We start from the raw sequence: 56,054 nt of genomic DNA on the forward strand, positions 1-56,054 counted from the left end.
TCTCGATGCAGTTCTTCCGCCTCCCTGAAAGAGCCGGTATCGCGGAGAAGGGCTGCCAGATTGTTGCAGCCCCTTGCCAGCGCAGGTAGATAAACATCGGGATTTTTCTCGGCGAGTTCTCTGCGGCTTTTCAAAGCCTCCCGATACAGTTCTTCCGCCTCCTTGGAAGAACCGGTATCACTGAGAAGGTATGCCAGATTGTTGCAGCTGATTGCCAGATCAGGCAGATAGGCATCGGGAGATTTCTCGGCGAGTTCTCTGCGAATTTTCAAAGCCTCCCGATACAATTCTTCTGCCTCCTTAAAAGAGTTGGTATTATAAAGAAGGCATGCCAGATTGCTGCAGCCCCTTGCCAGAGCAGGTAGATAAGCATCGGGATTCTTCTCGGAAAGGTCTCGATAAATCTTCAAAGCCTCCCGATACAGCTTTTCAGCCTCCTTGAAAGAGTTGGTATCACAGAGAAGGACTGCTAGATTGCTGCAACTGTTTGCTAGGACTAGGAGATAAGCATCGGGATTCTTCTCGGCGAGTTCTCTGCGAATCCTCAATGCTTCCCGATGCAGTTCTTCTGCCTCCTTGAAAGAGCCAGTATTGCGGAGAAGGATTGCCAGACCGCTGCAGCTGATTGCCAGATCAGGCAGATAGGCATCGGGACTTTTTTCAGCCAGCTCTCGGCGAATCTTTAAAGCCTCTCGATATAGTTTTTTCGCCTCCTTGAAAGAGCCAGTATTGCGGAGAAGGATTGCCAGACCGCTGCAGCTGATTGCCAGATCAGGCAGATAGGCATCGGGACTTTTTTCAGCCAGCTCTCGGCGAATCTTTAAAGCCTCTCGATATAGTTTTTTCGCCTCCTTGAAAGAGCCGGTATCGCGGAGAATGGCTGCCAGATTGTTGCAGCTCGCTGCCAGACTGGGCAGATAGGCATCGGGATTTTTCTCGGCAAGTTCTCTGCGAATCTTCAAAGACTCCCGGTGTAGCTCTTCCGCCTCCTTGAAAGAGCCGGTATCATAGAGAAGGCCTGCCAGATCATTGCAGCTGCCTGCCAGACTGGGCAGATAGGTATCGGGATTTTCCTCGGTTAGCTCTCGGCGGCTTTTCAAAGCCTCCCGATACAGTTCTTCTGCCTCCTTAAAAGAGCCAGTATTACAGTAAAGAACTGCCAGATTGTTACAGTTTGTTGCCAGAACAGGCAGATAGGCATCGGGATCTTCCTCGGAGAGGTTACGGTAAATCTTTAAAGCCTCCCGATATAGTTTTTCAGCATCCTTGAAAGCGTTGGTACTACCGAGAAGGATTGCCAGATTATTGCAGATTAGTGCTAGATCAGGCAGATAGTCATCCGGATTCATTTGGGCTAATTTTCGGCGAATCTCTAGGGCTTTCCGATACTGATTCTCTGCTGCCGTAAAATCGTTCTGCGCGGAATAATCCAACCCCATCAGGTTACTCAGTGTTGCCCGCTGTACTGCGCTGGTATCCGGCTCCAGCGCATACCAGTGCTCCAGCCGCTGCGCGATCTCAAGAGATTTCTGATATTGGCACTGGCCCCTCAGAAAGGAAGCGTACTCATACAGCACGTCTGGCTCTATCTGGTGTTTCGTTGCCAATGCGGTGATGTCCTCATAGACTGCGATGACCTTTCGAGCATTCTCCGCCGTGTTGCCCTCGGCCTTATAGGTGTCGATCAGCGTTTTCTGACCGGAGATATATTCTAGGATCGCATCTTTTTTGATTTCAATGATTTCCTCCGCCTGGCGTATCTCCTTTTTCCACGTCTGATCTTCCAGCAGAGTTCTGGCAGCCTCGTAGTTGCCCATGTCGATCATCTGCAGGGCGTCCCGCTCGCGCCAGTTCAAGGACTGACCCAGCTGGCGTTTTTCCGTGGACTGACGGAACAGCTGCAGGACATCCATTTCCAGCGTGTGGAGCTGCTCTGCAATTTTGTTCCGCTGCTCACTGTTTGCCAGCAGGCGCTGCATGGCATCTCCCGCTGGGTTCTTTGCATACTCCAGTGCCAGTTTGCCCATCTCGTCTTCCAGCTGGGCCTTCTGTGCCAGAAGCTTCTGGACCGTCTCATTTTTACTGTAAAGCGGGATGTCTGCCACGGAGAACATCTTGTGGCCGTCCAGGGATGCCATGCCGTCCTCGACCTTCACTGTGCCGCCTACGGTCTGATCGCGGGTCAGTTCCAGCAGCATATTCAGTTTGAGCGTGTCCACATTGCCGAAGGTGGAATAATAATGCCCGATCTCCTGATCCAGACGGTTCATGAAATCACGGATGTTCTTGCTGGCAGATTCCCCCTCTGGCAGCTGCCGGAAGTAGGTGTAAATCTTAGGAGCACCGGCTTTTCGGAACTGATCCAGTGCCGTATCAAATTCCTCGATCGTGTAGATGGCATCGTCTGCCCGGTCAGAGCCTCTGCCGAAGAGGATATAGAAATACTGTGCTTCCCGGATGGTCTGGTTGTACTCTGCCTGCTTCCGGTCCTTTGCCACCGCATTGGAAAGGTCCTCGCAGATGGTGAGTTGAAAATAGATGCCGCGTGGGACGTAAATATCGTTCAGCGAGCGGATGAAATCGCTCAGGCTTGCCCGCTCCTGCGCGAATTCGATGATGGAAGACGCGATAAACAGCTTGATGTACTTCATCTGATCTCCTCCTGCATTCCCTGCAATGCACCGGCAGAACCGTCGGCACGTTCGCACTCATAAAATCAGCCGGGATACATTTATAATACCACGGACTTCTGAAAATGTGAATGCGCCGTCTGAAAAATCCTGCAGGGTCGTTCTATTATAAAAATATGAAGTGTCCACTCATTTGCCTGAGAATGAGCGGACGCTTTTTTCGTTATGCCAGTTTCATGCTTTCTTTCAGGAACCTTCACAAAAACACAGAATAAGAAGCGGCTGAAAGAAGCGGATACGGTATGATGATGCCAGAAACAAACCCGAAAGGAGAACAGAACAATGACCGCAGAATTACAGGCAAAGCTGGCTGCGCGGATCAGCCGGGAATATTTTCTGAGCGAGGACGCCGCAAAAAAGCAGGCACAGGAGGCGGTGCAGCACTGCCCGGATCTACTGCAGAAGAATCTGGAGCAGTGGGCAGCCGGAGAACCGTTGACAGAGATCAGCATCGACGGATACTCCGTTCCCATGCTCCTGGCACTCTGGCACAGCCCGGATTTTCTCGGAGCAATGGAGGTGCTTGCGGAGTATCTGACCGGTGACCGCGACAAGGCAGAACGCCGGATCTGGCGGACGCGGAGGTGATCCAGGTGAGCGACTATGGAGCGCATCCGACCCAGTACGGGAACCTGAGCGATGGGAACCTTTATGCGATGTACCGCGAGAGCGTATACCGCAGCCTCAGCGAAAGCCAGAAGCTGGATCTGCTGCAAGAAACCGTAAACCGGGACGCCGCAGCGAGAGGCGAGGCGGGAAGTCCGAGGGTTCAGTTTGAAAATATGCCGTCCAGGACCGACGGCTATGCTGAAAAAGGCGTCATTTCCGTGAACCGTGATCTGGCGGTGAACGGAACCCAGACGGCGACGTATCAGGGCAAAACGCTGCAGCATACGATCAATGACTACAATATCCAGAGCCTGGTCACAGTGCTCCACGAGAATGTGCACTGCTATCAGGACCAGATCATTGACGGCACGATCCGGAATGCGGATCCACAGCTTGCGGCAGAATATCGCGCCAACGACTTCACGATAAGTATGGTCCAGCAGGGAAACAATCTGGACTTTGGAAGCCAGTACCTTACAGGCGAAACATCCAACGGCTACTACATCTATTACTTTCAGGCCACAGAACGGGATGCTTTCCGGTGGTCAGAAGAGGAAGCAAGCCGCATCGTGCAGGAACTCACAGCAAAGTACGGCATGGAACCATCGTTTGAGGCCTACGAAAAAACGCTGCAGGCGAATGGCTATTCCGTGATGGAGGCGGAAGCGATCCAGCGTTTTCAGAATCCGGACTTTGTAAAAGACCTAAACCAGGTGCTGATGAACCAGTATTATGACACCCACAAGTCTGTGGATGCCAGAACAGAACGGGCTGTCAAGAACGAAATGGTACAGAGTCGGCAAGCTCTGCAGCCTGTCACGACAAGGTCGTTATCCACGGGAAAGGAGCAACAGAATATGAGTTTCCAATATACACCGATGACAGTCGAAGAATATGACCAGTTTCTTCGCAATGCGGTCAACGAGTACTATGTGCACGCCATGAACGACCCGAACATAAGCAAGGAAGAAGCGCTGCGGACATCCGGTGAAGCGGCTGAACGCTATCTGACGGCGATGGAGGAGTACAAAGCAGCCATGGAAAACAATGCAGAAAACAAGATCGGTGCTGTGAACGACAACTTGAATACCGGCGGACCGGTAGAACAGGCCTCTGCAGGTGCCGTGAATGAACAGACAGAGCAGACCTCGGTGAACACAGGCGTGGATGCCGGCACAGATGTCGGCGTGAGCAACAGCGAAGGCTGTGACGAAGATGTAGGTCTGGGTGGAGATCTGGACCTGTGAGAAAGGAGCATCATAATGGCATACGAATTTGGAAACCGCCTCGCGGAAAGCACTGCGGCAAATCAGAACCGGAATGCGGGAGTTTATACGAGAACGCTGATCGGACAGACGATCCGGGAAACACCTGTCCCGGTATGGACCGCCGAAGCGGCACAGCATCCGTTTGTGACGTTTGAAGATCCCTCCACCAGAAAACGGATTGGGATCAGCAAAGACATGCTGTCCTACGGGTTCCTCACCCTTGCGGAGCCGGGCGGCGGCAAAACCAATCTGCTGAACATGATCACCAGGCAGCTCCTTGTCAGCCAGGAAAAAGGCGACAAGATCATCATCTTTGATACCAAGGGCGATTATTACCGGGAGTTCGGCGACCGCATCCCGAAGAAGGATTGCATTGTGGTCGGTGCGGGCAGCGAGTATGCTGGCCTGACCGGCTGCCACAATCTTTTTGCGGAGATCATGCCCCGCGCCAGCAATGACCGGTTGGTGTATACGCCGGATTCGGATTCCGATGCGCTGGAAAAAGCAAAGCAGCTTTTTTCCGGGATGCAGAGCGAGTCGCAGCCCATCTTCCCTGCCATGGCTGAGCAGATCGTGGCCGGATTGCTGATCTATTTCATGCGCCGGTACTGGATGTCGGAACCGGAGAAGCTGAACAATGAGGCGTTCATCCGGTTTGTCACGGCAAGTACGAATGCGGAACTGAAGGCCGTCTTTGAACTGGACTATATGAAGGACTACCGGAACTGCATCAGTTATATTGCCGGTACCAATAACCAGACGCAGGGTGTCAGCAGCTACATCGGCACAGTCCTCCGGGAATTGTTCATTGGCCCCTTTGCAAAGCATGATCCGGGCAGGGAGTTTTCCATGCGGGAAGTCGTGGATGCTGCAGACCGGAAGGTTGTATTCGTTGAGTATGACCTCCGCCGCGGCAAGACCCTTGCGCCCATGTATGGCCTGCTGATGGACAGTGCGCTCGCCAATGCGCTGGGAGGCCGGAATACAGCCAGAAACAACGTCTATTTCATCTGGGACGAAATGCTGTTACTGCCTAAATTGACGCATTTCTCTGATGGGTTGAATTTTGGACGTTCGCAGGGCGTGAAGATCCTGTGCGGACTTCAGAATTTTTCCAGCTTGGCAGATATCTATGAAGAGATCGGAGCCAAGCGTGTCCTGTCGTCGTTCCAGAACATCGTCGCTTTCCACAATTCGGACTATGACACGCGCTGCTTTTTGATGAACCGGTTCGGTGCGAACTACCAGAACCTGTCTTTTTCAAGCCAGCAAAGCAATATCCACACGCAGCGGGAAGGCCACACAGTTGAGGATAACGATATCCTGTCGCTGGGATTGGGCGAAGCAATCGTCAGCCTGAAAAATGAGGCACCGTTCTTTTTCCGGATGCCGCGGTATCACTGATAAACAAAGGAGACGAGCAGTATGTTTGAGAGCAACAAAGGAATGGTCCTGCGCGAGTGCGACCGACTGAATGAAACCAGAGGCGTTATGACCGGCAGCGTGAGCCATACGACCTTTTTCCACCGGATCCAGGGAGATTTGCTGATTTCCGGATATCTTGCTTCGAACCTGTCACTCATCACCGACCTGGTTCTGGAATATCTATGCCGGAAGGATATGCCGACGATCCTTCTGTCGTGCCACCCGGAACTGTTTGGCCGGATCCGCGGGATGTGCGCAGGAGCGGAGGAACAGATCGCCATTTCGGATTCGCTTGAACGGAAGTACCAGCCCTTCTATGGATTGGGAAAAGAGAAATTCCTTCACTTTATCCATCGTGCAGCGGAGCTGCTGGGATATCACACCATGATCGATCGGATCCTGCAATATGCCTCTGCAGCGTTGAATATTGTTGCCATGAAGTATCCGGTGTCTCTGCCGGCACTGTCCGCACTGCTTCTGGAAGACGATGATCGAATCGCCGGATATGCGCTTACACTGGGGCTGAACAACATGGTCACTGACGTGATCCTGGCAAACCACGAGGCAGGCATCTGTCTGCGGCGCATCTGTGAGAAGCTCAGTTCTGTATTTGACGCTGTGGCAGATCCTGACGCCGATACCAAATACGATCTTCAGAGCGGAACACAGAAGGGCATCCCACTGCAGGCGCTCTATACGACATCCGCAGAACAGGCCCTGATGAACGAATACCTGAAAGAAGAACTGGCGGCCGCCCTGAAAAAGGTCAACCGGATCCGTGTGATCGTGGATGAACTGGAGTTCGTACCGGAAGATGTGCTTCTCCGTTATTTGTTCAGTATGAAACGGCAGGGACGGATCGAACTGATCTATATCTCCCGGAATGCAAAAGAATCCACGGAAGGCGCGGCCCTGAGTTTTTCCAATGTTGTGCTGTCGGGGCATGATCAGCCGGCAGTCACAGAAGAACTGTCCCAGGCTTTATGGGGGACCTATCTCTACAGCTACCCGGTGCCGAATGTCGGCAAGCCGCCGGCTCTGATCTTCACTCCCCGCAAAACAGTCAACTGGGCGATCGCAACGCAGGAGCGGCTGAGAGTCCGTGCTGCCGACCTTTTTCCGCGACAGGGGTTTCTGGGGCAGATTCCGGATCAGTTTGCGGTAAAGACTGCTGCGAATGAGTACATCTATCTGGTTCCTTCTGCACGGTTCCTGTCATCAAAGGGAGCATCCCCGACAAGAGCTGCACTTCACGCCTGATACCGGTTCACTGTCCGGCCTGAAGAAAATCCTGCTTTTACTTTCAGAATCAGTGCAAAAAGAGCAGCTCTGAAAATAAGGGCATGCTATAATGGAACCAGAGCAGAGAAAAAGGAGGAATTGCAAATGAAAAATGAAAATGATATCTTTGGTTCCGAACGCGGCTTTGGCGCGGACACCGGTATTTCCGCAGTTACAATAACCACCCTGATCCTGTCAGCGATCTCCATTGCTGCGGCAATCTTTGTGATCATCAACTTCAATATCATCACCGCTGTGATCGCGATGTGGGTGTCGGAATTGCTGGCATCGGCGATCATCATCCTGGCCGTTGTAGCGGAGATCCTATGTCTGATCCTGAGCCTATCCAGGAGCTTCAGAAGATGGTAAATGCAAGAAGGAGGAATTTGTCATGTATTATCAGGATGTTACCGTCTGGACTGTCATCAAGCGGTTTCTTCTCGGTTGGCTGGCTGCAGGAGCGGTGCTGGTGCTTATAAGCTGCGTGCGCTACAGGCAGTGCATCGCCGCAGCTATTGCCAACAACACCTGGGCATGGATCAACGCGGTCATGCCGATCGGCATCGTGATCATCATGTTGTGGGTGCTGATCAGATCTTTTTTGCGATAACAAAGGGGAAAAAGGAAAATGCCTGCATATAAAAAAATCACCGATCTGAAGGTCTATGTCCAAGAGCTGCTGAATAGCGGCGCACCGGTCTGCACAGCGGAAAAGACTGCGCGCATCCTTGCCTGTCCGGGCGTGCCGGGGAAACAGGTCATTTCGTGGTCTGTGGATGCCGGCGGTGCGGCTGTGAAAGAGAAAGAGGTTGTGGTTTCAACCGACGCATCCGGCCATCCGGACTGGATCGCCACCAAGGCGGATGCGTCAGGCAGCCCTGTGGCCGACTGTCATGCCCACCTTAATCAGTGGATCATCGGCGACAGTACGTTCCGGAGAAAATACACGGCTATACCGGGTCAGCCTGATCTGTACAAGCCCATGGGCGGTCCGCAGCGCTTTGTGTTTCTTTCGGAGGCCATCCACATCGTGCAGTGGGGAGAAGAATGGAATGTGGACGCAGGCGGGTATATCAACATCACGGATCCGGAGGATCTCTATGTCATTTCCGGCCGGGATTTTTCGGACACCTATCGGGTCGTCTGACGGATCCGGCCATCCGGAGAGCGGTATTTCGGGCCCGGCCAGAAACCCGCAGATTTCCCGCACTGCCGCACGAACAGAGAAAAGCAGGCCACCACTGTGCATAAGCGGGGCCTGCTTTTGCTTTTCCAAAGGAGAGGGTGGAGCCTTCCGGCTGTCAGATGCCGTTCAGCGCCTCCTGCACAGGGGCCGGAGGTTCATGCTCGATCCAGCGTGCTTCGATAAGTTCCGCGCTTGCGAGAACATGAGAGCGGTCGAACTCGGCAAAGTCCTTCGGCGTATAGATCCAGCCAATCGTGGTGGCACGGTCGGTATTGTTCAGCTTGACGGTGTCTTTTTCCCGGGATGCAGCAAAGCGCTTCCAGTCGTTCTTGTGGGGCTGTTTTCCGTCATCTGGCGTCAGCGCCTGTTTCATCTGCTCTGCCAGCACGGCCAGTTCCTGCGATGCGCACAGGCAGCCGTGGAGCCGCGCAATGTACAGCTGCTGCTTGGGATTTCCTTCTTCCATATAGAAGAGCACCTGCTCCGGCGGTGCGGCTCTCCAGCCGCGAGAATAAGCCCACCGGATCCAGCGTGCATGTTCGATGCAGACAAGCTCCGGGATAAGGACTTTGCCGTTTTCCCTGATGGCTTCACGGAACTGATCTCCCATGTCATGGGCAAGCTTTGCGTTTGCGTCCTCTGAGCCGACGGTGCCGAGCGGTGCATCAGACACAATGTGTTCTGCACTGGCCGTTCTGATCTGGAACATCTGGTAGGGCAGATACAAGGCGGCAGCCATGGAGGAATCCCGGTTGTACATTCTGGCATAGTAGTCCACCAGATTTTCATTCTTTACGTCATCCGCTGCATTCCAGGCAATCCCGCAATACTGCAGATGCACGGATTCTGCCACTCGTTCCCAGTAGCCGCCATCCATGGCATCCCAGGAGTAGCTGTCTGTGAGAAGGCCGAAAGAAATCAGGTTGTAATTGTTATACCAACTGCTACCATGATCTACGGTCTGGACGACCATATTCTCCGCGAGATATGCGATGTCCGGATCTTTGCAGTAGAAGGCAATGCGCGGTTGGCTGCCGTTCTGAAGAGGTGTACGCCCTGCGACACAACTCCGCACATTCCACTCCCGCAGCCGGATTGCAAGGTTGAGGCTTGAGATGTCATCGCCTGCGTCGATTACATAATAATTGAACGAGTTCGGCATCGCTTCGATCTTGTCAACATATCCTGCGAGCCGATAATCTGAAAGCGCCGGAAGCGTGAGATCCTCTGCCAGAAACGTCACATGGGAAGTCATGTCGGCATCCGGAAGTGCTTCAAACATGGCGGGAAACTCCAGCCGCATTGTATTTTTGATCTCCTGCGCCACGGGCGACAGCAGATGGAACTTTACCGTAAGTCCGGGGTAAGAAAAAGTACTGAGCCAGTATGCTTCGCGCAGCAGGCGGCTGGCAAGCGCGGCATTCCTGTCACAGATCACCGTGAAATTGATGACAAACGGGCCGCGCTTCAGTTCCTTGCCGGACACGCACTGGATCAGCTCGTAGATCGGATGCCGGGTGAGGAGGGCCTGTGCTGCCCATTTTTCATCGTCGATGAGGAATACCTTGACAACGAACTGACCAAGACGCTTCATAGCTGTATCGACCAGCGCGGCATAACGATCCTCCGAGGCTCGCAGATAGATCGCAGTTCCGCTCCAGTGCCGGGTAGACTGCTCCGGGCTGACCGGATTGCTGCGCTCCACAGCGGCGATCCGGTCCAGAAGACATAACAGATCATGGAAATTCTTTTCCTGGTCATCATCAAACAACAGGTAGCGGGTCTCCTGTCTGAAGTCCACAGAATCCTGAAGGGCTTTTTTTTCGGGTGCACAGTACACCCACTTTTCTGCAGCTTCTTTCTTTTTCAATGCATCATCTGCTTCTTTCCGCAGTGTATCCGGTGCAGACTGCAAGACGGTTTTTGTGTACTGGTTGATGCAGTTGGAGACCACTCTTGCTGTTCCGTGCAGTGCTTTGGCACGCGGACGCAGAAGAAGCGGCGCTGCATCGAACCCGTATTTGTTCAGCAGGACCTCCCGCGCCCTGGCATAACCGAATTTGTAAGCGCGGAGCATCAGCTCCTTCGGACTCAGCAGAGTGCCGGATCTCTTGTACCCGTGTCCTGCGTAGCAGACAGACAGCATGTAATATGCTTCGCCCCGGACAAGGTCCGGCGCGAACCGCAACGCAAGAATGCCTTCTGCTGCTTTGCCGCAGGTGAAGAAATCCTTCTGTCTGAACGCGTCTCTGCACTGCTCCAGCAGCTTGGCAGAGCGGTCGTTGTCTTCTGCCAGCCGCTTTTCTTTCCATGCCTCAACGGCCTGGATCTCTGTGCCTTCCTTTTTGGGGGTAAGAAGAAGGAAGGCGAGGTCTTTCGTCAGGGCGTCGTTATTCCAACTCCAGCAGGACCAGGTGAGCGCGATCACGGTCAGGTAAGCCAGCTGCTCCTCCAGTGTGCCCAGTTTTTTCAGGCCCTCGGCGTGGCTGGCCAGGTCGGGGTATTTTTTTGATTTATTCTTGAGCCGTTCCAGCAGCATCATCGCGTCTGCCGAAAAATCTCTTCGCTCGTTTTCTGTCAGCTCTGCCAGCATGATCTGCAGCTGCCCACGGATGTGAGGAAGCAAGGTGAACTCACCGGTCCTGAACCCCGCTTTCCGGGCAAGATCGATCAGGTTGTTTCCCACGGCCTCATACTGCCGTTCGGAGTAGAGCTTTCCTGTGTTGGGATTCTCTGCGCAGATAAAAAACGGCTGATGGAAGCTTCCTTCAGGTTGGCGAGATCCGTTCCGTCGGGCATCAGGCGATACTCCGCCGGCAGTAATGCGCACAGGATGCGGTGCTGGTTGTTCTTTTTATCGGGATTTCTCTCTTCAGGCCGTCCCGCCTGCTTTGCAAGAGCTGTGGTCATCCTGTCCCGCGTCTTTCGTGCATACAGGCCGCCCAGCGAGATCCGGAATGGGCCAGATAAGCATTTTTCATCCATTACCTTCAGGCGGCATTCTTCTTTCAGAGAGGGCTTTGTCATCATAACTGTTCCTCCATGTTCCAAACCAGAACCTCTGCGAATGAATGACTTCCGGTGCATTTTGCACCGTTTTGACCAGTATAGCATCCGCAAAGCATGACCGCAAGGCTTCTTTCACGAAAAATGCAGGTTACTTTCAGGAAAGACCTCTCTGTGAAATGTCTGAAATATGGAAACATGGTATAACTGTCTCAGCCGAAGGGCCAACGGATAAAACAAAAGAAAAGGAGCTGAGACTATGCTGATCTATTCGAACAATCGAAAAAGCAAGTATCATGAGGTGCCCATCTGGAAGGCGGATCGGTGCATGCGTTTGCGCGGTCTTGCTGATTCGCTGACGCACAAAACCGATTTCCGGACGAAGGGTGAAAAGAACACCCTGAGCGGCGGTTACTATGAGCACGTCCGCCGTGAACTCCAGACGCTGGAAGCTGCGCAGGTGGCATGGCTGAACAAGAGCCTTGGCCCAAAGATCGCTGAATTCAAGGCAATGCCCCGTGCCTCTGACTACGGCGACAGCACACCGCGTTCCACTACCGGTGCGAGACGCGCGGCTCGCGAAGCAGGCGCGCGCCGGGCTGCCGCGCAGGGAAAGCGGCGTGAGCTGATCGCCTCCATCCGCAGTGAACTGCTGACGGCAGAAGGCGAGATCAACACCGCCTATTGCACGGCCAACGCCGCGCTTACCCGCTATGGCAAGGCCAGCAAGTTCAAGGTGCTGGATGAAGAAATCCCGCACTTTACTGCAGTTTTTTCGGCAGCGGATTATGCCAAACGTCTCGGAATTGAGGAGGTGGTATCATGAGCCTTTTTAAGAAGAAGCCGCAGATGCCCGCCCAGGGGCGCGAACAGGTGGAGACAGATTTTGAGCATCACACGATAATCCATCACCTTCTCTTTGCCTATCCTGACGATTATACATCTTGTGGAGCGTATCCTGATTATTCCTCTCCAGAATATTTTTCAGATGTGCTTGCAAAGGCAGAGGAAGCTATCAAGTCTCTGGATCTGGACGAGACAACGACGGAAGGTTTCACGGAAATGGTGAAATTGAAAGCGTACCAGAGTATGCTCTCCTCGCTGGTCGAAACACGGCAGAGTCACCACCGTACCGCCTTGAATCTCCGGTCCGATCTGCTCCTTCAAATCGACAATCTGAAGTCGAGTGAAGCTATGATCCAGCATGAACTCGACGCCGTCGAAGCTGCGATTGTTCGTCTGAAAGCCTAAAATAAGAATGGAGGAAACGCATATGTATACTGGAAATGAAAAGAACCCGGTCCAGCAGATCGAAATCATCAAGAAAAATAGCCGTCAGAAGAGCAGCTTGCTGGACACTCTGATCCATCATGCACTTTTGCCGATGACCATCCTCTTCATGGCGATTGATGCCCTGACGATTGCGTACTACGCGCAGAACATTTTTGACGAACGTGTGGAGCTCGCCTGGGCGGTCAGCGGGGTTCTTGCACTTGTCCTCGACGTCAGCCCTGCGCTTGCCGGTTCACTCCTTGCGAATCACAGCGACCTGTTGAAGAGCGATAAACGCCCCAATAAACGGCGGATCTGTCTCCTCATGGCTGCGGCAGCGGGTGCATACCTCGTGTTCCTGGTCTTTTGCTTCGTCACGGCCAAGATGAACATCGCAGATGTGGACGGTGACGCGACGCTGTACTTCATCGGTCAGATTGCACGAGCACTGGTCCCGCTGGTCACAAGCGCCGCCGCCTTTGGCCTTGGCTGGGAATGCAACCATCACGACCGTCTGGCTGTGCTGGAGGCGGAACGTCTGGAACTCCTTGATCTGCAGGCAGAGACTGCCAATGCGATCCGTCATAAGGAATTTGCGATGGCGAATTTCAACGCGGACGAAGCGGACTACCGCCTGGCCTGCGTGAAGCTCCAATCCCTGGCCTGCGCAGCCAAAAGCGCTCAGCTGGCTGTCAAAATTATCCTGACCAACGAACTCGGAAGCGCCGAAGCGGCCAAGGCCCTACTGACCCGTGCAGGACTGGAAGATCCCTTTGCATGTGATGAAGCGAAGATCCGAGAGATGCTGATCCCTCCCCAGGCAGATGCCGTACCAGCACAGCCGGCGCTGCATCTGGAGGAAACAGCCGAGGAAGTACCCCAGGAAGAAGCACTGGCATCCTGATATCCGATTTTGCAACATGATAAGAAGAAAGGAAAATCCTTATGAAAAAGATGTTTCGACTGACCGCAGTTCTTGCAGCTGCCGCTTTGGCCGCAGGCCTGATGGTGGGCTGCAGCACCGTGCCTTCCTACGGAGACAGTACCACTGTCGCCCCAACGGACACTGTGTTACTGTTGGAACAGGGCGATGGCGTCCCCGCTTTGACAAATCCTGAAGATTTCACTGAAAACATAAACACGGCTTTCGGCGGCAGTGCAGCACTGATCATCACGGACGGACAGCCGCAGGTGTATGGGCCGGTCAAGTTCAATGTTAAAAAGAACAACGAGATACAGCAAAATAAGGCAAACAACAAGCTGAAAGCCTCTTTTGTGGAGATCGTGAAGGAGGCCCGGGCGCAGGTGCCGGAGACCGATGTCTTGACATCTGTCAGTCTCGCTGCGAGAGTCTTGAATGCCGGGACAGCTGAGAATAAACAGCTCATTATACTTCACAGCGGTGTCTCGACCGCAGCCACGTTACCGATGGAGGATATTAATATTGTCAACGAGGATCCTGTGGCTCTCGTTGATCGACTGGAAGAGGCTGCCATGATCCCGGATCTGGAAGGGGTTTCTGTGGAATGGTTCGGAGCCGGTGACACGGCAGGCAGCCAGCCCACCCTGAGTGCGAAGCAGACGGAAGCAATCAAAGCTTTCTGGTCTGAATATTTTAACCGTGCCAAAGCTTCCCTGACCTTCCACAGCGACGTGATCAGCGGCCCGGCGCTCACAGAGTTCGGACACACTGTTTCTCCCATGGCCGCTGACGGTGGCATCGAATTTGTGAAGATCACAAATGAGCAGATTGCGTTTCTCCCTGATAGTGTCGAGTTCGCAGATGAGGCTGCAGCCAGCACAGTGATCAACGAACTTGCCGAGCAAATCCGGACTTCGTCATCGTCTTATGTGATCGCAGGGAGTGTGGCCAAGGTGGATGGCTCCACCACCGAAGGGGCCAAACGCCTTTCTCTGGCAAGGGCCAAGGCTGTGCGGGATTGCGTTGTTGCAGCGGGTGTGGACTCTGGCAAACTGACCTGCTACGGCCTGGGATTCGAAGCCACCGATTGCCGCAGCAGCGTGGAAGAAGAAAATCGTTGCGTGTTTCTCGTCCAAGCCAACACAGCTCAGGCTGCTCAATTTGAAGCGGTCGGCCAGCCGGAGAGCTGAACGGCAGCTGCATAAGGGCAGACACTTACGCGGTCATCTCCGGAAGTATGATATCCGGCCGGCAGGCCTTCTTACGATGGCGTACTGGCCGGATTTTTGTTTGGCACTGCACCGGACACAGTTTTCCCCCTCGTCTGCGTGAAATCGGTGATGATACCATTTTATCAGAGACAGAAAACACGATGCGAAAAAAGAGGAGGTACTTTTTATGTGGGATTCCAATGACAACTATGACGTGCGTGATGGAGCTCGTGGCGTGGTTCGGGATACTTGCTGGAAAGGGTTGATCCTTGCACTTGAAAACGGGCAGGAGGCCTTTGCTTTCTTTAGCGGGCTGCGTCCCGGCACCGAAGTGTTCTGTACGGTGCTGAAGCCGTCCAACGAGAATTTGCGGATGCTTGTTTCCGTTGACGCCGTTCTGGAAGAAGAGCTGGCAGCTTAAAGAGGGTGCTCCTTATGATTTTGCGCGTTGGTCAAAGAAACGGGGTGCGCGGTACCCCTCTCTGGACTGCGGCCGATCCATAAGGGGTGATCGGCTTGCCTTGCGCCAAGATCTCCCCCCTTGCCTGTTGCAAGTGATTTTGCACCATGTTATACTTGCAAAGTAGGAAAGCTTCTTTTTCTCTCACTGCGCGAAAAAGGTTGGATCTCCGGTGAAAGCACCGGGAAGAAGAGCACACCGTTTCGCATCCTCTGCGGCGGATCGTCAGAGAAAAGGATGCCAAAATACAAAATGGAGGTGTGAAGAATGATGGAAAATATACCATCCGGACACGCCGATGTGTTCCTGTCCTATTCACATGATGACCGTGAACTTGTGGAAAAAATCGCGGGTCTGATCTCTGCAGCGGACTTTTCCTGCTGGATCGATAAAGAGAGACTGCGCGCGGCAGAAAAATTCAACTCTTCGATTGACATTGCCATTGATGACTCGATCGTCTTTGTTGCCTTTCTTTCCAAGACCTATGTCAACAAGCCGTATTGTATTCACGAATTCGACCTGGCGATCCAAAGGGAGAAAAGCATCGTAGTGGTCTGTCTGGACGATGTGAGTGAAAGCGCGAACCGGCAAAGCGCCTATATGTTCTCATTTTGTGCCGGCCATGATGTTCTCGGTTTTGGGTCAGGGATCGATGAAAGTCCTGATGGCATCGCGTCCTTTGCGCGTGAGATCACAGAGAGCGTCCCCCTGACGCAGTTGAAGAGATTCCTTTGCAGCGGGGACGAAAAGGATCTGCCGCCGATCGATACGCCGGAGTATCTGATGACCAGCCTGCGGCTCTACCATGAACATCAGTATGAGCAGAGCGGAAACTACGCATTGAACGAGATCCGGAGCGAACTGTTCCCCGCCATCAAGAACCCTGAGATCAATATCCTGTACAAGGATGATCAGAAGAAGGATGTCTCTCTGGTAAAGTTCTTCTCCGAAACCGACGGACAGGATAATCTTCATAAACACCTGTTGATCACCGGCGAAGGCGGCATGGGAAAAACCGTTTCCCTGCTGAAGACCTGTGATTACCTGTTGAGCAAACGAATCAACGCCATCTATGTCCCGCTCAGCAAGATTGATGCCGGTATGACCCTGGACCAATATCTGGCTCGCATTGTCTGCGGAGGAAATCAGTCCATGTGGGGTGTTCTAAGAAATCTGATGAGCGTGCCCTATACCGCTGTACCCAATGTTGTTCTCCTGCTGGATGGCATCAACGAAATTTCACTGGACTATGTAAAGACCTTCGTAAACAAGCTCAACACCGATTATATCAATGCCTACAGTGGTATCCGGATCATCATGACCTCAAGATGGTTTGACTCCTCCCTGCTGCATTGCCTGATGGGAAATGTTGTTTTGCTTGAGATGCAGGCGTTGGACAGGGAATCCATTGAGTTATACCTGCACAACATGGGCCTTCCGCCTGTTACGGACGAGAAGGTGTTTGCGGTCATCCGGACGCCGTTGATGCTGACCTTGTTCTCGGATGTTGAAAAGCACCGTTCCAAATACCAATACATCAAGGGCATTGTTCTGGAAGAGCATCCGGACACCGCCGGAAAGATCCTGAGCAACTTCTTTCAGACACAGTTGTACCGTGCTGCGGAAGAAGATAATTTTGATCAGGCCGCCCACCTTGTGCTGTTGGAATATCTGCTTCCTGCTCTTGCATTCAAAATGTTGGAAAAACAGAGACTGTATTTGAGCGAGGACGAGATCTGGCGCAGTATCGGCGAGATAGATAAGAACTGTGATCGATACACCTGGTACAAAAAAGATACGCTCTGCAGGCTGCTCCGTGGGAGAAGCCGTTTTGATACAGAGATCCTTGTTGGTCTTGCGACGGATTCTCTGCATTTTCTGCATGAATCAGATGCAGGATACGAATTTTTGCATCAGAGCTTCCGCGACTACTTTGCAGCATTCCATATTGCAAATGAGATGAAGGCATTTGCATACGATCCTGACCGCCTGGATGACGTGGAGCCTGTTCTGCAGCAGACTATCTATCCGAATGATATTCTCGGTTTCGTTTCAGATATCCTGCGGGAGGAAAATGCCCGACCGGTGCGGACAGAAGACGGCTGGAACTTTCCGGGAAAGACAACGATCTCAGCACCGGAAAAAAGTGTTGCCGAACAATTGCTCTCCCTGTGGAGAACAAAAAACGGCGACCTTGCCCAGAACGCTGTTGCGAACTTTATAAACATTATGAAAATCGGCCGGAAGGGCCTTCTGGCCTGGTGCGATTTCTCGGATCTTGATCTCCGGAAATGCTGGTTGAATAAATGCGTGTTCACGGTCTGGTACAGGGATGCCTATTATCCCAGCCTCTTTGACCGGGCATGGATCGACCGGGCCAATTTTCTGACAGACGGTCATGAAGCACCGATCAGCGCTGTTGCGGCCGACAGCCACGCGCATGTGTTCAGCGGTGATGAGGCGGGCGTTGTGAAAATCTACAGCCTTGCAGAGCAATCCTATCTCGACACGATCCAATTGCAGTCCAGTCCGGTCGTTGACCTTGCGCTGGATCACAGCGGAGAACTGTTGGCCATCCTGTACGAAAATATCGTTTTCTGCTATTCGATCGCAACAAAGAGCGTGGTGAAAAGTTACGGCAATGACAGCCGGAGCAAAAGCTTTCGCTACGTTCAGTTCTCAAAAGAAAACGAGTTGAATGTTTCGTTCGATCTGGAGCCTTTGATCTGGTGCGATGTTCATGGGCAGAAACTTCCTTCCGGTTTGTCCTATGATGTTCCGGCAAGATGCGCCAGATGGAATCCGCAGCGACAAGAATTCGCCCGGAGCAATCTGCTACAGCTGCTTTCCGTGACACGGTTTGACGAGGACACACATTCATGGAAACTTCAAACCTTTTTTAAAAATTCCTCTGAGGATACCATCCCCCACAAAGGCGGCGATCGGGAATTCGACCCTTCGCGGTTCCAAAGTTTGCGGGATGTCGGTGCTTTGGGGGCCGGGGGGATCTACTGCATCCAATATCGTGCAGATGGTACACGCGTCTTAGTCGCGATTGAGAACTTACTGGTCGAGTATGATACTGAATCCTTCGATGTGCTAAATCGGAAGACATTCTCATCTAATGTCCGATGCGCCTGTTATCGGGAAAATGGAATTGCCGTCGGAGTTGGTTCTCATCTGGTCTTACTGGATCCCGATTTCTCAGAGGAAAAAGTCCTGCGGGGTTCGCAGATCAACTTAATCCGTCGTGTCCTTGAAGATTATAAGAGTGATGGGTATTATGTCCTTTCTTCCACCGGCGAAATAAAAAGGCTGAACCATGAACTGGTCGTTCAGGATATGCGATATACAGGAATCACGGGCAGGTTTGTCTGGGTGCGTGACAGGCTGACCGATGATATCCAGATGGCCTTCCTACCGCTGAGACGTTTTCCCTACGGGGCGCGGTATACTTATGAGACCGATCAGTTTGAACCGTTGGGTTGGAGATATGAGTTTCTGGATATTCCTACGGATAATGACGAAGATGCGCAGCGCTTTTACACGATGGATTCCTCACTGATGGCGATCGAACGTATTCCTTCTTACCGAAAAATTGAATATACCAACTATACAGGGATCTGGATTTTTAGGTGCTCCTTTAATGAAATCCAAGGAAATATGACGGACCACAAGAACATTAGTTTTCTCATCCAGAACGGAGGTATCATTCATGACGTCAACGAATAAACTCAGCATTTCGTTTCACGATTTCGATGCGCAGGGAGGCTGCTGTGCAGACATCACACTCTCCGTCTCCGGCACGGTGATTTCCGGGTTCAAGGTCAGGCCTGGCATGGGCGGCGGCATCCAGGTGCATATGCCTGCTGTTATGGGGACCACATGGCCCTACCCGGCGGAGATCGAATGGGCCGAGGCGAGAAAACTGATCACCGCAGCATACCGAAAGGAAAGTTTTGATCCGCCGGTTTCGGTGACGCTGCACGATTTTGACCGGGAGAACAGCTGTCTGGCGGATGTGACCCTCCGGGAGACCGGGGTCGTCGTCAGTGATCTGAAGGTCAAGATCGGCCCTGGCGGCGGCATCATGGTTCATATGCCGGCATGGATGCACACCCGTTGGTCGTATACTGAGGTTCAATGGAGCGACGTCCGCCAGGCAGTTACGCAGAAGTACCTGCTCGTTGCCCCTAAAAAACAGCAACCGGACGTAGCAGCAGGCATCGCTGCTGCTCCGGACAAAAAGCCACTCTGCACGTTCTATTCCTCCGTGAACAAGACAGAGGCTGAGGTCACGGCTGTGATAAGAGCCACCGGGGAACAGATTCCCGGCATTCATCTGGTGCATATTAAAGAACGGAAAAGTCTCCATATCTATATGCCCAAAGAAATGCACGATCAATGGGTCGGCACCGGCATGGGCTGGAACACGCTGTCCGGGATCATTGCTGAGGAATACAAGCGACAGGTTTTGCACGAAGACAGTATCCTCCCGTCGGATGCAGCAGAGATCCTGTTCCCCCGTGTGAGGAATGTGACCGCCTGCTTTGCGGATGTGAGTCTGCCGTACAAGAAAAGCGTCATAAAAGGCTTCCGGATCAGGAAACTGGAAGGGGAAGAAAAGCCCATCATCTGGACACCTCAGTGGATGGGGCGCTGGAACGACGACCGATTGTCTTGGTACGATCTGTGCGCGCTGATCGCGCGAGAATACAGTCAGTATTCCGGAGGCGGTACCCTTCCTGCGGAGTCCCCCTCTACAGAAGCTTCCTCTGTGCCGGCTGCTGCACCGCCCCTGCCGGAGAACTGTACACAATTGAGCGTTCCGGCAGATGAAAACACTCCCATCCTGCACGCGCCCAAACAGCCGGTCCGAGAAGCAAACGAGTTCGGACGCGTAAAAAATGCCGAGAAATCTTCCTTTATTTTCTATCCAAGAACGGTACTGCGCGCTGCGGATGCTTCAGACGGCAGCCCAAGTTCTCCAAAGCCACTCATTGCTCTGGTCGCTGCAATGAACAAGGGCTCTCTGGGTGGCATTGGCCCGTTCGAGATCAGCCTTCTTGAATGGATCGCAAAGCTTCGCTATGTTACAAGCACGATGCTGGTCGATCTGATAAAGGCGGGTTATGTATCGTTCGGTTGGCGAAGTGGTGTCACACGGGCTAAACTGACTACAATTACAAACAGAATGGCGGAGTATGGGCTGATCAGCCTGACCCGCTTTGTGACGCTGAATGAGGACGGCAGTACGGATGGCAGCAGCTGCTCCGTCATGCGAATCATTACGTTGGGAAAGAACGGCAGCACCCTGCTGCGTGAACTGGGCAAAAAAGGCGGCCGCTATAATGCGTTTGACATTTTCCAGGACGGCAACACGGTCAAACGCATCCTGGCGACGAACCAATGGCTGATCTATTGGCTGCGTACCTACAAGGACGAAGTTGGTGAGAATTTCGAAACAAGCTGCGTCATTCAACTGAAGGGTACGGAGTATACCGGTGCCCGGTTCTATGCGACCGTAACCATAAACGATTGCCCGATGGTGGCAGAGCCTGTCCGGCGCACCGAAGACTTTGAAGCCGAAAGCATAAAACAATGGTTGCGTGAAAAAATCGAACGTTTTGCTCTCATGTTTGACAATTTGGATCAGCTTTACCACGAAAAGGACGAGATCAGTTTCCCGCAGAGGCCCATTATCGTTTTGATCTGCGAAGATGATGATCATATCCGCGAAATCTGGGAATCAATCCAGCCTGTTCTGCCAAAGATCAATGGCCAGGAAATCTGGTTCTCCAGTGATTTGCGAATCTTCAATTATAACAAGCGTGGTGAGCGTTTCCTGTACTTTGTCGACGGTGTTCCTCAGCTGGTGAACCTGAAACAAGTCCTGGGCGTAGACGATGAGGCAGGTTCGGCGGCTCCCACGGCAGACGATGGGGAACAGGCCAAAACGTTACAAACTGTCTGCCCTCAGGCTCCTGCCGATGATGCAGATTGAGCAGTAAACTACATAAGGCATAGTGATTGAAAAGTCCACTGAACCTTCAGGTCGTTACGATTACGACTGAGAACACCCCTGAGGCGTGCGAGAGCATCGCTTCGGGGACGTTTTGCTGAAAAGATGCTGCCAGAAGCCCCTTGGCTCCTGTAACAGGAAGCCAAGGGGCTTTTTGTGGCTGAAAATCGTAAAAAATGATTGACGCATCGGCTGTTTTCAGACATGATAAGAAAGTCATTCTATGAACAAAACGTGAATCGCCAAGAAAGAAGGAACATCATGAACTATGGCCTCCTGAGTCTTCTGCCGCCCGTTGTGGCAGTCATTCTCGCCATCTGGAGCAAAAACGTTATATCATGCTACTGCTTTCTTTTCAAAGAGGAAAGGACTTTATTTTACGGAATATGTTTGTTTTCTTTGGATGTTCTGCTTTTCCGTAGCAGCTTTTGATTACAACTGCACTTTGGCTGGTCCGGTTCAAAATGAACCAGACCATTTTTACGCATCAGGAAAAATGATGCCCACCGACTTATGGCAGAAGCCATAGGCCAGTGGGCATCGTGTTCTTTATCGGGGCTTAATCTTCCAGTCTGCCATGGTCGCAGCCAAGGGAGAGGTAGTGTTCGATTTCTCCGACCAATACGAGCTGTGCGTATTCTAGCGGTTTATTGTACAGCAGCCAGTCCAGCTCTGCCCGCTGTGCCGGGGTGTTGCCGTACTCGTCCTCAATGGCTATGCAGTCGATGGCAACGGTGGTGCCGCCCTCGAACCGGGCTTCCACCCGGTTGGTGTCCATGTTGTAGCGGCAGGAAAGCAATTTGTTCATAAGAAAGCCTCCATGTTTTTCACATTTACTTCTTCTGCGGTGGAAAGTTCCGGCTGTCCGTTTGCAGATTCATGAACCCACTTTTTGATGTAGCCCTTTGCAGGTCTACACCCGCCTACTACACAGCCGTTTCTACTGCCAAACTGGAACAACGCTCTTTTTGCTCTGCACAAAATCATACATCGTTTGGCGTAAAATTGGCGTATGGTGTAGTTTTTACTGGAAATTCATCAAAAGAAAAAACCCGAAACCTCTCGTACCATCAAGAAGTTTCGGGCTTTGTTTCGCTTAAATTGGAAATTTACTGGTCAATCGGCTTCATCGTGGGGATACTTTCCGAAATCTGCTTACAACGCTTCGTGATGCTTCACAATCGCGTTTTCACTTGCGTTCCCGGTATTCATAATCCTTCGTGATTCGCCGTCATTCTCGTAGTTTTGCTGTCAATTTGCTGTCCTTGGAAGAATTTTGCTGTCAGACAGAACGCTCAGTAAGAGCCCTTCTTTGCTATCAAAAAATATCCAGTGTAGCAGCCAAACGCTCAAATGATTCCTGTTTTTTCTCCTCAGTCGCTTCGGCATAAATGTCCATCGTGGTCTGAATATCCTTATGCCCCATGACCGATTGGATGACCTTCAGGTTGGTCTCTTTCTCGCAAAGCCTTGTGCAGAACGTGTGCCGCAGATGATGTGCCGAAAAGTCCGGCAACAGAACCGCCTCCCGGTGCCGCTTCTTTGCTTCCACTTCTTCACCTGCATTATAGTCTGCAACGATGCGCTTGATAGCGCGGTTCACAGACTGCGGATTCGGAACATTACCAAAGCGGTTGCAGAAGATGAAGCCCGACATACCATCAATCTCCACATCGTTCCAGCCGGATTCTTTTTGTTCTTCATGCAGCATTTCAAAGGCATCCTTCACGGTATCAAACATAGGGATCGTCCGAACGCCTGCTTCCGTTTTAGGCTTTGAGATGTGCAGAACCGAATTGCGGCTTTCGCCCACCGGGTAATAGACCAGACTGTGATTGATACTGATAGTGCGCCGCTCATAGTCCAGATCATCCCAGCGCAAGCCCAACGCTTCACCAATGCGGCAGCCTGTTCCCAGCAGTACCGTGAACAACGGCCACCAGTGGCAGAAGACCGGGTGATTGGCGATATGTTCCATGAACGCCCGCTGCTGCGGAATCGTCAGGGCATGACGCACACCAGTGGTCTGCTCGGAACTTTTCTTGATTTCTGCCATCACACCATCTGTGGGATTCTTGCGGACGATCTCATCCCGAACCGCCAGCTGAAAGGTGGGATGTAGCAGCGTATGAACGCTTTCGAGCGTGTTCGTCTGCAAGCCCTGCTTATCCAACAGGTAATTGTAGAACTGCAGCACATCCGAATACCGAATCTCTGCAATTTTCTTCTTGCCGAAGGTATCGCGGATAAAGCGGTCATACATATAAAGATAGTTGCTCCGGGTGGTCTGGCGTAGATTCGTTTTTAGGCTCATGTAGCGGTCAAACACAAAGTTGACCGTTGCTTTGCCTGCAACGTAAATATCCAGACCGTCCATCTGGTCTTTGGTGAGCCGTGCTTCCTTCTCCCGAAGGGTCACAAGGTCATTTGCGTAGATGTATTTGCGCCGCCCCAACGGGTCCGTGTAAGAATACGCATATCGCTTATCGGAGCTGCGCTGCATCTCACCTTTTCGCAGGGTACGCCCCCGCAGGTCTTTTCGTGTCGTTGCCATATCAATTCTCCTTCCCGAAAGAAGAAGGGCTTGATACTATTCAAGGTCGGACAAAACTTTGTCCAGCCCCTGCAAGACAACTTCTGTTACAGTCAGTTGATGTTGTTCGGCATAAGTGCAGATACGTTCATACAGAGCATCCTCCACCCGAATGCTCAAGGTTTTCTTTTTTGCATTTTCGGATTTTGGTCGTCCCATCTTTGCCATAGCTGCTCTCATACCTCCACAGTACCAGTATACTTTCCGTGTGACAGGAAGTCAATCTGTAAAAAGCCCTTCTTGAAAATTTTTACGAAAAATCGAAAGTTCACACTCTGCTCATTGACATTTCGTCCTTGATTTGCTATTATAATGGTAACAACTCCCCCAGGCCTCTGCGCATAGCGTATGCACACTTGGGGGCGTTTTGCTTATAAAGGAGATTTTTCATGGCAGACAAGGACTTCAAAACGATAGATGAACAAATCGAGATTCTTCGTTCACGCGGCCTTACCATCGAGGATGAAGCCGAAGCAAAGGATTTTCTGCTGCGGAACAATTATTACCGTGTCAGCGGCTATTCTCTGACGCTCCGCAAGAACGATGTTTTTGCGAAGTCTGCCACGTTCCAAAATATCGAAGACATTTACAATTTCGACCATGAGTTCCGTCATATCATCCTGCACCATATCGAAACCATTGAGGTACAGATAAAGTCCATCTATGCCTATGAATTTACAAAAGTGTATGGGCCGCTGGGTTATCTGGATGTCGCAAATTTCTCCAATCAAGCAAAACATAAGGAAATCGTCGACAAAGCCAACCAGCAGAAGCGGCAGCGGCTGGCCCACGAAGCCTACTTAAAGCACTTCATCAACGACCTGCACCAAGAGATTCCGCTCTGGGCCTACGTTGATTTGCTGACGATCTCCGACATTTCTTTCCTGTATTCCATTTCCGAACGTCCGCTCAAAGAAACAATTGCCCATCGGTTCGGGCTTACTATGAATCGCGGCCCAGAAATTCTGGGGCAGTATATGCACAGCATGACGATCATCCGCAATCTTTGCGCACACGGGAGCCGCATTTACAATCGTCTCTTTGAGCAAAAGCCTTCCCTCAACAGGAAAGAACAGGCGTTGCTGATCCGCCGGGAAGATGGCACAATAGATAATGCCCATTTCTTCGGATTCTTCCTCGTCATGAGAAGGCTTCTGCCTGCTGAGAACTTTGCGGAAATGAAGGAAGCCGTCATTGCTCTGACGGAAAAATATCCGTTTGTGCGAATGGATTATTACGGCTTCCGGGATGACTGGAAAGAAAAGCTCTGATTTTGCATAGAATAAAGGTGACTTCTCCCACGAGCTGCTCTGCAGCGCAACACTGTGGGCTGTCTGGGGCCGGGGGATTTTCCTCCGGCCTATTTTTATGCAATGCGGAAAGTTTCCAGATACCGCTCGAAAATCTCGCAGTTGACCAACGCCACCTTGTCGATTTTATAAACGGCTTTAGCTTCCTTCGCTAACTCCTGAAATTTTGTCAGACCAAGACTGTATTTTTCAGCCCCTTCCTGATAGCGGACAAACTTTTTCGCGTTCATTTTTGTTCTTTCAACGTCCTTTCGGGCGTAACCCATAAGCAAAACCTCCATGTTTTATTTTTGATATAAATTCAAAATCACCTGCTCACTCTGCTCATCCTGCACCTATTGCACACTGTGAGCAGGCCGAGCAGGGCTTTTTCAAGTTGATTCTATTTTTTAATCCCACGGACTTGGAACATCAACGGGTAAAAACAGGTCAACGTCTACATTGTGAAAGCCCCGATTTGTGCCAATGCACTTATCATCGTAGACGATGCCCAGACTTTTCTGGTTGTCTTTCAGATGGTGGATAAAGGTGGATGCGGCCAGTGGCTTTTCCAGATTATCCAGACACCAGCGTTCATAGACTTTATAGAAATCCGTGGATTTGCACTTGGCCCCCTGCCGAATTTCAAAGTAGCCCTCAGATTTGAGGAAGCCCAGAATGTTGTTGCCCTGCTCCATCGCTTCTTTCAGATTCGCGGCGGTGCGTTCGCTGATGGTAAACCGATAGTTGTTCCGAATCAGCCGATGCAGCCCCTCCAATGCCCAAAGTAGGATGCCCTCTTTTTCGTTCCGCATCTTATCAATGAGAAAAGGATCATCCACCCGGCCAACGGGCTTTTCCTTAGTGGTGAGCAACAGCTGGCGGCGATAGAAACCGTTGGACTTGTCATAGAGTGCGTGTAAGCTGCCATTTCCGAAGCAGGCAAACCGAACATACAATGTTCCCTGTACACTCTGCTGACCCTTGCGTTCAATGTCGATTTTATCTTCCAGCGTGACAAGGGTTTTAATATTGTTCGTCTGCGGCAGGGCCTCGGTTTTCATGTCATCGTCTACCAGAAGCAGTTTGTATTCCAAGTCTGCACGGGCGAAGCGGTTGGTTTCCACTTTTTGCAGACTGCCTGTATACATACTGCTGCCGAACAATTCTCGAAGAATCAGCCCGATTCTGGATTTTCCCTCACCGCCCTTGCCGACCATCAGCAGCATTTTCTGCGCTTTGGTAACAGGCAGCAGGCAATAGCCAATGTATTCTTGTAAGGCCGGAACATCTTCTTCGTATAGCAGTTCGTTCAAGAATTGCAGCCAGCGTGTCGGTGCTGGTGCTTCTGGCACATAGGCGATGGGCAGTCGGTTCATGCAGTATTCTTTTTCAGGGGTAAAGTGACCGTCCACAAAGTATGTGCCGTTTCGGACATGGATGCGGTCTGTCTGAATCTCCGATGGTTCGGATGCACAGGCCAACTTGATGGCCTGCATGATATGTTCAATGCGCCGCGCTACGCTGGTGGTGGCATAATAGCGAATCTGCTCATAGATTTCCTTTTTCAATGGGGCTTCATCCTCGATCATGCCATCCACCGTAAATAGCCTGCCTTGAAAGCAGCGCATGGGGTGCAGGCTCAAAAAATAATCGGCAAATAATGGCTCAATAATTTTCCCGTTGTCGCCCACCCAGTTTCGGGCGGGTGCGCTATGCTGCTTCTTCGGCTTCCTTGCATCGTTCGATTGCTTCTCCAAGGGCGGTCACTTCCTTTCCGTTGAGTAGTTGTTGTTTTTCATGCGAGCTTCCCTGCAAAAGAATGTCCAGCAGATACTGCACACGGTCTGCGTAGTGTATGCTTGCGATGAAGCAAGGATGCAGGGGATCTTCTGGATTCTGCGGCGCGTAAGTTATGCGCCAATCTGCCAGCAGAGAACGATAGCCACACAGGATTTTGTAGAATTGCTCTTTCTGGTTCAATGGCTTTTCCACGAGCTTATAGCGTATCAGTGGAAAAGTGCCTGTTGCAGAAAGCCCAAAATCTGAGGCCAGCTTTTCCGCCGCTTGCCGCAAGGACAGCTGAAACAGTTTTGCGGCAAAGTCGATCACATCGCCATCCGCTCCACAGCCAAAACAGTGAAACCGGGAATCTACTTTCATGCTGGGATTGCGGTCTGCATGGAATGGACAGCAAATCATGCTGCGACGGTTTGGCTGAAAGCCATAGGCTGCTGCGGCCTGCCGGGTGGTGATGGTCTGTTTTATCGTTTGAAATAGATTATTGTTCTTGAAGATTTTCCTCCTTTACAGTTCCATGCCATGACTGCGCTTTTTCGGTTTGGTGCGTGTCTGCTCACGCTGCTTGATTTCTTCCTGTCGCTGCTGTAACTTTTGCAGAACAGACAGACGAGCATTTTCTTTGATTTTCTCGACAGCAGGCTTTTTGATTTCTGGCTTTATAAGGGCAGCTGTCAATCTTGCGGTAAGCCTGCTTACCGCTGCAACAATATTTTTTCGTAGCGTTATGATTTGGTATGTGGTGTAGTCCACTGTTTCCTTGCTTGCCGTTCGTCCCGGCTCTTTCAGCCAGTCCAAATATATATCGACCTGTTCTGTGCTTGCTTTCAAAGCATCGTTCACAGCGTTTCCTGAAACAACAGCCACAGCTTTGTCGTAGGCAACCGTAGAAATCTCATCCAACAAGTTCTCGATATCTTCAATCTTCTGAGAAAGTTCACTTAACTGTTTTTCCTGCTTTTGAATTTTTTTATCGTTGCTCAGAAGTGTTAGGGACTGATAGGTTGTACGGCGAACCTGCTGATGATGTGCTTTCTCATTCTCTTGTTTCAAATTTTCAAGCTGAGCGGTCTGTTCCTGTACGGCTTTTTCCTGTTGAGCAAGTTGTTCTTTTTGCTTTGCCATGATATAGTCCTGCTTTTCCAGATAAGCCCGTCCGCCGTATTCCGGCACTTCGTCCAGTTCCAGACCGTGTCGTTTGGCAATCTCGAATAGCATCGTGCGGCAGGCTGCATCGAATGTGATCTTGCGGTTGTTATAACGGCCAAGGGGCTTGTCCGGCTTTGGTAGTTCAAAGCCAAGTGCTTCCAACGCCTTTTCTTGCTGGGGTGCGGTTTCGCCGTATTTGTTCTCGCAATCGAACACATGCCGTTCGTGGATGTGCGGCGTTCCCTCATCCAGATGTAACGCCCAATCCAGAATGTGAACGTGCTTGCCAAAGCGCTCGTGGAACTCATCCATAAATTCTGTGGCGATTTGAAAAAGTTCTTTCGGGGAAACGTGGCTTTCCAATGTTCCAAGCTGATAGATGCTTTCTTCGGGGCAGGTTTTCTTGCTGGCAAGCAAATCTTCGGTGGAGCGGTTTCGTTCTGTGTGCCGGATTTTGGCGTTGCGCTCGTTCTGCTTTTCGGTGAAGTTCGTGTAGTGGAGTTTGTAATAGAGCTTTTCGACTTCTTCAAAGGTGTCAGCCAGACTATCCACATCTTTGGGCTGCAAAGCAGAACGGATACCGTTGTAGCAATCCCAATAGATATTTTGCTGGACACGTTCCGGGTCGATATGTTCGCTGTTGGTGATTTCAAAACTGCGGTCATTGTGCTTTGGATTGTAAGTGCCGTGCTTTCCGGCGCGGCCATTGTGTCGGGTCAGTTTCAGCGACCATCTCTCCTTTCTGGGGGTACGCAGAGGACGCCGTGCGCGGGATAGGGGCAACGCGGTGCAGCGAAGCTGCAAATCTGCCGCCTGCTGTGCGCCAGATAATACCCAGTAGGATATGACGCACAGCATCACATCCACTGGGCAAGGCTGCCGCCCTTGACCCGCGCAAAGATCTGCGATCTCTGCACTCTTGCGCCGAACAACCTGACAGACAAGACTTGTGAAGTCCTCTCTGCCAGCTTGCCCGGTTCTTCTTCGGTGTCGGTCTGCCCGCAAGCTGTTCCTGCCCGATTTCCTCCAGCGTATGGCTTCTTCTTGGTGCGTTCATGTCATGACAGCACTTCTCCGAAAAAGCATAGTGGCTTGCAGCCGATCATGTTGTTTTCAAGGTACGATGTCGTTTTCTAAGAAGTCGAGGTCTTTCAATAGTGTGAACAGGTCTATTTCTAAAAGTAATCCCTACACCCTATACAAACTTAAAGGGGCGTTTTTAAACCGGGTCTTGCGAAAGTTCAAAGAAAATTCACTATTCTAACGTGTCCCTATACCTATAGCATTCTAAAATTGGTGTTTGGCAACCTAATTTTCAAATTTCGCTTGGAAAACTTCTTACACCAATATGAATCTATAGGGCTATTTTGAAATACAGTTTTGAAAATTTTGTTGAATTGACTAATTTTAGAATATAGATTTTATTCATTTTCCACTTATAGAACTAGAGAAAAGCCGTTTTACAAAAGATTTTGAAAGCCCCTACACTAATAGGAATCCGCAGAACCGTTTTGGAATACAGTTTTGAAAATTTCACAATTTCGGACAAAAAGAAAAACGGCAAAGTTCGCAATGAAACTTTGCCGCTCTTGGGTGAGACTGTATTATTGTATTAACTGATACTGAAAAAAATCGAAGAGTTCTTTATTACTGTGATAGTAATCGGAAGCTGCACGCGTTAATTTTCCGCAAAGGCTATAAAGGTCCACCTTCATTCCACAATCCGAACGAGCACCATCGTAGTTTAACGCGAACTCAGATGAAGTTATGTGTTCATCCTTGTTAATCACGAGAATAAAGTAATCCATCTTGCAACGCTTTTCTGTGATTTTGTTATTGTCGATATTGGGAGTTCCTTGATGCAGCAAGCAATTTCTCAGACTGTAAACGACCTCACCACTTAAATACGAGAAATCTTCACTATGTGGTCCACTTGGGATTTCACGGAATCCAATATACTCATCGTACCATTTCTTATACCGCAACCCAACATTCTGCTTTTTCCATTGGGGATATTTAGCTTTTCCACAAATATCCGGCAGGGTCAATGCCATTCCCAATGCTGAAATGTAGCAGTCATTTTCCAAGCAGATGTTAATCTCTTTGACAATACGGTCAACCATATTTGGTTACCACTGTTCACTACAATCTTTTTGATTACGAAGCTCCTGAACTTTTCCTGGTAACTGGTTATCTAATGCATAAATCAATTCATTGATTTCGATTTCAAGCTGCTCTCCAAGGCGAGAAATAGACGGATAGCAGGTCGCATTCTGAAGCTCATGAATTTTCCCATGTTTGAGCTGATCAATGTCATTTAATATCTTTTTTATTTCATATGAATATTGTTCTGAAACTTTCATGTCTGACTTATCTCCTATTTATTAAATATACTTTCCCAGCAACGAATGGAACAGCCTGAGATGTTGTTCTTTAGCTTCTTCTGTCCTTTCCGTCAATGTGAAAATTTTTGCCATCGGTGAAATTGGGTTATCATCCAACTCATGATCATAGAAATTAAATATATCATCAGATTCTTCGGAATCGGCAGATGCTTTTCCGTTTAGAACAATCAGCCCCCCATTCTGCCCTTGCATATTAATAGTTGAAACAGAAAACAGGTATTTGTAAGCAAGCTCCGGAAAATATCTAGTACGAACAGTATTCTTTCTTGAAAATTTCGCATCTAAAATAAAATAGATCTCACTATCATCAGACTGCACTTTTATTACATAGTCCGGTAGATATGGACGAGCTGTCGTACGCGTAGAGCGGATGGAAACACTGTTATTACGATATAAGCCAATGTTGTTTTCTCCCTTATGACTTGCCCCTTGAATAGCTGGCTCATAATAAATGGTAAGATGTTTTTTAGACAGCTTGTTAACAAAATAAAAGGTATTCGGAACAATTGATAAATCTTGAGTACACTTCTTTTCATCAAGATTTGAATATGGAAAATGCTTTGATTCTTCCATGATATAGCTTTCTTGAATAACAAAATCACAAAGCTGAATCAGCACATACATTTCATAGATTTTGTGACTTCTTAAGAGTGGAAGTAAAATATTTTCTCGTTCAAAATTATAAGAGCCATACATAAACCATTCAATCATCAAATTATATATTATGTGGTATGCTTTTATTTCTCTGAAGATTGGCGATGGCATGGGAACCGACTGAACGAGAATCGGTTCAATCGGAAAAATCTGTCGATAACAATTATATAGATTTTCTATTTGTGTTCGCAGTTCCTGTAATTTTTTTTGAGATTTTTTTAATCTTTCCTTTCCGATATCCAGAATTACAATGGCAGAACTTGTATAGCCATTAGCGGTCGCAGTCGAAGGCAGCGTGTATTGTATAATTTGTTCTTGAATACTTTTGCAGAGAACTGTTACCGTTTGATACACTGAAAACAAAAAACCGATGATAATTTTATTTTCATATATATCATAATTATTCTCGTTTTCTGCAACAAGAGCTTTTTGCGGAAAGTAATTTGCTCGTCCAACTCGGATGCCCGTTGAATTAAAATTTTTTTGTAATTGCTCTGGATGTTGTGCAATATATTGAAGGGTTCTGAGTGAGATGTCCTTAACCTTCTCGTATGATTTTATGTTCTCAATTCGGTTCAGCGAAAACGCCGCATTTGTCTTGAAATACCGAAAATTTTCCTTGTAAGATGTAACAATTTTTCCAAGTACTTCAATTTGTCCATTCAAATCTTGAATAGGCGACTTTCCAAGTGTTCGGTTATCTTGGGAACGTTGTTGATTATTAAACAAATAGTACGGTGATTTTTCATAGATAGTCTTTACCATTCTTTGAACAGACTCATTATTAATTGAGTCAATTACAAGAACTGGAAGATATGTTGTATTACAGTTTAACTTTTCTGAATTTTCGGTTTCAAATTCAAAGTCTACTTGGGCAAATCCAAAACTGTCCAAAAAAATGCGCGATTCATGAAATTCAATTATTCCATCACGAAAATTTTTTATATCACACACATATCCATTAACAGACACTGATATTTTCTGTATTGGGGGCAAATTGTTCAGATGAAGTTCAACAGAATAACAATAATCGGCATAAACACCTAACAAAGTATCGTGTCTATATTGTAAATCTTTTTCCGTTTCATTCCATTCATACAATGGCAAGGTAAGCGATTGTTCAGTGTCAAGCCCATAAGATTTTCCTATAAGAGTTAAAGCATCGCTAAACATTTATAAGACCTCTTAAAAATATTGATAATAATTCATTGAAATTTTTCCCCGTTCATAAATTTCTTTTACCTTGGTAGCACATTTTTCAAAATGATTTGCGTTAAATAACTGTTCAAGCGTCTTCAAAGAATTTCCATAATCATCACCACTGCCATTGATTTTCGGAAGCATCTTTTGTGCAAATGCATAGTCCAACGCAACAATCGATGGATCTGTTCCATCCATAGCAGAATCGAAAAGATTTTGACTGACAGACCAATAGAGTCTAATCGCTTTTTCTGTACGAGGACTAATTCTAATATTCAAAGAACAAAAAGCATTATATAGTTTCTTGTAAAGCTCTGCTATTTTATCCGAAAAAGCGACAGGATTTGTGCATCCAAAAGCATCTACAAACTGCTTCCATGTAATTGTTTGCGACGGTACAGAACTAAAATCAACTTCAACAAAATCAGTGTCAACCGTTACACTAGGCAGACTAATAATAAAGGCTCTGTCCAAAAGACGCGGTGACAAAATCTCCGTAGTGTGATCATTGTTTATCGTTGCAACAAATCTAAGCGTTTGAGGAACTTTCAATTCGAAGCCTTTTCCAAGTTCAAGATATTTTGTAGCACTATCCGAATCGCAAGCATTCATAAAATCTGCCCAATAATACTCCACCGGACTAAGGTTTGCTTCATCAAGCAGTATAATAAATGGATATTTAGATGAATCCCCTTCTTGATTTAAAATTCGCAAACCGTCACACAGTTGCTTGTTGGCGGATTCAAACTCTTTTGACAACGGATTATAATACCCAATAAAATCACGTTTAGATGTCCATCCACGTTCAACAGAAACAGGCACGTAACGACCAGTATAATACTCTTTTTTCACAGATTGATCCATAGTCACTTCGGGCAATGTCAAGCCCAAAATGTGTGCAAAAATATTACAAATCGATGTTTTTCCGGTTCCAGGTTCTCCTGAAAAAACTGTTAGAAAGTTTTGAGCCACACAAACGCTGATGTTAATTATTTCATTTCGAGTATATGATGGTCTATAAAATTTCACGTTACTTACCACATAATCAACTACATTCAGCTTGTCCTTGCTCCACAAGTCGCTCGTTGTAATTTCTGTGATTTTTTTATAGTCATCACTCGCGTTTTCGTGTCGCCATGTAGATGCTGCCTGTAACATTTTCTCCGTTAAGACACCATCAAATGCTATGTCAGTTATACCATTTAGGCTTTGTACACTTTGAACTTTCTCTGTAATTGCATTTTCTAATTTTCTCTCTACGTCTTTATATTTTCTTTCAGCCGCTTCAATTTTTTTGTTAAGTTCTTCTTTTGTTCTCTCTCGGAACTGGATTTCAAAGTCTAGATTTTCGACCGTTTTATGCTTATCTAATTGTAATTCTAACGCCTTAATTTTGTCTCGTTGTTCCTTGTTTTCACTCTCGGATTTTCTCTGCTTTTCTGTATCTTCCAGTCCTTTTTGTGCTTCTTCAATTTCTTTTTCCAATTTGGACAATTTATCTTGTTCACGTTTAACTTTATCTCGAACAATATCCAAAGATTGAATTTTGCTGGAAAATTCAGGATCATCCAAAGCGTTTTCTAATACAGAACGAAGATCATCATTATCTCCATACTCAGCAAATAATCCAGCTACCGCAGAGGCAATTTCCTTTGAATAATGAGATTCATTTCTTGAATTTTCAATGAAGTTTGAAATTTTTTTCTTACGTTCTTCGGCGATATTAGAATCGAGTCCAACAAATACACTGGACATATAGTTAGCAACAACTGCTTCTGGTGAGTTTAAATCTCTTTTGTCTTTTAAAGTACGAACGAAACTCTGCAACAATTCTTCTTCGCTCAAAACGTCTCTGTAAAACATTTCCAAATTTGAACGTAGAACATACTTTCCAATATCAATATCGAATCGGAGGCAGCACTCATCAAGTGTCTTAGACATTTTGGGACGCCAGCATTGAATCGTCCCATTTGAGGATTTCAATACTTTGATTTGATGATTTGCATCCACTTTATACGGTCCATACAGTAAGCCTTCTTCTTCAACAAAAACATCTTCTGAATTTTGAATATTATCTTCCAAGATTAAATTTGCAGATCCTGAGAAATCCAATTTTGTTGCCAGATGGACAACAGGAAACAAATCAATATCTTTTAAACGATGAATTCTATTGCGATTATACAAATCGTCAACGTCCAATTTCCTTTCTGTTTGGTTAAGCTGATCTCCTCTTCGGTTTTCACTTAAATCTTCTTCTGAAAATTCAATCAATGCAACCTGATTTGCACGAAACACATCTGAACACTTATGCTGTGCATACAACTGAGAAGACAGATTGATGTTTCCTTTCTGCGGAAATTCTGTTGCAGGCGATTCTATTTTAGTAATTTCATTATCTACTGTAAATACCGGATAAAAATTGTAATAGTACAAATTCTGTTTTAAAACATAGCCCAAGTATTTTTTCATAATCATATTATGTTTTACCTGTTCTTCAATGGGGTTAAGCACTGTTTCATTTTCTGTTTCACGAATTAGTTCATTGTATCGCTTTTCAATAGGAGCTACATCCAGCCCACATTTGAGATAATATGCGAGAATTCCAGGATATTCTTCTATAGAAAATGTTTGCGCATCTTTGGGCGTCAAACAATTGTACTCATCAACAACTAAAGACAAAAATGTTTCACAGAATAAATGACTTTTTACTGCGTGCGCTGAAAGAACTTTTAATGGAGCATATTTTAAATTTCTGTATCCGTCAATAGAGTATTGCTTCAATTTTGAGTTTGATAGTAACTTATTGCGTTTATCGTCTGGTAACAAGCGAAGTAGTTCCAGAAAACTTTCTGTTGATAACATTGCCAAATCATCCTTTCTAAGAAGCGGAATTAATATGTTTATTATAACATTTACAACAGCATCCTACAATATCAAATGTCAAATTAGCTATTTTGACAATATTTGTTATTGAAATCCTATAAAATTCACCAGCATTCTTTTAAGAATTCAAATTTTGACGCAGACTATTTAGACTTTTCAAGCAGAAAAGGGCATATGAAAAAAGGGGATGTTGCAAAACACAACAGCCCCTTCTAAAATCATCTATAGATTAGCCCTGCTTGAACAACTTCTTCCGCTCGATTCTGGATGCTGTTCATCCTCTGCGCCCATTCCATTTGATTTGTGGCTTTCAATTCTTCGTTCACCCCCTCACGTTCAGCCATCTGCTGGGTAAGCAACTCCAGCTGTTCCTCTGCTTGTGCATCAGTGTCCGCCAGATAGGTGTTTAACCTGCCAGACAGCAGGAGAGCCTGATACCGTGCTGGATGATGTTCTTTGAGATACCGTTTGTACATGTTGCCCCAGCGACCAACAGGGCAAGAATCCTCTGCCAGAATCAAGGTAGGAAAGTAGTAATCTCCGACCAGCACATAGTCCAGCCCGTTATTTTCATTATGCAATCTAGTGTTCAGCTTTTCCATCGCACACCTCAAATCTTCCTCTGCTGACGCAGATATTCTTCAAAAATACTTCTCCGAATCAAAATCTTCCGGCCAATCTTATAGATGGCCCCACATTCATGTGCCATCCGGGTGACAGGTTTCAATCCCAGCCCATAATAATCGCTTGCCATGCTGTAAGTCACAAACTCATGCCGCATGAAGTCCATATCTTCATCGTCGATCTGGTCGGAGAACATCCATACGCTGCCGCTCATTCGTCCTCGACCTCCTTCATGGTTATTTTTCTTGTAGGCTCATGGAAGCGTTCCAAATAGGCATCAAAAATCTCTCGGTTGATAAGTACAGTGCTATCGAAGCGGTAAATGGCCCCGGCATCGCTGGCAAGCTCCAGCAACTTCTTATGGGACAGGCTGTACACGATTTCTGCTTGCTGGTAGCGCAGGAATTGGCGGCGCAGTTTGCGAAGCTGGTCGGGAATTTCTTTCATGGGTTTGATGGGCTTGTAGTCGGTTTTCATAATTTTATCCTCCGTTTTTTGTGACTGTCTGACAGAAGTTGGCCGCAGGAGCAAACGAAAAGAGCACCTCTCGGATGGTTCCAAGAAGTGCTCTTACAGCTTTGTTCAAGCCTTGTGCGTTTTTATCTGAAATCCGTCACGCTTCATAACGGGACGTGATTCTTCAGGATTTTGCTGTCAAATTGATGTCAAAACGGGGATGACACAGTTTTTGCAAGAAAATCAGAAGTAAAATCTTTCGTTTCTATGTTGATTTCCTTGTAGTTCACTGGTCGATGGGCTTCATCGTGGGGAACAGCAGCACATCACGGATAGAGGCACTATCGGTGAGCAGCATCACCAGACGATCCACGCCGAAGCCCAGACCGCCCGTGGGGGGCAGACCGTACTCCAGTGCGTTGATGTAGTCGTAGTCCACCTGTGCCTTGCACTCAGGCTCCAGAGCCTTGCGCTCGGCCACCTGACGCTCGAAGCGCCCCTTCTGGTCGATGGGATCGTTCAGCTCGCTGAAGGCGTTGCCGTACTCGGTGCAGTCGATGAAATACTCAAAACGTTCAGTGAAAGCGGGGTCATCCGGCTTGCGCTTGGCCAGCGGGCTGATCTCCACAGGATAATCGTAGATGAAGGTGGGCTGGATCAGCTTGTCCTCCACAAAGGCGTCGAAGAACTCAGCCAGAATGGCGCCCTTGGTGGGCACCTCGGGCAGCTCCACGTTGTGTGCCTTGGCGGCGGCGATGGCATCTGCATCGGTCTGCCAGTCGTTGAAGTCCACACCGGAATACTTCTTCACGGCTTCCACCATGGTCAGGCGCTCCCAGTGGCTCATATCGATCTGCTTGCCCTGATACGGGATAACCAGACTGCCGCAGATCTTGAGGGCAAGGCGCTTGTACAGCTCCTCCACCAGATCCATCATGCCATGGAAATCGGTAAAGGCCTGATACAGCTCAATGGAGGTAAACTCCGGGTTATGCTTGGGGTCCATGCCCTCGTTGCGGAAGATGCGGCCTACCTCGTACACACGATCCATGCCGCCCACGATCAGGCGCTTGAGGTACAGCTCGGTCTCGATGCGCAGCACCATGTCCATGTTCAGGCTATTGTGGTGGGTGTAGAAGGGGCGGGCAGAAGCACCGATCTCGAACGGGGTCAGGATGGGGGTATCCACCTCCAAAAAGCCCTTCTCGTCCAGATAAGCGCGAATCTCCTTCAGGATCTGGCTACGCTTGATGAAGGTGTCCTTCACCTCCGGGTTTGCGATCAGATCCACATAGCGCTGACGGTAACGCATCTCGGTATCGGTCAGGCCGTGGAACTTCTCGGGCAGGGGGCGCAGGCTCTTTGCCAGCAGGGTCAGCTCAGTGGCGCGCACGCTCAGCTCGCCGGTCTTGGTGCGGAACACCTCGCCCTTCACGCCGATGATGTCGCCCACGTCCAGCTTTTTAAAGGCGGCGTATGCCTCGTCACCCAGCTCGTCGCGGCGGACGTAAAGCTGGATATCGCCCTTGTCGTCGCGCAGGTGGGCAAAGCTTGCCTTGCCCATAACGCGCTTGGACATCATACGGCCTGCCAGTGCCACCAGCTTGCCGCTGTCGGTCTCGTTGGGCAGCTCCTTAAATTCTTCCTTCAGGTCAGCAGAATACGCGTCCTGCGGGAACTTGGTCAGGGTAAAGGGGTCGTTGCCGGCGGCCTGCAGGTCGGCCAGCTTCTGGCGGCGCACCTGTACCTGCTCGCTCTCGGACAGACCCGCAGCGGGGTTTCTCTTTTGCTCTTCCATGGTTACTCCTACTTAGTTTGCAGAATGGGTGATGGCCAGCACAGTGTACTCCACGGTCTGGCCGGTGGGCAGCAGCACTTCGACCTTTTCGCCCACAGCCTTGCCCATCAGGGCGTGGCCCACGGGGCTCTCATCGCTGATCTTGCCGTTGAAGGCATCGGCTTCGGTGCGGCCCACGATATCGTATTCCTCGGCTTCGTCCTCGCCGGTCTCGCGGATGGTGACGTGGGTACCAACGGAGACGTTATCCACGCTCAGCTCGCTCTCGTCGATTATAACTGCGTTCTTGATGGTCTGCTCCAGTTCGGTGATGCGGTTCTCCACCAGACCCTGCGTATTCTTGGCCTCGTCGTACTCGCTGTTCTCAGACAGGTCGCCGTGGCTGCGGGCTTCCTTGATCTCTTCAGCCAGTTCCTTGCGGCGGACGGTTTTGAGGTATTCCAGTTCCTCCTGCATTGCCTTCAGACCGGCAGCGGACATCTTGATCTCTTGTGCCATTTGAGAATCTCTCCTTGTTATTAGCTGTATTTCTTTCGCGCAGCCACAAAGCCGCACAGGAATGCCATTTTGACTACACTATTATAATAGCAAGCCGGTGCCTTGTCAACAAAAAAGGCGGCAGTATGGCAGAAAAAAGCGGCTCTTACCGCGCGCCTTTTCCATGCTGTCCCGGAAATCGAGCTTTCTCCCCTGCCTGTATGAAAATGCGATCCCGGAAAGTCCGCAGACCTTCCGGGATCGCTCTGACATCTTTTTACTCAGATAAGCTTCGGCACCTCTGCGGTCAGCAGCTCTGCCAGCCGGGCGTGACCCTTGCAGGTCAGGTGCATAAAGTCCACCTCGTTGAACTCGCACTCGGCGGCGTCCATAAAGTGCACGCCCTGCCGCTCCGCTACGATGCGCAGCTGCTCGGCGACCCCGCGGGATTTCTCCACGCAGCCTGCGCCCATGACGGCATCGTGGAAGCCATCCTTGATGCAGGGCGGTGCCACCACCAGAATGTTAGGCGCCTTGCCGCCCCAGCAGTCCACGCTCTTGACCTTGAGCAGCAGCCGCTCCATGCCCGCGCCGATGCAGGCAGCGTTTGCACCAAAGCGCTCCTTGACGTCGTTCGTGCCCAGCATGATGATGAGCAGGTCGATGACTTCGTGGCTCTTGAGCAGGGCGTAAGCCACGCTCAGTGCATCCATGGACTCATGCAGCGGATCCACGAACACGGTAGTGCGGCCGGAAAGCCCCTCCTCGGTGACCAGATACTCCTCGCCCAGCGCCTTTTGCAGGCGGCAGGTCCAGCGCTCGTCCTCGTTGAAGCGGATGCCGTGGTCGGCGCAGTCGTTGGGGTCGGCGCAGTAGCCGTGGGTGTTGGAATCACCCAGACAGAGAATATGCTTTTTCATAACCAAATCACTCCTTTTCCATCGTCTGCCGGAAGTAGTACACAGCGCCTACCATCCCGGCGTCATTGTGCAGCTGCGCGGCACGGATCTCCAGCCCCTCGGCAAAGGCGGGCATGACGGATGCTTTCACCTTTTCAGCGATAGGCTCGATAAGCAGCTTCTGCTGGGCAGACACGCCGCCGCCGATCAAGATCAGCTGCGGGTTGAAGATATGCACCATACCTGCAAGCCCCTGCGCGATCTCGTCCGTCCATGCGTCCAGCAGCGCCAGCACGGTCTCGTTGCCCGCCTCAGCGGCGGCAAAGATGGCGCGGCCATCCTTCCATGCCGGGTCCTTTTCCTGCGCGGCGCGCACCAGTGCGGTGGTGGCGGCGTAGCGCTCCCAGCAGCCCTTTGCGCCGCAGGTGCAATCCACGCCGTCCAGCGCGTGGGTGCGGTAGTGTCCCAGCTCGCCGCCCAGACCCCGCGCGCCTTCCAGCAGACGGCCTCCGGTCAGGATGCCGCCGCCCACGCCGGTGCCCAGCGTCACGCCGATGACGTCCGTATAGCCCTTTGCGCCGCCGACCCACACCTCGCCCAGTGTCATGCAGTTGGCGTCGTTGGCTACCGTGACCGGCAGTCCAAAGGTCTTTTCCAGCTCTGCCTTGATGGGTGCACCGATGTAGTTGGGCAGGTTGCCGCAGGTGCCCGCCACGATGCCCTTGCGGCTGTCGATTTGACCGGTGGCAGACACGCCGATACCCGCAAGGCTTTCCGCCGGGATGTTGCGGTCAGCAAGAAATGTCTGTGCAGCTTTGAGCACGGTGGTCAGGATGGGGGTGCGGTAGCCGTCAAAACTTACGCTCTCTTCGGCTTTCGCCAGCACCGCGCCGACTTCGTCCACGATGCCCAGCTTGACGGCTGTGCCGCCGATGTCAATACCAAGATAGTGTTTCATAGCAGGCACTCCCCTGTGTTATTTCTTTGCGGCGTTGATGGCACCGGTAAAGCGTGCGGTGATCTCTGCCGGGCGGGTAATGGCACCGCCCACCACCAGTGCAAAGGCACCGGCTTCCAGTGCCTTGACCGCCTGCTCCGGGTAGTGGATGTGACCCTCGGCAATGATCTTTGCCGGGCACTCTGCGGACAGCTTGCGGATGAAGTCAAAATCGATATCGTCAATGCCGGTGGTCTCCGGGGTGTAGCCGCGCATGGTAGTGCCCACAAAGTCGGCACCGGCTTCGGCGCAGAGCATGGCGTTTTCAAAGTTATCGCAATCAGCCATCACCAGCTGCTCAGGGTACTTTGCCTTGATGGCGCGGATGAACTGCGCGGAGGTAGAGCCGTCCGGGCGCAGCGCACCGGTGCCCTGCACGGCAAGGATATCCACCCCGCAGGCCACCAGTTCGTCCACTTCCTTCATGGTGACGGTGATGTACATGGGTGTGCCGGGGTAATCCTTTTTGATGATGCCGATGACCGGCAGGTCCACCACCTGCTTGATCTGGGTAATGTCCCGCACGGTGTTGGCACGGATGCCCACAGCGCCGCTCATGGCGGCAGCTTTTGCCATCAGGGGCATCACGCCGCCCTCCTTGGTGTACAGCGGCTCGTGCTCCAGTGCCTGACAGGACACGATCAGCCCACCCTTGATCTGTGCAAACAGCTTTTCCTTATCCATGGTCTTACTCCTCCATTCTGATCTTGACAACGGCCTTGCGCACGCTGACACAGCCGTGCTGTACAAGGCCGGGTTTATGCAGCTCCTCCGGGAAGAACAGCACAAAGCGTCCCTCGCCCAGTGCACCGGTCACTACACTGGCGCTGGACTGAAAGCCGCAGTCCCCGGTAAATTCCCCGATCTCCGCGCCGGGCAGATTGGTGTAGCCCCAGCCCTCGCTGCCGGTAAGGTCTACCTGTAAATCAGCATAAAGCTTGTGGTACTCCGGGTGGTAGCCCGCATCCGGGTGCAATGTGGCGTCCATCAGGTTGATGAACACCTTGTCGCCGTCCACCTCGGTGCGCCCCAGCGGCAGGGCGGCAAGGTCGTGGGTAAGCAGATAGTCAATGGCGGTATCCAAGTTGGGGTGCAGTCCCCTGTACCGTACCAGATGCTGCAGGGTATCGCAGATCATTCGCGTTTCCTCCAATAAAAGAAGCGCCCGTCTCCCCTCTGGAAAAGAGACGGAGAGGGGCGCTTTTATTTTGTTACAGCTTTGCGATGGCAGCTTCGATCATGGCCTGTGCCTCGGCAACGATGGGCTCATCCTCGGGGATCAGGCCGGGCATCGGGGCGCGCACGCTGCCCAGCTCCAGACCATACATCCGGCGCAAAATCTCCTTTTGCACCGCGTACAGGTTGCCGTGGGCAGAGCACATCTTGTAGATGATGCGGTTGGCCTCGTACTGGATAGCGCGTGCCTTTGCGATCTCGCCCTTTTCCAGATAGGCGTTCATCGCCAGATACAGCTCCGGCATCACGGCGTAGGTGCCGCCGATGCCGCCGTCTGCGCCGATGACGCGGCCGGAAACGAACTGCTCGTCCGGGCCGTTGAACACCACAAAGTTACCCTCGCCGCGGGCGGCGATACCGGCATCCTTGAACATCTGGATGTCCTGCGTGGGCATGGAGCTGTTCTTCACGGCTACCACGTTGGGGTTCTTCAGCATCTCGTTCAGCAGGCTCATGGTCAGCGCCGTGCCAGCCAGCTGCGGGATGTTGTAGATGACGAACTCGGTGTTCGGGGCGGCAGCGGACATATCGTTCCAGTACTTGGCAATGGCGTACTCCGGCAGGTGGAAATAGATGGGCGGGATGGAGGCAATGGCGTCCACACCCACGCTCTCGGCGTGGCGGGCCAGCTCCATGCTGTCGGCGGTGTTGTTGCAGCCGACGTGAGCGATCACGGTCAGCTTGCCCTTGGCCTCGCTCATCACGGCCTCCAGAACGGTCTTGCGCTCGTCGACGTGCTGGTAGATGCACTCGCCGGAGGAACCGCCCACATACACGCCCTTGACGCCCTTGGCGATCAGGTGGCGGGTCAGCGCCTTGACGCCCTCCACCGAAATGTTGCCCTCTGCGTCATAGCAGGCGTAAAAGGCAGGGATGACACCCTGATATTTTTTGATATCTTTCATGGGTCTATATCCTTCTTTCTGTAAATTTTAGCCCTTGACGGCACCCATTGCGATGCCCTTGGTGAAGTACTTCTGGAAGATGAGGAAGATGATGATGATCGGCACGGCAGCCAGTGCAGCGCCTGCCATGATCAGACCAAAGTCGGTGCTGTTTTCTGCCTGCAGCTTTGCAATGCCCAGCGAGATGGTCAGGTTGCTGGTGCTGGACAGCATGATCAACTGCATGAAGTAGTCGTTCCAGCTGTTGATGAAGGTAAAGATGGCCAGTGCGCCGATACCGGGCTTGACCATGGGCAGCACGATTTTGACAAAGGTGCGCGCCTCGCTGGCGCCATCAATGCGGGCAGCCTCCAGCATTTCGGTGGGGATGCCCTCACTGAACTGCTTCATCAGGAACACGCCGAACGGCCAGCCCACGATAGGGAAAATAACCGCCCAGATGGTGTTGTATAGGTTCAGTGCGCTCATCTCGCGCAGCAGGGGGATCAGGATGACCTGCTTGGGCAGCGCCATAGCGCACACGATGAGGGTGAACAGCAGCTTACGGCCCACAAAGCGCTTTTTGGCCAGCGCATAACCGGCCATGGCGGCGGTCAGGCAGGTAAGGATCATGGACATGACTGCCATGAACACGGTGTTGATCATCCAGCGGATGGCAGCGGGAGCCATGGGGCCTACCGAGAAGTAGACGGGCTCGCCGTTGGCGCTGAACTTGGAGCCGAAGGGCACAGCCAGCTGCCATAGCGGGGCACGTTTCCCGGCAAACAGTTTCTGGTAGTTGGTCAGCACCCACTGGCTGGGCCACCACTCGGGAGTAGTGGCGTTGATGGCGGCACCGGTCTTGAAGGAGCCGGTGATGATCCAGTACAGCGGGAAGGCGAACAGCACCGCCATAATGCTGATGAGGATGATTGCCAGAATGGCGTAGGCGCTCATCTTTTTCAGTTTACTGGGATGGCGCTTCAACGGTTTTTGCTTTTTTGCAGCAGTTGCACGCATTGTTTCGCACCTCCTTAATTATCCTTGTTGCCCATCTTGAACTGGACAGCAGACAGAATGGCGATGATCACCGCCAGCACCACACCCATGGCGTTGCCGTAGCCGTACTTGTACTGCTTGAAGGCGGTGTAGTAGATGTAGTACATAATGGTATCGGTCTTGTGGTTGGGGCCGCCGGAGGTCAGCAGCTGGATCAGTGCAAAGCACTGGAAGGAGTTGATGGTGGTGATGACCAGAATGTACAGGGTGGTGGGCATAATGGCCGGCCACTTGATCTTCCAGAAGCACTGGAAGTCGGTCGCGCCGTCCACCTCGGCAGCCTCCACGATGGACTGATCCACGTTGCCCAGTGCCGAAACGTACAGCACGATGGGCTGACCCACGGAGGTAGTGAGCAAGATCAGGATGATACAGCCCAGCGCAAACCGCTCGTCACCCAGCCAGTTGATGTTTTTGTCCAGAATACCAAGGCTCTTGCCCAGATAGTTGAAGATGCCATAGTAGTTGTTGTACATCCACTTCCACACCACGGTAACGGCAACCGAGCCGGTGACCACGGGCAGATAGAACACGCAGCGGAAAAGGCTGGTGGCCCACTCCGGCAGGTCTACGATGGCGGAGGACACCCACAGCGAGAAGATGCAGGTGATGGGCACCGACACAATGACGATGACGAAGGTGTTCTTTAATGCGCCAAGGAAGATGGGGTCGGCAAACAGGGTCTTGTAGTTTGCCAGACCCACAAAGATATCCGCGCGGTTCATGGTAGAGTCAAAGAAGCTGGTCACCACGCAGAGGATCATGGGGTAGATGACGAAGCCCAGAAAGAAGATCAGGCTGGGCAGCAGGAAGCAGTAGGAGGCGAAGGTTTCGCGCCGTACCAGCGCACTGCTGCGTTTGGGCTCTTTCATTGCCGTCTTTGCAGCCAAGAGGATCACCAAACCTTTCGTTTGAGAGTGTTTTTTCCGTAAAAGGGCCCCTCCCTCACCCGGAGGAAGGGGCCTTGCGGTTCAGCTGTGATGCAGTTCAGAAAAAGTAGCGCTTATGCCTCGGCGGCAGCGGCTGCGTTTGCGTTGTCCACAAAGGTCTTGACGGCAGTCTCGACGGCCTCGCCGGAGCCCACGCGCTGCAGCATGTTCCACCACTCGGTACGGGCAGTGGTCCAGCCCGGGGTGATCTGGTAGTAGTCGCCCAGATAGCCCATGAACTTGCTGTACTCGCTCATGACCTCGTTGCCGACGTAGATGTCGCCCACGCTGGTGCGGACGGGGAAGTAGGTGGAAGCCAGCACGCTGTCCTTGACCTGAGCGGGGTCGGCAGCAATAAAGTCGATGAAGGTCTTTGCAGCCTTGATCTTGGCCTCGTCGCCGTTATCAAAAATGCCGAAGCCCCAGATGCCGCCGCACAGCTTCGGGTCGCCGCTTTCGGTGGGGAATGCCATGGGGAAGATCTCGTCGCCGCTGATGGTCTGGCCTGCGGCAGCGGTGTCAGCGTTCAGCTGCTGTGCAATGTTCCAGCAGAAAGCCATCTGCAGGGTGCCGTTGCGGAACAGGGTGATCTCCTCGCCGCCGTTGATGGAAGGATCAAAGTTGACGCCCTTTGCATCGTACAGAGCCTGAATGGCCTTGATGTTCTCGGCAGAGTCGGCGGTGTACTTGGTGTGGGCTGCATCGGTAAAGGTGCCGCCGTACATATTGTTGATGATGGCGCGGGTGCCCTGGTCGCCGCCCTGACCGCTGCAGTAAATGGCTGCTACGTTCTCGTAGCCGCCCTTGTACAGTGCGTCCACAGTGTTCAGGAAGCCCTCGGTGCTCCAGGTGTGCTTGTCGGTATCAATGTACTGGTCCGCGCCCACTTCCTTGACCTTGGTCATGTTCACGGCCATGCAGTGTGCGGTCATGCACAGGGGATACTCGTAGTAGTCGCCCTTCTCGTTGTGGCAGGCAGACTCAACAGAAGCGTAGATGTCCTTCTTGGCATCGTCGGTCCACAGGTCGTTCAGCGGAGCCATAACGCCCTTGGCACCCCAGTTGGCCACCAGACGCTCGGGACCTTCCATGACCAGATCGGGTGCGCTGCCGCCCTCGATGGCGGTGTTCACCTGATCGTCACCGTTGGTGTAGTCCAGATACTCCACGGTCACCTTGATGTCGGGGTACTTTGCGTTGAAGCTGGAGATCAGATTCTGGACGGTCTCGTCATTGCCCCAGCCGCCGATGGGGTATGTCCACAGCTTGATGCTTGCGCCGGTGCCGGCTGCACTTGCAGCAGCAGAGGAAGCGGTAGAGGAAGCAGCAGTGCTGCCAGAGGAGGAACCGCCGCAGGCGGCCAGTGCACCGGCAGCGCCCAGAATACCGGCAGCCTTCAGGAAGGAACGGCGGGAAATGCAGTTTTTCATGGTAGATTCTCCTTGTTCATCTTCTTCGACCCATCGGGGGATCGTACTCCGTTTTGCTCGTAGCGGCTGCTCGTGTCCGCAGCCGTTGTTTGTAGCCTAATTATAGAAAATTATTTTCATTTTGTCCATTCATTCTTTTCATAAATTTTCATTTTCAAACCCAGCAGCCTGCACAAAATTGTGGGATATCAGAAAAAACACAATATTTTTATCCACTTCACTTGTCAAAATAGTTACAAAACGGTACACTTTCCCCGGCTGTTCTGAAAATTGCTTTCAGCTTTGAAATTGTAAAAATGAAAAGTATTTTCACCATTTGGGCCGTTTTTTCCTTCAAAACTGTGCCCTCTGCACAGAACCGGCGGGTAAAATGTGGTCATTACGCCTCTTGCACAGCGGCGCAGTTTCTCTTATACTTTTATATAAGAAGGTAAGCACGAACACGGCACCGGCACCCGCCGGCGGCCCAAGTCAGGAGAAGGAAAAGAATGTCTACAAATTTTTGGGAGCTGCTGCAGCAGCATCAGGGCGACCTGACAAAATCCGGCCGCACGGTGGCCGAATATCTGGTGCAGCACGCTGCGGAGGCACAGTATCTGTCCATATCGTCGCTGGCCAGAGAGTGTCAGGTGGCCGAGGCCACGGTGTTCCGGTTCTGCCGGGCGCTGGGCTTTGAGGGCTACCACGAAATGCGTATTGCACTGGCGCAGGCCAACGCCACCGGTGTGCTGGTAAACCAGCAGGAGCCCGCCCCAGACGCCGACACCGCTACTTTGTGCGAGCACGCCTCGGCACTGTTCATGACCGCCATCAATGGCACCCAGAACGCTCTTTCGCCGCAGGCGGTGGAGCAGGCTGTGGCGCTGCTGCACAGCGCCCGGCAGGTGTTCTGCATGGGACAGGGCGGCAGCATGGTCGCCGCCAGCGAGATTTGTGCCCGGTTTGCCTGCATCACCAACAAGTTCCGTGCCACCGCCGACAGCCACATGCAGGTCATGGCTGCCAGCCTGATGACCGAGCAGGACGTGGTGCTGTTCGTTTCCTACTCCGGCGCTACCCGGGACCTGATGGAGACCCTGCGCACCGCCAAGGCCAACGGCGCAAAGATCATCCTGATTACCCACTACGAGGACTCCCCCGGTGCAAAGCTGGCAGACATCGTGCTGCTGTGCGGCGCGCAGGAAAGTCCGCTGGACTCCGGCAGCATCCCCATCAAGGTGGCGGTGCTGTATGTGGCTGAGGTGCTGGTGCTGCGGTACATTCTGGACGACAAGCCCGGCAGCACCGAAGCGCAGGAGCACACCACCGAGGCGCTGGCCGTAAAGCTGCTTTGAGTATCAACTTAAAATTTCAGGTTCTATCATAAAAATGGGGTCGGGAGAAAATCCCGGCCCCATTCTTTATAGAACAAAAAATCGGTCAGACCCGTAGGTCTGACCGATTTTTTTTGCTTATCAATGATGTTGCGGCGCTGTACGCTTAATCGCGGCGGCGGCTGTTGAGCCCCAGCAGACGCACCACATACAGGAAGATGTTGATGAAGTCCAGATACAGCGTCAGTGCGCCGTAGATGGAAGCCTTTTCCGCCAACTCGCTGTCCCCTGCGTAGTAGGAGTACATCTGGCTCAGCTTCTGGGTGTCGTAGGCGGTCAACAGCATGAACACCACCAGACCGATGCCGGAATACAGCACCGTGCCCATAAAGCCCATGCCGAACAGCAGGCCGACGAAACCGGTGATAAGCAGTGCAAACAGAGCCATCATCAGCTTGGGGCCCCAGCCGGACAGGTCCTTGTGCGTAGTTGTTCCATAAACCGCCATCAGGCCGAAATACAGCGAGGTGGCAAGGAAAGCCAGCACCAGCGTGCCCACTTCAAAAGCAAGGAAATAATAGCTCAGCACCATGCCGTTGAGCAGGGCGTAGCCCAAAAACACGCCTCTTGCCGCGCCCACGGACATATTCTGCACCCGGGCGCTCAGCACGAACACCAGCGCCAGCTCGGCAATGGTGAACAGCAGATACAGCGAGTTGACCACGTAGAACAGCGGGGTGGTGGCGGTGACAAAGGCCGCTGCAAAGGTGACCAGCAGTCCCAGCGCCATCCAGCGGTAGGTGCGGGTCATATAATCAGCCGAGGTCATTGTAGGCTCTGCATAGCCACGGTTGTAATTGTTGTAACTCATCTGGGTTCCTCCAGTCTATTCTGCGGAGCATTTCTCTCTTGCTCCGGTCTACGGAATATAGTATACTGCATAGAAATGAACGTTTCATGAAAAAGGCTGTGATATTGTATGTCCCTTGGACTTTATCTGCATATTCCCTACTGTTTTTCCAAATGTCGGTACTGCGATTTTTATTCCCACCCCGGGGAGCGGGGCGTACCGGACGCCTATGTGGACGCGCTGCTGCGGGAGTTGCACCGCTTTGCGCCGGATGCGCCCCTGCGGCCGGACACCCTCTATTTCGGCGGCGGCACGCCCAGCCTGCTCACCCCGGCGCAGGCCAAGCGGCTCATCCGGGCAGCAGACCCCGTGCCCGGTGCAGAGATCACCTTGGAGGCAAACCCCGAGACCGTCACCGAGGAGAGCCTGCGGGGCTTCCGGGCGGCAGGGGTGAACCGCATCTCCTTCGGGGTGCAGTCCGCCCGGGACACCCAGCTGCGCACCCTTGGCCGCCCCCACAGCGCCAAGCAGGCGCGGGCAGCCTTTGCCGCTGCCCGGCGCGCCGGGTTCGAGAACATCAGCGGCGACATCATGCTGGCATTGCCCCACTATACGCAGGCCGAGTTCGACGAGACACTGGAGCTGATCGAAAAAGGCGGTGCCACCCATATCTCGGCTTATCTTTTAAAGATCGAGCCGGACTCTGCCTTCGGCAAGCACCCGCCGGAGGGTCTGCCCACCGGCGATGAAGCCGCCGATTTCTACCTCTACGCCGTGGAGCAGCTGGAGCACCACGGCTACCGCCAGTACGAGATCTCCAACTTCGCAAAGCCGGGCTATGAGGGGAAGCATAACCTCATCTACTGGGACTGCGGCGATTATCTCGGCCTTGGCCCTGCGGCGCACTCCTGCATGGGCGGCAAGCGGTTCTGCTACGCGCCGGATACTGCCGCCTTTCTGCAAGACGCCGCCGCACCCATCATGGACGGCAGCTGCGGTGCAGAGGACTACCTGATCTTGCAGCTGCGGCTGCGCAAGGGGCTTGACCTTGAAGCCTACAAAACCCTGTACGGCAAGCAGTTTTCCACCGCACAGCTGGCCTTTGTGCAAAACTGTGTCCGCGCCGGGTACGCCACCTTTGATGGCCGCATCCTCGCCCTGACCCCCGCCGGACTTATTGTGCAAAACAGTATTCTTGCACAGCTGCTCTGACAGGCGGGTGAAGTGAAAATATCACTGTTATAAATAAAAACCGCAGCATACTTGGATACGTTGCGGTTTTTTGGTGGGCGCGGGTGGATTGCGCGAGCCGCGCAGAAAAGGAACCCGGGTCGCGGCTCCCAGCGGCTGCATCGTGCCTTGGGCGGCACGCGCACCCTGCTGGCCGCAGCCCCAACAGCTCCTCCCTGTTTCTGCCGCAGGCAGTGGTCGTCGCTGTTGCTGTTCGAATCCACCCTTGCAGTCCCTTTTGCAAGGCAGATAAAACAGAAACTCCGGTACCTATTGGATACCGGAGTTCTTGGTGGGCGCGGGTGGATTGCGCGAGCCGCGCAAAAAAGGAACCCGGGTCGCGGCTCCCAGCGGCTGCATCGTGCCTTGGGCGGCACGCGCACCCTGCTGGCCGCAGCCCCAACAGCTCCTCCCTGTTTCTGCCGCAGGCAGCGGTCGTCGCTGTTGCACAGGGGCTTTTTTACCCGCCGGACTATTCGGCGGGTCGATGCTGTTCGAATCCACCCTTGCAGCCCCTTTTGCAAGACAGATAAAACAGAAACTCCGGTACCCATTGGATACCGGAGTTCTTGGTGGAGCGAAGCAACCCAAATCCGAACCATTGCCCTCTGGGGCATCTTTGGCGGCGATTTCATCGAAAGTGATGGTTTTTGTGCCGTCTTTGTAGTTGAATGTAATCAAAACTTTTTCATCATAGAGATAAACGGCGTTCACGAATGTATTGATGAGCGTTTCCCGATGGTTTTTCACGTTCGGGTCGAGCTTGCGGAACCGGGTCAACCAGAACCGAACCTGATTTTCGCTCAACCGAGGCCGAGCGATTTTTTCTTCGGCGATCCGAACCTCAAGTTCTTTCTGCTGGGCTTCCAGCTTTTCCAAACGCGATTTGGTGGAGTTGGTCAGCACACCTGCTTGAATGGCGTTCAGCATATTTTCAATGCCGTTCTCTACCTCGCGCATCTGCTTTTCCAGCAAAGGAAGCGTGGTGTTTTCCTGATCCTGCAACTCCATGACTTCTGCAACGATGGCATCAATCACGGCATCGTCCTGAATCAGCTTCATGGTTTCAGCTATGACCAAATCTTCCAGCCACTCTTTACGGACGGTCTTTTTCTTGCAGGTCTTGAAACGCTTCGCGGTGGCGCACTTATAATAATGATGAACGACCTTGTTTCTACCCGTACCGCACTCGCCGAACATCATCGCGCCGCACATTCCGCAGAACAGCTTGGTGGTGAGCAAGTAATCGTCCTCGGCCTTGTGACGGGCAGGAGCGCGGCTGTTCTTCTTGATTTTTTGCTGTACTTCTTCAAACAAGTCCTTGTCCACGATGGCCGGGATGCTGTCGGGCATCACAATGTCCTTGAAGTGGTTTTCTCCGATGTACCGTTTGTTCGTCAACAGCTTCTGAACACTGTTGTAGGTAAACTTCTGGTTGCGGTTGGTGGTCACGCCGCTGTCGTTCAGCCAGTTCATCAGTTCTTTCATAGTTGCACCATCGTTGTACCGCTGAAAGGCTTCTACCACAAAGGGAGCTTTCAGCGGGTCGATTTGAAAGAACTTCTCCTCGTCCACCTTAAAACCAATGGGAATCGTGCCGCCGTTGTACTTTTCCTTCAGAACATTCTCGGTCATGCCACGCACGACCTTTTCAGAAAGTTCTGCGGAATAGTATTCAGCCATGCCGGTCAGCATACTCTTGACCATGATACCCGCAGGGCTGTCAGAGATAGGCTCCGTGGCAGATACCAGCTTGACATGATTCCGTTCCAACTGGTACTCATAGTGGGCCGAATCATAGCGGTTTCGGGCAAAACGGTCAAGTTTCCAGACCAGCACAATGTCAAACAACCGTTTCTCGCTGTCCTTGATCATCTGCTGGAAGTCCGGGCGGTTATCGGTTTTGGCGGAAAGGGCGCGGTCAATGTAGTGCTTGACCACGGTAATGCCGTTCTTTTCGGCGTAGGCCGTACACTCGCGAATCTGACCTTCGATGGATTCTTCGCGCTGGTTATCGCTGGAATAGCGAGCATAAATCACGGCGGTCATGCAAACACCCCCTTTCACTTCATTCTCCGCAGGCGGCGCACAAGGTCGGATGCACTGTACAGCACACGGGCCACTGACACCGCATCCTCGCCCACGATGTAGAACACTGAGTAGTTGTCTACCAGCATCTGCCGCAGTCCTTGGGTGTGCTCCGGCTCGCTTTCCACCAGCGCACAGCGTTCCGGCAGAATGTTCAGCGACTGAATGGCTTCTGCAATGCGGTTGTACTGCCCCATAGCCGTGTCAGGCTCCAGCAGACGGTCAGCAATGTAGCTGTAAATCTGCTCCATATCACTGAGGGCTGCATGGGAAATTTTTACGTCATACTGCTTCATCTGTGCTGTTCCCTGAACTGTGCGAATGCGCTTGCGGCATCCACGGTATCACCATTCTGAATCTCCTTGATGCCCACCTGCAAGGCTGCATGGAGTTGGTCATCGGTCATGGTGTCAGCGTTCAGAGCCGCAGGAGCTTTCGGCAAAGACAGCGAGAAGGGAATGCCGCCAGTCAGGGTGATCTGGCGCAGGTACATATCAATGGCTGTTGCCATTGGGATGCCGAGCTGCTTCAGCACATCCTCGGCTTGCTGCTTAACGGTGGGGTTGACACGAAGATTGAGTGTCATCGTTTTTTCCATGGTTATCACCTCGGCCTTATTGTAACGTATTTTGCGTTGCAAATCAACAACTCCCAAACTTATAATTAAATTTCTCCATATTGCACAACATAACTTCAGGTTCTCCGACTTCTAAAATTTTGCTTCATACCAATACCAATGTGCTGCAATTCGTTCAGTATATTGTGTATTATCACCTTCTGATTCTGCCCACGACCATCCATTTCCACTTTTTACAAACTCAACCGGAACATCTTGAAAGCCATGTGGTTCATCATCTTCAGAATAGTAAAAGCCCTTATATGTAGTACTCGGAATGAGCCCGAAAGAGCCTGTACAAAATTCCACCATATCATCTGCGTAATAATATACTTTCCATCCATTCCACTCTAGCGGTCCCATTGGATGTTCTTCTATCACTTTCCGCGCATAGTTTGTCAGCTCATCCTGATTTCGCAGTACATAAGACTGGATGGATTTTTTGCTAAATGGCCGAACAATCAACGCCGTAGCTACAGCAATACACCCTAGTGCGGTCAAAAGTCCAATGCAAATTCTTTTCATGTTTTTCTCCAGTCAACTGAAAACATATCACGCTGTAAGAACTATGATATCGCAGACTTTACTTTAGCGTGTGTACAATATGCAGTGCCATATCTGCATTTTCTTTGTCTACAAATATCTCTGTGATATACTTTGGTTTTATACCTAGAGTTCCAATTCTTGCCTGATCGAACGTATTACGCCGATTGACATCTTTAGTTTTGCAATAGAACTTGATTCCCGCAGCCGCCAACGCATCCGTGATGCGACTGCCTTGGTAGGGATCAGAAACGGTTGCGACTTGCGATTTGAAAAACTGCTCTAGCATAAAAGGATCTCCTATATACACTCTAAAAGAAATCTCTTGCGTTTCTTACTGGAATAACGAAATTTAAGCCCAATTTATTTCGTTTGTCTACAAAATTTTTCAAAATCGTATAGCTGCACATAAATTCATGGAAAATTTGTTGCATAATCACAGTTTTGTTTATCTGCATCGCTATTGAGGACGAATACGGCAATACTCCAACGCAGCGGGCGGAACTGGACTGGCTGCTCTACAACAAGCCCTTGGAGTATGCTCAGCTTGTGCTGGGTGGTGAGATTGAGCATTATCTCTCACTCAGCTGTGACCATGGCAGATTTAGAGGATTGACCTTTAATTAAAATATCCAAGGCAAAACAACAGCCCTCTACTTGCAGTCGTTGCAAATAGAGGGCTCATGGTTAGTTAGTAGTTCAACCTATTATGGTAACCATCTGAAAATACTGATACTGGTATTCATCTTCTAATACCGCCTGCATTTCTTCCATGTATAGCGGGTCTTTCAACAGTTTGGGATGAAATGCTCGCTCTCTCCAGAGTCGGACTCCAATTTCGGGAAAAAAATATTCCGTTCCCAGTTGCAAGTCCTTTTCGTTGCAAATAACGTTGTCCTTTTTCATTAAGCTATCAATAATACACTCGGCGGCTGTATTAAACATATCCATCCCGAACAATTTTATTGATGCCACTTTAGACAAATCACGCTGGATGCCGATTTCAGCAGCTTTTCCGTTCCGATACTGCACCAGAAAGAACGAATCATTATCCATATATCGTCCGGTTATCAAATTAGGGTCATCGGTTTCCGCACAACATTCCATTTGCATTGCTTCATCAGAAGAATTCGACCACTGTTTCTTCATTTGTAGAAGAGCATTTTCTAATTCATCTGATGTCATGCCTAATTTTAATTGTCCAATTCCAATATGTGGTTCAATAATTATCTCTTTCATAACAAAACCTTATACCAAAAAGTGAGCCATACAAATGCAGCAGTTGCACATATCATCAGAACCAGTAGTATCGTACTTGCAAGTTTCTTCTCAATGGAAACTTTCTGATTTTCGCATAGGACAATCTGCTGAAGATTGTGAAATTCGGCTTCGCTGACATTTCCATTTAATGCTTTCCATGCAGTGCAGCGATCTGTAACCAGCAAAAAATCGGACAGCATTTCCATAAAGATGACAGCGAAAAATGCCAGAGAAAAGAACCACATACCATTCCATTGAAGTTCTGTCAACACCCTCTGAAGGCTTGAAGGCTTTAATGACACTATATTGGTTTTAGGTTATTCTATATTTTCTTGACTTTTTAGAAATTGTGTGTATTCTTCAAAAAAATCAATTACTGATGCTCTGTAGCGGGTAACTGCTTGCTCTTGATTGCTCTGCAATGACTCAGTTGAGATAAATTTAAGCAACACAATACAGTGTTGATCTTCCAGAACCATTTCGTATGTTTCTTGAATGTTTATGTCATCTTCCTTCTGAAAAGTAGCAACCGCCTCTGCTGGCAAGGAATCAATTGTCAGCATTCGCTTTCCTAGTTCTTCTTCAGAATATAAAAATGTCATACACGCAAGGATACCATTTGTTGAGTTTAAATAGACAGCTTTTCTGTTTTTTGGTTGTAGTGGATTGCCATCATACAAATCATCTCGCTCCTCAAAGTATTCGTTTTCAGGAAATCCAGAGCTATAGATATCGGCTGTACTATTTAACATCTCAAATCCTTCTGGCTCGAATTTTTTTACAACTTTATCAACATATTGCGAATACAATGAATAGTTATCCGGAACCGATTCACTTTTATTTTTTGTATTAAAGCAAGATGTTAATGTAAAGCAAACTATCAAACAGAGCAGCACTGTCAGAGGCGGTTTTTTAAGTGTTTGCATTGTACGACTCAGAGAAAATGTCCAAAGTATCACTGGGATACAAAGTAGAATTAACATCATAAATAGCATACCTCTTACTTTGAGACGGGTTGCTCGTATTAGCCGTCCAAACAGTTAGTCTGCCACCAATTTTATAGCCTTTATGCGTCAAATCGTGACTGATTTCAATGATTTTTTTTTGTGATGACTAAGATGTTTTATTTAGCTCATTTCGTCCGATGCGGTAAATCTTCTTGTCTTGTTCTACTACTTCAACAATAAGTTCATTTTTATTGTGATGAACTATTACTGGAATATAGCTATCGGAATTTTCCACCATCAAACATGTGACTCCATTCGTCCATTCACTGTTCAATTCCTTTGATAGCATGGAAATAATTTCTTCTTTCGTCATTTTGATTAATGAATAACCTCCATTTTGTACACTCCCACAGGAGCTTTTGCTTAGTCAACGTTGCTCACACTGCGTTTGTGACAGCTTTTTTGAAAAATTTTCGAGATTTTATCAACTTTGTATATTTGTACAAAAAATGCAGACACATTTGTAAACAATCACAAGTGTGTCGGCAAGGTCTTGACAAATCAGGAAATGCTTTCCGCAATTCTTAGAAGCTCATCATGCGATATCTTTCCAATAATCGTATGCGAAATGCCATCTTTCTCCCATACTAGCACATATCCTGTACGTCCTCCGTTATTACTCGTTCCAAGTGTTGCATCGGCTGTTCCAATTTTAATGCGCTCATAAACCGTGTGCTCATTGTCGAAAGTTTCGACTTGTCCATAGTCTTGAATTACGGAACAGTCCACATAATAAAAGATGTTCTTATCATTGACATCAACATAGGCATGAAGAAAGGCTATTTCGTTATCATATCCTTGTTCATAATCTCGTTCAAAGCCATCCGGCACATAATGGTCGCTGTATCCATCCGGAAGCTGTTCCAACGGTTCGCCGTCCACTTGATACGTCAGCTGCATCTCAATGGGCAGGAACTTCTGAATCATCGTATAGACCGCCTTGCGGAAGTCTGCACTTACTGCAAGCGCACCGAGGTTCAGAATTATCAGCGTCAGGGCCGCAACAAGCACTCGCTTCAGCACCGGGCGGCGT

Annotated in this window: 53 protein-coding genes and 1 pseudogene; 18 read left to right on the forward strand and 36 right to left on the reverse strand. The window is 50.6% G+C overall.

Going from position 1 to position 56,054, the window contains the following annotated elements:
• The coding region (locus tag DXB44_RS12115) for a tetratricopeptide repeat protein (RefSeq protein WP_118658883.1) at positions 1 to 2,651 on the reverse strand (2,651 nt) is incomplete at its 3' end.
• Between the two features lie 321 nt (positions 2,652 to 2,972).
• On the opposite strand from DXB44_RS12115, the gene DXB44_RS12120 reads away from it, so the two are divergent.
• The 7 genes from DXB44_RS12120 to DXB44_RS12150 all read left to right on the forward strand — a co-directional run bounded on the left by DXB44_RS12120 (position 2,973) and on the right by DXB44_RS12150 (position 8,420).
• Positions 2,973 to 3,278, forward strand: coding sequence for a hypothetical protein (locus DXB44_RS12120; protein WP_118658884.1), 306 nt, complete (start codon positions 2,973 to 2,975; stop codon positions 3,276 to 3,278).
• A 5-nt stretch (positions 3,279 to 3,283) separates the two neighbouring features.
• Entirely contained in the window at positions 3,284 to 4,546 is a 1,263-nt protein-coding gene (locus DXB44_RS12125; RefSeq protein WP_118658885.1) for a hypothetical protein, read from the forward strand.
• Between the two features lie 15 nt (positions 4,547 to 4,561).
• On the forward strand, positions 4,562 to 5,971 hold the full coding sequence (locus tag DXB44_RS12130) for a type IV secretion system DNA-binding domain-containing protein (RefSeq protein ID WP_118658886.1): 1,410 nt from the start codon (positions 4,562 to 4,564) through the stop codon (positions 5,969 to 5,971).
• A gap of 21 nt (positions 5,972 to 5,992) precedes the next feature.
• Positions 5,993 to 7,252, forward strand: a complete 1,260-nt coding sequence (locus DXB44_RS12135; RefSeq protein WP_118658887.1) for a hypothetical protein — start codon at positions 5,993 to 5,995, stop codon at positions 7,250 to 7,252.
• 126 nt (positions 7,253 to 7,378) lie between these two features.
• Positions 7,379 to 7,642, forward strand: a complete 264-nt coding sequence (locus DXB44_RS12140; protein WP_118658888.1) for a hypothetical protein — start codon at positions 7,379 to 7,381, stop codon at positions 7,640 to 7,642.
• Positions 7,643 to 7,664: 22 nt separating this feature from the next.
• A complete protein-coding gene (locus DXB44_RS12145; RefSeq protein ID WP_097839765.1) occupies positions 7,665 to 7,883 on the forward strand; it encodes a hypothetical protein in 219 nt (72 codons plus the stop codon).
• 18 nt (positions 7,884 to 7,901) lie between these two features.
• Positions 7,902 to 8,420: a hypothetical protein gene (locus DXB44_RS12150; protein ID WP_118658889.1), complete on the forward strand. Its 519-nt coding sequence runs from the start codon at positions 7,902 to 7,904 to the stop codon at positions 8,418 to 8,420.
• Between the two features lie 154 nt (positions 8,421 to 8,574).
• Here the strand turns inward: DXB44_RS12150 and DXB44_RS12155 are convergent, their stop codons facing one another.
• Entirely contained in the window at positions 8,575 to 11,145 is a 2,571-nt protein-coding gene (locus DXB44_RS12155) for a hypothetical protein (RefSeq protein ID WP_118658890.1), read from the reverse strand.
• Positions 11,130 to 11,489, reverse strand: a complete 360-nt coding sequence (locus tag DXB44_RS12160; RefSeq protein WP_118658891.1) for a hypothetical protein — start codon at positions 11,487 to 11,489, stop codon at positions 11,130 to 11,132. The genes DXB44_RS12155 and DXB44_RS12160 overlap by 16 nt, the downstream gene beginning before the upstream one ends.
• A gap of 235 nt (positions 11,490 to 11,724) precedes the next feature.
• Between DXB44_RS12160 and DXB44_RS12165 the strand changes: the two genes are divergently transcribed.
• The 7 genes from DXB44_RS12165 (at position 11,725) to DXB44_RS12195 (ending at position 21,334) form a co-directional block, all read left to right on the forward strand.
• Positions 11,725 to 12,291, forward strand: a complete 567-nt coding sequence (locus tag DXB44_RS12165; protein ID WP_097839768.1) for a hypothetical protein — start codon at positions 11,725 to 11,727, stop codon at positions 12,289 to 12,291.
• On the forward strand, positions 12,288 to 12,716 hold the full coding sequence (locus DXB44_RS12170; RefSeq protein ID WP_118658892.1) for a hypothetical protein: 429 nt from the start codon (positions 12,288 to 12,290) through the stop codon (positions 12,714 to 12,716). The genes DXB44_RS12165 and DXB44_RS12170 overlap by 4 nt, the downstream gene beginning before the upstream one ends.
• Positions 12,717 to 12,738: 22 nt before the next feature.
• The gene (locus DXB44_RS12175; RefSeq protein WP_118658893.1) at positions 12,739 to 13,641 is read left to right on the forward strand and encodes a hypothetical protein; all 903 of its coding nucleotides are present in this window, start codon (positions 12,739 to 12,741) and stop codon (positions 13,639 to 13,641) included.
• Positions 13,642 to 13,682: 41 nt separating this feature from the next.
• Positions 13,683 to 14,849: an OmpA family protein gene (locus DXB44_RS12180; RefSeq protein WP_118658894.1), complete on the forward strand. Its 1,167-nt coding sequence runs from the start codon at positions 13,683 to 13,685 to the stop codon at positions 14,847 to 14,849.
• 208 nt (positions 14,850 to 15,057) lie between these two features.
• Positions 15,058 to 15,291 carry a hypothetical protein gene (locus DXB44_RS12185; protein WP_097839772.1) on the forward strand — a complete coding sequence of 78 codons (234 nt, stop codon included), beginning with the start codon at positions 15,058 to 15,060 and terminating at the stop codon, positions 15,289 to 15,291.
• 306 nt (positions 15,292 to 15,597) lie between these two features.
• On the forward strand, positions 15,598 to 19,062 hold the full coding sequence (locus DXB44_RS12190; RefSeq protein WP_118658895.1) for a TIR domain-containing protein: 3,465 nt from the start codon (positions 15,598 to 15,600) through the stop codon (positions 19,060 to 19,062).
• A complete protein-coding gene (locus DXB44_RS12195) occupies positions 19,046 to 21,334 on the forward strand; it encodes a hypothetical protein (protein ID WP_118658896.1) in 2,289 nt (762 codons plus the stop codon). Before DXB44_RS12190 ends, DXB44_RS12195 begins: the two co-directional genes overlap by 17 nt.
• Positions 21,335 to 21,911: 577 nt before the next feature.
• Here DXB44_RS12195 and DXB44_RS12200 read toward each other — a convergent pair.
• From DXB44_RS12200 to DXB44_RS14670, 3 genes are all read right to left on the reverse strand, one after another.
• Positions 21,912 to 22,160 carry a DUF6061 family protein gene (locus DXB44_RS12200; protein WP_118658897.1) on the reverse strand — a complete coding sequence of 83 codons (249 nt, stop codon included), beginning with the start codon at positions 22,158 to 22,160 and terminating at the stop codon, positions 21,912 to 21,914.
• A gap of 510 nt (positions 22,161 to 22,670) precedes the next feature.
• Complete coding sequence (locus DXB44_RS12205; protein WP_118658898.1) at positions 22,671 to 23,906, reverse strand: tyrosine-type recombinase/integrase; 1,236 nt, start codon at positions 23,904 to 23,906, stop codon at positions 22,671 to 22,673.
• Positions 23,907 to 23,942: 36 nt separating this feature from the next.
• Positions 23,943 to 24,113, reverse strand: coding sequence for a hypothetical protein (locus DXB44_RS14670; RefSeq protein ID WP_199680613.1), 171 nt, complete (start codon positions 24,111 to 24,113; stop codon positions 23,943 to 23,945).
• Positions 24,114 to 24,334: 221 nt separating this feature from the next.
• On the opposite strand from DXB44_RS14670, the gene DXB44_RS12210 reads away from it, so the two are divergent.
• Positions 24,335 to 25,216: an Abi family protein gene (locus DXB44_RS12210; protein ID WP_118658899.1), complete on the forward strand. Its 882-nt coding sequence runs from the start codon at positions 24,335 to 24,337 to the stop codon at positions 25,214 to 25,216.
• A gap of 95 nt (positions 25,217 to 25,311) precedes the next feature.
• On the opposite strand, the gene DXB44_RS12215 is transcribed toward DXB44_RS12210, so the two are convergent.
• From DXB44_RS12215 to DXB44_RS12315, 21 genes are all read right to left on the reverse strand, one after another.
• Complete coding sequence (locus DXB44_RS12215; protein ID WP_005920587.1) at positions 25,312 to 25,521, reverse strand: DUF6462 family protein; 210 nt, start codon at positions 25,519 to 25,521, stop codon at positions 25,312 to 25,314.
• Between the two features lie 123 nt (positions 25,522 to 25,644).
• A complete protein-coding gene (locus DXB44_RS12220) occupies positions 25,645 to 26,994 on the reverse strand; it encodes a DNA primase family protein (RefSeq protein ID WP_243111146.1) in 1,350 nt (449 codons plus the stop codon).
• On the reverse strand, positions 26,948 to 27,436 hold the full coding sequence (locus DXB44_RS12225; RefSeq protein ID WP_118658900.1) for a CHC2 zinc finger domain-containing protein: 489 nt from the start codon (positions 27,434 to 27,436) through the stop codon (positions 26,948 to 26,950). Before DXB44_RS12225 ends, DXB44_RS12220 begins: the two co-directional genes overlap by 47 nt.
• 105 nt (positions 27,437 to 27,541) lie before the next feature.
• Positions 27,542 to 28,909 carry a hypothetical protein gene (locus tag DXB44_RS14815; RefSeq protein WP_347561831.1) on the reverse strand — a complete coding sequence of 456 codons (1,368 nt, stop codon included), beginning with the start codon at positions 28,907 to 28,909 and terminating at the stop codon, positions 27,542 to 27,544.
• Positions 28,910 to 29,787: 878 nt separating this feature from the next.
• Positions 29,788 to 30,306, reverse strand: coding sequence for a hypothetical protein (locus tag DXB44_RS12235; RefSeq protein WP_118658901.1), 519 nt, complete (start codon positions 30,304 to 30,306; stop codon positions 29,788 to 29,790).
• A gap of 6 nt (positions 30,307 to 30,312) precedes the next feature.
• A complete protein-coding gene (locus DXB44_RS12240) occupies positions 30,313 to 30,546 on the reverse strand; it encodes a hypothetical protein (RefSeq protein WP_118658902.1) in 234 nt (77 codons plus the stop codon).
• 21 nt (positions 30,547 to 30,567) lie between these two features.
• Positions 30,568 to 32,415, reverse strand: coding sequence for a hypothetical protein (locus DXB44_RS12245; RefSeq protein ID WP_118658903.1), 1,848 nt, complete (start codon positions 32,413 to 32,415; stop codon positions 30,568 to 30,570).
• A 12-nt stretch (positions 32,416 to 32,427) separates the two neighbouring features.
• Complete coding sequence (locus DXB44_RS12250) at positions 32,428 to 35,304, reverse strand: hypothetical protein (RefSeq protein WP_118658904.1); 2,877 nt, start codon at positions 35,302 to 35,304, stop codon at positions 32,428 to 32,430.
• A gap of 239 nt (positions 35,305 to 35,543) precedes the next feature.
• Positions 35,544 to 35,927 carry a TnpV protein gene (locus DXB44_RS12255; protein ID WP_118658905.1) on the reverse strand — a complete coding sequence of 128 codons (384 nt, stop codon included), beginning with the start codon at positions 35,925 to 35,927 and terminating at the stop codon, positions 35,544 to 35,546.
• An 8-nt stretch (positions 35,928 to 35,935) separates the two neighbouring features.
• Positions 35,936 to 36,163: an excisionase gene (locus DXB44_RS12260; RefSeq protein WP_005920629.1), complete on the reverse strand. Its 228-nt coding sequence runs from the start codon at positions 36,161 to 36,163 to the stop codon at positions 35,936 to 35,938.
• Positions 36,160 to 36,426 carry a DUF6462 family protein gene (locus DXB44_RS12265; protein WP_097785634.1) on the reverse strand — a complete coding sequence of 89 codons (267 nt, stop codon included), beginning with the start codon at positions 36,424 to 36,426 and terminating at the stop codon, positions 36,160 to 36,162. Before DXB44_RS12265 ends, DXB44_RS12260 begins: the two co-directional genes overlap by 4 nt.
• 265 nt (positions 36,427 to 36,691) lie before the next feature.
• Positions 36,692 to 38,203 (reverse strand): lysine--tRNA ligase, encoded by a 1,512-nt coding sequence (lysS, locus tag DXB44_RS12270; RefSeq protein WP_118658906.1) that lies wholly within the window; start codon positions 38,201 to 38,203, stop codon positions 36,692 to 36,694.
• A gap of 12 nt (positions 38,204 to 38,215) precedes the next feature.
• On the reverse strand, positions 38,216 to 38,701 hold the full coding sequence (gene greA / locus DXB44_RS12275; protein ID WP_055186361.1) for a transcription elongation factor GreA: 486 nt from the start codon (positions 38,699 to 38,701) through the stop codon (positions 38,216 to 38,218).
• Between the two features lie 260 nt (positions 38,702 to 38,961).
• Entirely contained in the window at positions 38,962 to 39,600 is a 639-nt protein-coding gene (locus DXB44_RS12280; RefSeq protein WP_097779270.1) for a GDSL-type esterase/lipase family protein, read from the reverse strand.
• Positions 39,601 to 39,607: 7 nt separating this feature from the next.
• Positions 39,608 to 40,537, reverse strand: coding sequence for an ROK family protein (locus DXB44_RS12285; RefSeq protein WP_118658907.1), 930 nt, complete (start codon positions 40,535 to 40,537; stop codon positions 39,608 to 39,610).
• Positions 40,538 to 40,555: 18 nt separating this feature from the next.
• Complete coding sequence (locus DXB44_RS12290; RefSeq protein ID WP_097783200.1) at positions 40,556 to 41,260, reverse strand: N-acetylmannosamine-6-phosphate 2-epimerase; 705 nt, start codon at positions 41,258 to 41,260, stop codon at positions 40,556 to 40,558.
• A gap of 4 nt (positions 41,261 to 41,264) precedes the next feature.
• The gene (locus DXB44_RS12295; protein ID WP_118658908.1) at positions 41,265 to 41,714 is read right to left on the reverse strand and encodes a YhcH/YjgK/YiaL family protein; all 450 of its coding nucleotides are present in this window, start codon (positions 41,712 to 41,714) and stop codon (positions 41,265 to 41,267) included.
• A gap of 73 nt (positions 41,715 to 41,787) precedes the next feature.
• Complete coding sequence (locus DXB44_RS12300) at positions 41,788 to 42,717, reverse strand: dihydrodipicolinate synthase family protein (RefSeq protein WP_118658909.1); 930 nt, start codon at positions 42,715 to 42,717, stop codon at positions 41,788 to 41,790.
• 27 nt (positions 42,718 to 42,744) lie between these two features.
• Entirely contained in the window at positions 42,745 to 43,716 is a 972-nt protein-coding gene (locus tag DXB44_RS12305) for a carbohydrate ABC transporter permease (RefSeq protein WP_055186355.1), read from the reverse strand.
• A gap of 14 nt (positions 43,717 to 43,730) precedes the next feature.
• On the reverse strand, positions 43,731 to 44,627 hold the full coding sequence (locus tag DXB44_RS12310; RefSeq protein WP_055186388.1) for a sugar ABC transporter permease: 897 nt from the start codon (positions 44,625 to 44,627) through the stop codon (positions 43,731 to 43,733).
• Between the two features lie 131 nt (positions 44,628 to 44,758).
• Positions 44,759 to 46,114 carry an ABC transporter substrate-binding protein gene (locus tag DXB44_RS12315; RefSeq protein ID WP_118658910.1) on the reverse strand — a complete coding sequence of 452 codons (1,356 nt, stop codon included), beginning with the start codon at positions 46,112 to 46,114 and terminating at the stop codon, positions 44,759 to 44,761.
• Between the two features lie 488 nt (positions 46,115 to 46,602).
• On the opposite strand from DXB44_RS12315, the gene DXB44_RS12320 reads away from it, so the two are divergent.
• Complete coding sequence (locus DXB44_RS12320; protein ID WP_118658911.1) at positions 46,603 to 47,448, forward strand: MurR/RpiR family transcriptional regulator; 846 nt, start codon at positions 46,603 to 46,605, stop codon at positions 47,446 to 47,448.
• Between the two features lie 145 nt (positions 47,449 to 47,593).
• Here DXB44_RS12320 and DXB44_RS12325 read toward each other — a convergent pair whose 3' ends face one another.
• Positions 47,594 to 48,298, reverse strand: coding sequence for a Bax inhibitor-1/YccA family protein (locus tag DXB44_RS12325; protein ID WP_097779264.1), 705 nt, complete (start codon positions 48,296 to 48,298; stop codon positions 47,594 to 47,596).
• Positions 48,299 to 48,406: 108 nt separating this feature from the next.
• Here DXB44_RS12325 and hemW point away from each other — a divergent pair, with 108 nt between their 5' ends.
• The gene (hemW, locus tag DXB44_RS12330) at positions 48,407 to 49,489 is read left to right on the forward strand and encodes a radical SAM family heme chaperone HemW (RefSeq protein WP_118658912.1); all 1,083 of its coding nucleotides are present in this window, start codon (positions 48,407 to 48,409) and stop codon (positions 49,487 to 49,489) included.
• A gap of 288 nt (positions 49,490 to 49,777) precedes the next feature.
• On the opposite strand, the gene DXB44_RS12335 is transcribed toward hemW, so the two are convergent.
• From DXB44_RS12335 to DXB44_RS12350, 5 genes are all read right to left on the reverse strand, one after another.
• A complete protein-coding gene (locus DXB44_RS12335; RefSeq protein ID WP_243111147.1) occupies positions 49,778 to 51,556 on the reverse strand; it encodes a recombinase family protein in 1,779 nt (592 codons plus the stop codon).
• Positions 51,557 to 51,570: 14 nt separating this feature from the next.
• Entirely contained in the window at positions 51,571 to 51,891 is a 321-nt protein-coding gene (locus DXB44_RS12340) for a type II toxin-antitoxin system RelE/ParE family toxin (protein WP_005920676.1), read from the reverse strand.
• Positions 51,888 to 52,193 (reverse strand): type II toxin-antitoxin system RelB/DinJ family antitoxin, encoded by a 306-nt coding sequence (locus DXB44_RS12345; RefSeq protein ID WP_035393314.1) that lies wholly within the window; start codon positions 52,191 to 52,193, stop codon positions 51,888 to 51,890. The genes DXB44_RS12340 and DXB44_RS12345 overlap by 4 nt, the downstream gene beginning before the upstream one ends.
• A 111-nt stretch (positions 52,194 to 52,304) precedes the next feature.
• Positions 52,305 to 52,736, reverse strand: coding sequence for a hypothetical protein (locus DXB44_RS14465; protein WP_143405465.1), 432 nt, complete (start codon positions 52,734 to 52,736; stop codon positions 52,305 to 52,307).
• Between the two features lie 58 nt (positions 52,737 to 52,794).
• The gene (locus DXB44_RS12350; RefSeq protein WP_097791371.1) at positions 52,795 to 53,043 is read right to left on the reverse strand and encodes a hypothetical protein; all 249 of its coding nucleotides are present in this window, start codon (positions 53,041 to 53,043) and stop codon (positions 52,795 to 52,797) included.
• Positions 53,044 to 53,207: 164 nt separating this feature from the next.
• Between DXB44_RS12350 and DXB44_RS14820 the strand changes: the two are divergent.
• Positions 53,208 to 53,381 (forward strand): annotated as a pseudogene (locus DXB44_RS14820) (DUF6061 family protein); the annotation flags it as partial.
• 72 nt (positions 53,382 to 53,453) lie between these two features.
• Here DXB44_RS14820 and DXB44_RS12360 read toward each other — a convergent pair.
• The 3 genes from DXB44_RS12360 to DXB44_RS12380 form a co-directional block, all read right to left on the reverse strand.
• Positions 53,454 to 53,993 carry a hypothetical protein gene (locus DXB44_RS12360; protein WP_112091226.1) on the reverse strand — a complete coding sequence of 180 codons (540 nt, stop codon included), beginning with the start codon at positions 53,991 to 53,993 and terminating at the stop codon, positions 53,454 to 53,456.
• A gap of 338 nt (positions 53,994 to 54,331) precedes the next feature.
• Complete coding sequence (locus tag DXB44_RS12370; protein ID WP_147366456.1) at positions 54,332 to 55,000, reverse strand: hypothetical protein; 669 nt, start codon at positions 54,998 to 55,000, stop codon at positions 54,332 to 54,334.
• Between the two features lie 522 nt (positions 55,001 to 55,522).
• Positions 55,523 to 56,054: DUF4367 domain-containing protein (locus tag DXB44_RS12380; RefSeq protein ID WP_118658917.1), on the reverse strand; the 532-nt coding region annotated here is incomplete at its 5' end.

It is taken from the genome of Faecalibacterium sp. OM04-11BH (assembly GCF_003482185.1).
Classification (GTDB): Bacteria; Bacillota; Clostridia; order Oscillospirales; family Ruminococcaceae; genus Faecalibacterium; species Faecalibacterium tardum.

What these genes read in the sequence shown, in the direction of transcription:
- DXB44_RS12205 (WP_118658898.1), bottom strand. Translation starts at nt 23,906, where the DNA reads ATGGCAACGACACGAAAAGACCTGCGGGGGCGTACCCTGCGAAAAGGT.
- DXB44_RS12255 (WP_118658905.1), bottom strand. Translation starts at nt 35,927, where the DNA reads ATGGAAAAGCTGAACACTAGATTGCATAATGAAAATAACGGGCTGGAC.
- DXB44_RS12335 (WP_243111147.1), bottom strand. Translation starts at nt 51,556, where the DNA reads ATGACCGCCGTGATTTATGCTCGCTATTCCAGCGATAACCAGCGCGAA.
- DXB44_RS14465 (WP_143405465.1), bottom strand. Translation starts at nt 52,736, where the DNA reads ATGAAAAGAATTTGCATTGGACTTTTGACCGCACTAGGGTGTATTGCT.
- DXB44_RS12225 (WP_118658900.1), bottom strand. Translation starts at nt 27,436, where the DNA reads ATGATTTGCTGTCCATTCCATGCAGACCGCAATCCCAGCATGAAAGTA.
- DXB44_RS12235 (WP_118658901.1), bottom strand. Translation starts at nt 30,306, where the DNA reads ATGGTTGACCGTATTGTCAAAGAGATTAACATCTGCTTGGAAAATGAC.
- DXB44_RS12140 (WP_118658888.1), top strand. Translation starts at nt 7,379, where the DNA reads ATGAAAAATGAAAATGATATCTTTGGTTCCGAACGCGGCTTTGGCGCG.
- DXB44_RS12340 (WP_005920676.1), bottom strand. Translation starts at nt 51,891, where the DNA reads ATGAAGCAGTATGACGTAAAAATTTCCCATGCAGCCCTCAGTGATATG.
- DXB44_RS12175 (WP_118658893.1), top strand. Translation starts at nt 12,739, where the DNA reads ATGTATACTGGAAATGAAAAGAACCCGGTCCAGCAGATCGAAATCATC.
- DXB44_RS12325 (WP_097779264.1), bottom strand. Translation starts at nt 48,298, where the DNA reads ATGAGTTACAACAATTACAACCGTGGCTATGCAGAGCCTACAATGACC.
- DXB44_RS12185 (WP_097839772.1), top strand. Translation starts at nt 15,058, where the DNA reads ATGTGGGATTCCAATGACAACTATGACGTGCGTGATGGAGCTCGTGGC.
- DXB44_RS12150 (WP_118658889.1), top strand. Translation starts at nt 7,902, where the DNA reads ATGCCTGCATATAAAAAAATCACCGATCTGAAGGTCTATGTCCAAGAG.
- DXB44_RS12265 (WP_097785634.1), bottom strand. Translation starts at nt 36,426, where the DNA reads ATGAAAACCGACTACAAGCCCATCAAACCCATGAAAGAAATTCCCGAC.
- DXB44_RS12305 (WP_055186355.1), bottom strand. Translation starts at nt 43,716, where the DNA reads ATGCGTGCAACTGCTGCAAAAAAGCAAAAACCGTTGAAGCGCCATCCC.
- DXB44_RS12315 (WP_118658910.1), bottom strand. Translation starts at nt 46,114, where the DNA reads ATGAAAAACTGCATTTCCCGCCGTTCCTTCCTGAAGGCTGCCGGTATT.
- DXB44_RS12120 (WP_118658884.1), top strand. Translation starts at nt 2,973, where the DNA reads ATGACCGCAGAATTACAGGCAAAGCTGGCTGCGCGGATCAGCCGGGAA.
- DXB44_RS14670 (WP_199680613.1), bottom strand. Translation starts at nt 24,113, where the DNA reads ATGGCAAAGATGGGACGACCAAAATCCGAAAATGCAAAAAAGAAAACC.
- DXB44_RS12290 (WP_097783200.1), bottom strand. Translation starts at nt 41,260, where the DNA reads ATGGATAAGGAAAAGCTGTTTGCACAGATCAAGGGTGGGCTGATCGTG.
- DXB44_RS12295 (WP_118658908.1), bottom strand. Translation starts at nt 41,714, where the DNA reads ATGATCTGCGATACCCTGCAGCATCTGGTACGGTACAGGGGACTGCAC.
- DXB44_RS12260 (WP_005920629.1), bottom strand. Translation starts at nt 36,163, where the DNA reads ATGAGCGGCAGCGTATGGATGTTCTCCGACCAGATCGACGATGAAGAT.
- DXB44_RS12245 (WP_118658903.1), bottom strand. Translation starts at nt 32,415, where the DNA reads ATGTTTAGCGATGCTTTAACTCTTATAGGAAAATCTTATGGGCTTGAC.
- DXB44_RS12250 (WP_118658904.1), bottom strand. Translation starts at nt 35,304, where the DNA reads ATGTTATCAACAGAAAGTTTTCTGGAACTACTTCGCTTGTTACCAGAC.
- DXB44_RS12135 (WP_118658887.1), top strand. Translation starts at nt 5,993, where the DNA reads ATGTTTGAGAGCAACAAAGGAATGGTCCTGCGCGAGTGCGACCGACTG.
- DXB44_RS12345 (WP_035393314.1), bottom strand. Translation starts at nt 52,193, where the DNA reads ATGGAAAAAACGATGACACTCAATCTTCGTGTCAACCCCACCGTTAAG.
- DXB44_RS12215 (WP_005920587.1), bottom strand. Translation starts at nt 25,521, where the DNA reads ATGGGTTACGCCCGAAAGGACGTTGAAAGAACAAAAATGAACGCGAAA.
- DXB44_RS12350 (WP_097791371.1), bottom strand. Translation starts at nt 53,043, where the DNA reads ATGCTAGAGCAGTTTTTCAAATCGCAAGTCGCAACCGTTTCTGATCCC.
- DXB44_RS12200 (WP_118658897.1), bottom strand. Translation starts at nt 22,160, where the DNA reads ATGAACAAATTGCTTTCCTGCCGCTACAACATGGACACCAACCGGGTG.
- DXB44_RS12210 (WP_118658899.1), top strand. Translation starts at nt 24,335, where the DNA reads ATGGCAGACAAGGACTTCAAAACGATAGATGAACAAATCGAGATTCTT.
- DXB44_RS12320 (WP_118658911.1), top strand. Translation starts at nt 46,603, where the DNA reads ATGTCTACAAATTTTTGGGAGCTGCTGCAGCAGCATCAGGGCGACCTG.
- DXB44_RS12130 (WP_118658886.1), top strand. Translation starts at nt 4,562, where the DNA reads ATGGCATACGAATTTGGAAACCGCCTCGCGGAAAGCACTGCGGCAAAT.
- DXB44_RS12165 (WP_097839768.1), top strand. Translation starts at nt 11,725, where the DNA reads ATGCTGATCTATTCGAACAATCGAAAAAGCAAGTATCATGAGGTGCCC.
- DXB44_RS12280 (WP_097779270.1), bottom strand. Translation starts at nt 39,600, where the DNA reads ATGAAAAAGCATATTCTCTGTCTGGGTGATTCCAACACCCACGGCTAC.
- DXB44_RS12160 (WP_118658891.1), bottom strand. Translation starts at nt 11,489, where the DNA reads ATGATGACAAAGCCCTCTCTGAAAGAAGAATGCCGCCTGAAGGTAATG.
- DXB44_RS12285 (WP_118658907.1), bottom strand. Translation starts at nt 40,537, where the DNA reads ATGAAACACTATCTTGGTATTGACATCGGCGGCACAGCCGTCAAGCTG.
- lysS (WP_118658906.1), bottom strand. Translation starts at nt 38,203, where the DNA reads ATGGAAGAGCAAAAGAGAAACCCCGCTGCGGGTCTGTCCGAGAGCGAG.
- DXB44_RS12360 (WP_112091226.1), bottom strand. Translation starts at nt 53,993, where the DNA reads ATGAAAGAGATAATTATTGAACCACATATTGGAATTGGACAATTAAAA.
- DXB44_RS12180 (WP_118658894.1), top strand. Translation starts at nt 13,683, where the DNA reads ATGAAAAAGATGTTTCGACTGACCGCAGTTCTTGCAGCTGCCGCTTTG.
- DXB44_RS12145 (WP_097839765.1), top strand. Translation starts at nt 7,665, where the DNA reads ATGTATTATCAGGATGTTACCGTCTGGACTGTCATCAAGCGGTTTCTT.
- DXB44_RS12195 (WP_118658896.1), top strand. Translation starts at nt 19,046, where the DNA reads ATGACGTCAACGAATAAACTCAGCATTTCGTTTCACGATTTCGATGCG.
- DXB44_RS12310 (WP_055186388.1), bottom strand. Translation starts at nt 44,627, where the DNA reads ATGAAAGAGCCCAAACGCAGCAGTGCGCTGGTACGGCGCGAAACCTTC.
- hemW (WP_118658912.1), top strand. Translation starts at nt 48,407, where the DNA reads ATGTCCCTTGGACTTTATCTGCATATTCCCTACTGTTTTTCCAAATGT.
- greA (WP_055186361.1), bottom strand. Translation starts at nt 38,701, where the DNA reads ATGGCACAAGAGATCAAGATGTCCGCTGCCGGTCTGAAGGCAATGCAG.
- DXB44_RS12240 (WP_118658902.1), bottom strand. Translation starts at nt 30,546, where the DNA reads ATGAAAGTTTCAGAACAATATTCATATGAAATAAAAAAGATATTAAAT.
- DXB44_RS12190 (WP_118658895.1), top strand. Translation starts at nt 15,598, where the DNA reads ATGATGGAAAATATACCATCCGGACACGCCGATGTGTTCCTGTCCTAT.
- DXB44_RS12370 (WP_147366456.1), bottom strand. Translation starts at nt 55,000, where the DNA reads ATGATGTTAATTCTACTTTGTATCCCAGTGATACTTTGGACATTTTCT.
- DXB44_RS12170 (WP_118658892.1), top strand. Translation starts at nt 12,288, where the DNA reads ATGAGCCTTTTTAAGAAGAAGCCGCAGATGCCCGCCCAGGGGCGCGAA.
- DXB44_RS12300 (WP_118658909.1), bottom strand. Translation starts at nt 42,717, where the DNA reads ATGAAAGATATCAAAAAATATCAGGGTGTCATCCCTGCCTTTTACGCC.